Annotated in this window: 56 protein-coding genes and 2 tRNA genes; 30 read left to right on the forward strand and 28 right to left on the reverse strand. The window is 33.5% G+C overall.

Going from position 1 to position 57,671, the window contains the following annotated elements; all coding sequences use genetic code 11:
- The first annotated feature begins 722 nt into the window (after positions 1–722).
- The 4 genes from mer (at position 723) to IJL02_RS04455 (ending at position 4,717) form a co-directional block, all read left to right on the forward strand.
- Positions 723–1,679 carry a 5,10-methylenetetrahydromethanopterin reductase gene (mer, locus tag IJL02_RS04440; RefSeq protein WP_292809884.1) on the forward strand — a complete coding sequence of 319 codons (957 nt, stop codon included), beginning with the start codon at positions 723–725 and terminating at the stop codon, positions 1,677–1,679.
- A 136-nt stretch (positions 1,680–1,815) separates the two neighbouring features.
- Positions 1,816–2,898, forward strand: coding sequence for an archaeosine biosynthesis radical SAM protein RaSEA (locus IJL02_RS04445; RefSeq protein WP_292809984.1), 1,083 nt, complete (start codon positions 1,816–1,818; stop codon positions 2,896–2,898).
- A gap of 37 nt (positions 2,899–2,935) precedes the next feature.
- Positions 2,936–3,418, forward strand: coding sequence for a DUF308 domain-containing protein (locus IJL02_RS04450; protein WP_292810080.1), 483 nt, complete (start codon positions 2,936–2,938; stop codon positions 3,416–3,418).
- Positions 3,419–3,439: 21 nt separating this feature from the next.
- Positions 3,440–4,717: an adenylyltransferase/cytidyltransferase family protein gene (locus tag IJL02_RS04455; RefSeq protein WP_292810172.1), complete on the forward strand. Its 1,278-nt coding sequence runs from the start codon at positions 3,440–3,442 to the stop codon at positions 4,715–4,717.
- On the opposite strand, the gene IJL02_RS04460 is transcribed toward IJL02_RS04455, so the two are convergent.
- The 6 genes from IJL02_RS04460 to IJL02_RS04485 are packed head-to-tail and all read right to left on the reverse strand — an operon-like array spanning position 4,707 to position 9,474.
- Positions 4,707–5,441, reverse strand: a complete 735-nt coding sequence (locus IJL02_RS04460) for an NAD(P)-dependent oxidoreductase (RefSeq protein WP_292810236.1) — start codon at positions 5,439–5,441, stop codon at positions 4,707–4,709. The two genes, IJL02_RS04455 and IJL02_RS04460, sit on opposite strands and share 11 nt — an antisense overlap.
- An 11-nt stretch (positions 5,442–5,452) precedes the next feature.
- Positions 5,453–6,313 (reverse strand): DUF89 domain-containing protein, encoded by an 861-nt coding sequence (locus IJL02_RS04465; RefSeq protein WP_292810260.1) that lies wholly within the window; start codon positions 6,311–6,313, stop codon positions 5,453–5,455.
- On the reverse strand, positions 6,314–6,517 hold the full coding sequence (locus tag IJL02_RS04470) for a MoaD/ThiS family protein (protein ID WP_292810280.1): 204 nt from the start codon (positions 6,515–6,517) through the stop codon (positions 6,314–6,316).
- Between the two features lie 4 nt (positions 6,518–6,521).
- A complete protein-coding gene (locus IJL02_RS04475; protein ID WP_292810295.1) occupies positions 6,522–7,439 on the reverse strand; it encodes a TIGR00269 family protein in 918 nt (305 codons plus the stop codon).
- Between the two features lie 9 nt (positions 7,440–7,448).
- On the reverse strand, positions 7,449–8,603 hold the full coding sequence (locus tag IJL02_RS04480) for a VWA domain-containing protein (RefSeq protein ID WP_292810310.1): 1,155 nt from the start codon (positions 8,601–8,603) through the stop codon (positions 7,449–7,451).
- 1 nt (position 8,604) lies between these two features.
- Positions 8,605–9,474, reverse strand: a complete 870-nt coding sequence (locus IJL02_RS04485; RefSeq protein WP_394357493.1) for an AAA family ATPase — start codon at positions 9,472–9,474, stop codon at positions 8,605–8,607.
- 108 nt (positions 9,475–9,582) lie between these two features.
- On the opposite strand from IJL02_RS04485, the gene IJL02_RS04490 reads away from it, so the two are divergent.
- Positions 9,583–9,948 (forward strand): hypothetical protein, encoded by a 366-nt coding sequence (locus IJL02_RS04490; protein ID WP_292810324.1) that lies wholly within the window; start codon positions 9,583–9,585, stop codon positions 9,946–9,948.
- 2 nt (positions 9,949–9,950) lie between these two features.
- On the opposite strand, the gene IJL02_RS04495 is transcribed toward IJL02_RS04490, so the two are convergent.
- A complete protein-coding gene (locus tag IJL02_RS04495) occupies positions 9,951–11,552 on the reverse strand; it encodes a dihydropteroate synthase-like protein (protein ID WP_292810328.1) in 1,602 nt (533 codons plus the stop codon).
- Between the two features lie 271 nt (positions 11,553–11,823).
- Here IJL02_RS04495 and IJL02_RS04500 point away from each other — a divergent pair, with 271 nt between their 5' ends.
- From IJL02_RS04500 to IJL02_RS04535, 8 genes are all read left to right on the forward strand, one after another.
- A complete protein-coding gene (locus tag IJL02_RS04500; protein WP_292810339.1) occupies positions 11,824–12,345 on the forward strand; it encodes a pyruvate ferredoxin oxidoreductase subunit gamma in 522 nt (173 codons plus the stop codon).
- 11 nt (positions 12,346–12,356) lie between these two features.
- Entirely contained in the window at positions 12,357–12,599 is a 243-nt protein-coding gene (porD, locus tag IJL02_RS04505; RefSeq protein WP_292810361.1) for a pyruvate synthase subunit PorD, read from the forward strand.
- Between the two features lie 13 nt (positions 12,600–12,612).
- A complete protein-coding gene (porA, locus tag IJL02_RS04510) occupies positions 12,613–13,758 on the forward strand; it encodes a pyruvate synthase subunit PorA (RefSeq protein WP_292810384.1) in 1,146 nt (381 codons plus the stop codon).
- Between the two features lie 2 nt (positions 13,759–13,760).
- A complete protein-coding gene (gene porB, locus IJL02_RS04515) occupies positions 13,761–14,630 on the forward strand; it encodes a pyruvate synthase subunit PorB (protein WP_292810410.1) in 870 nt (289 codons plus the stop codon).
- A gap of 10 nt (positions 14,631–14,640) precedes the next feature.
- Positions 14,641–15,141: a 4Fe-4S dicluster domain-containing protein gene (locus IJL02_RS04520; RefSeq protein WP_292810421.1), complete on the forward strand. Its 501-nt coding sequence runs from the start codon at positions 14,641–14,643 to the stop codon at positions 15,139–15,141.
- Positions 15,142–15,148: 7 nt separating this feature from the next.
- Positions 15,149–15,391 carry a 4Fe-4S binding protein gene (locus IJL02_RS04525; RefSeq protein ID WP_292810433.1) on the forward strand — a complete coding sequence of 81 codons (243 nt, stop codon included), beginning with the start codon at positions 15,149–15,151 and terminating at the stop codon, positions 15,389–15,391.
- A gap of 55 nt (positions 15,392–15,446) precedes the next feature.
- Entirely contained in the window at positions 15,447–17,312 is a 1,866-nt protein-coding gene (locus IJL02_RS04530) for a histidine kinase dimerization/phosphoacceptor domain -containing protein (RefSeq protein ID WP_292810449.1), read from the forward strand.
- Between the two features lie 83 nt (positions 17,313–17,395).
- Positions 17,396–18,238 carry a fumarate hydratase gene (locus IJL02_RS04535; RefSeq protein WP_292810466.1) on the forward strand — a complete coding sequence of 281 codons (843 nt, stop codon included), beginning with the start codon at positions 17,396–17,398 and terminating at the stop codon, positions 18,236–18,238.
- Positions 18,239–18,261: 23 nt separating this feature from the next.
- Here the strand turns inward: IJL02_RS04535 and IJL02_RS04540 are convergent, their stop codons facing one another.
- The 4 genes from IJL02_RS04540 to IJL02_RS04555 form a co-directional block, all read right to left on the reverse strand.
- On the reverse strand, positions 18,262–19,146 hold the full coding sequence (locus IJL02_RS04540; protein ID WP_292810476.1) for a phosphate uptake regulator PhoU: 885 nt from the start codon (positions 19,144–19,146) through the stop codon (positions 18,262–18,264).
- An 8-nt stretch (positions 19,147–19,154) separates the two neighbouring features.
- Positions 19,155–20,054, reverse strand: a complete 900-nt coding sequence (locus IJL02_RS04545) for a hypothetical protein (RefSeq protein WP_292810484.1) — start codon at positions 20,052–20,054, stop codon at positions 19,155–19,157.
- Between the two features lie 94 nt (positions 20,055–20,148).
- Positions 20,149–20,221 (reverse strand) — tRNA-Thr (locus tag IJL02_RS04550).
- Positions 20,222–20,260: 39 nt separating this feature from the next.
- Positions 20,261–20,343: transfer RNA gene (locus IJL02_RS04555), tRNA-Leu, on the reverse strand.
- Positions 20,344–20,507: 164 nt separating this feature from the next.
- Between IJL02_RS04555 and IJL02_RS04560 the strand changes: the two genes are divergently transcribed.
- The 7 genes from IJL02_RS04560 (at position 20,508) to IJL02_RS04590 (ending at position 25,728) form a co-directional block, all read left to right on the forward strand.
- Positions 20,508–20,675 (forward strand): 4Fe-4S binding protein, encoded by a 168-nt coding sequence (locus tag IJL02_RS04560; protein WP_292810500.1) that lies wholly within the window; start codon positions 20,508–20,510, stop codon positions 20,673–20,675.
- Between the two features lies 1 nt (position 20,676).
- Positions 20,677–21,444, forward strand: coding sequence for an adhesin (locus IJL02_RS04565; protein WP_292810513.1), 768 nt, complete (start codon positions 20,677–20,679; stop codon positions 21,442–21,444).
- Positions 21,445–21,456: 12 nt separating this feature from the next.
- Positions 21,457–22,737, forward strand: a complete 1,281-nt coding sequence (locus IJL02_RS04570) for an oligosaccharide repeat unit polymerase family protein (RefSeq protein ID WP_292810526.1) — start codon at positions 21,457–21,459, stop codon at positions 22,735–22,737.
- A 258-nt stretch (positions 22,738–22,995) separates the two neighbouring features.
- Positions 22,996–23,631, forward strand: coding sequence for a cobalt transporter CbiM (gene cbiM / locus IJL02_RS04575; protein WP_292810541.1), 636 nt, complete (start codon positions 22,996–22,998; stop codon positions 23,629–23,631).
- Positions 23,624–23,938: a PDGLE domain-containing protein gene (locus IJL02_RS04580; RefSeq protein ID WP_292810929.1), complete on the forward strand. Its 315-nt coding sequence runs from the start codon at positions 23,624–23,626 to the stop codon at positions 23,936–23,938. The genes cbiM and IJL02_RS04580 overlap by 8 nt, the downstream gene beginning before the upstream one ends.
- A gap of 111 nt (positions 23,939–24,049) precedes the next feature.
- Entirely contained in the window at positions 24,050–24,880 is an 831-nt protein-coding gene (gene cbiQ, locus IJL02_RS04585) for a cobalt ECF transporter T component CbiQ (RefSeq protein ID WP_292810558.1), read from the forward strand.
- 8 nt (positions 24,881–24,888) lie between these two features.
- Positions 24,889–25,728, forward strand: a complete 840-nt coding sequence (locus IJL02_RS04590; protein WP_292810581.1) for an energy-coupling factor ABC transporter ATP-binding protein — start codon at positions 24,889–24,891, stop codon at positions 25,726–25,728.
- Here IJL02_RS04590 and IJL02_RS04595 read toward each other — a convergent pair.
- The 4 genes from IJL02_RS04595 to IJL02_RS04610 all read right to left on the reverse strand — a co-directional run bounded on the left by IJL02_RS04595 (position 25,725) and on the right by IJL02_RS04610 (position 29,435).
- Positions 25,725–25,925, reverse strand: coding sequence for a hypothetical protein (locus IJL02_RS04595; RefSeq protein WP_292810600.1), 201 nt, complete (start codon positions 25,923–25,925; stop codon positions 25,725–25,727). The two genes, IJL02_RS04590 and IJL02_RS04595, sit on opposite strands and share 4 nt — an antisense overlap.
- Before the next feature lie 51 nt (positions 25,926–25,976).
- Positions 25,977–26,207, reverse strand: coding sequence for a FeoA family protein (locus tag IJL02_RS04600; RefSeq protein ID WP_342765172.1), 231 nt, complete (start codon positions 26,205–26,207; stop codon positions 25,977–25,979).
- A 153-nt stretch (positions 26,208–26,360) separates the two neighbouring features.
- Positions 26,361–28,415, reverse strand: a complete 2,055-nt coding sequence (feoB, locus tag IJL02_RS04605) for a ferrous iron transport protein B (protein ID WP_292810614.1) — start codon at positions 28,413–28,415, stop codon at positions 26,361–26,363.
- A 516-nt stretch (positions 28,416–28,931) separates the two neighbouring features.
- Positions 28,932–29,435, reverse strand: coding sequence for a hypothetical protein (locus IJL02_RS04610; protein ID WP_292810625.1), 504 nt, complete (start codon positions 29,433–29,435; stop codon positions 28,932–28,934).
- A gap of 75 nt (positions 29,436–29,510) precedes the next feature.
- Here IJL02_RS04610 and IJL02_RS04615 point away from each other — a divergent pair, with 75 nt between their 5' ends.
- From IJL02_RS04615 to IJL02_RS04630, 4 genes are all read left to right on the forward strand, one after another.
- Positions 29,511–29,972 (forward strand): MarR family winged helix-turn-helix transcriptional regulator, encoded by a 462-nt coding sequence (locus IJL02_RS04615; protein ID WP_292810640.1) that lies wholly within the window; start codon positions 29,511–29,513, stop codon positions 29,970–29,972.
- Between the two features lie 133 nt (positions 29,973–30,105).
- Positions 30,106–31,359 carry a tripartite tricarboxylate transporter permease gene (locus tag IJL02_RS04620; protein WP_292810660.1) on the forward strand — a complete coding sequence of 418 codons (1,254 nt, stop codon included), beginning with the start codon at positions 30,106–30,108 and terminating at the stop codon, positions 31,357–31,359.
- An 8-nt stretch (positions 31,360–31,367) separates the two neighbouring features.
- The gene (locus IJL02_RS04625) at positions 31,368–32,057 is read left to right on the forward strand and encodes a hypothetical protein (protein ID WP_292810672.1); all 690 of its coding nucleotides are present in this window, start codon (positions 31,368–31,370) and stop codon (positions 32,055–32,057) included.
- Between the two features lie 21 nt (positions 32,058–32,078).
- Positions 32,079–32,348, forward strand: coding sequence for a hypothetical protein (locus IJL02_RS04630; protein ID WP_292810678.1), 270 nt, complete (start codon positions 32,079–32,081; stop codon positions 32,346–32,348).
- Here the strand turns inward: IJL02_RS04630 and IJL02_RS04635 are convergent.
- Complete coding sequence (locus IJL02_RS04635; RefSeq protein WP_292810691.1) at positions 32,345–33,232, reverse strand: 50S ribosomal protein L11 methyltransferase; 888 nt, start codon at positions 33,230–33,232, stop codon at positions 32,345–32,347. The genes IJL02_RS04630 and IJL02_RS04635 overlap by 4 nt on opposite strands.
- Positions 33,233–33,376: 144 nt before the next feature.
- Between IJL02_RS04635 and IJL02_RS04640 the strand changes: the two genes are divergently transcribed.
- Positions 33,377–34,801, forward strand: a complete 1,425-nt coding sequence (locus IJL02_RS04640) for a CpaF family protein (protein WP_292810708.1) — start codon at positions 33,377–33,379, stop codon at positions 34,799–34,801.
- Positions 34,802–35,707, forward strand: coding sequence for a type II secretion system F family protein (locus tag IJL02_RS04645; RefSeq protein ID WP_292810717.1), 906 nt, complete (start codon positions 34,802–34,804; stop codon positions 35,705–35,707).
- Positions 35,708–35,729: 22 nt separating this feature from the next.
- Here IJL02_RS04645 and IJL02_RS04650 read toward each other — a convergent pair whose 3' ends face one another.
- Positions 35,730–36,449 carry a DUF4012 domain-containing protein gene (locus IJL02_RS04650; protein ID WP_292810727.1) on the reverse strand — a complete coding sequence of 240 codons (720 nt, stop codon included), beginning with the start codon at positions 36,447–36,449 and terminating at the stop codon, positions 35,730–35,732.
- Positions 36,450–37,207: 758 nt separating this feature from the next.
- On the opposite strand from IJL02_RS04650, the gene IJL02_RS04655 reads away from it, so the two are divergent.
- Positions 37,208–37,894, forward strand: a complete 687-nt coding sequence (locus IJL02_RS04655; protein ID WP_292810736.1) for a TIGR00266 family protein — start codon at positions 37,208–37,210, stop codon at positions 37,892–37,894.
- Positions 37,895–38,019: 125 nt separating this feature from the next.
- On the opposite strand, the gene IJL02_RS04660 is transcribed toward IJL02_RS04655, so the two are convergent.
- Both IJL02_RS04660 and IJL02_RS04665 read right to left on the reverse strand, forming a co-directional pair.
- Positions 38,020–38,733, reverse strand: coding sequence for a DUF4013 domain-containing protein (locus IJL02_RS04660; RefSeq protein ID WP_292810740.1), 714 nt, complete (start codon positions 38,731–38,733; stop codon positions 38,020–38,022).
- Between the two features lie 211 nt (positions 38,734–38,944).
- Positions 38,945–40,333 carry a DHA2 family efflux MFS transporter permease subunit gene (locus tag IJL02_RS04665; protein ID WP_292810757.1) on the reverse strand — a complete coding sequence of 463 codons (1,389 nt, stop codon included), beginning with the start codon at positions 40,331–40,333 and terminating at the stop codon, positions 38,945–38,947.
- A gap of 149 nt (positions 40,334–40,482) precedes the next feature.
- On the opposite strand from IJL02_RS04665, the gene IJL02_RS04670 reads away from it, so the two are divergent.
- On the forward strand, positions 40,483–46,935 hold the full coding sequence (locus IJL02_RS04670) for a C1 family peptidase (RefSeq protein ID WP_292810769.1): 6,453 nt from the start codon (positions 40,483–40,485) through the stop codon (positions 46,933–46,935).
- Positions 46,936–47,119: 184 nt separating this feature from the next.
- On the opposite strand, the gene IJL02_RS04675 is transcribed toward IJL02_RS04670, so the two are convergent.
- The 4 genes from IJL02_RS04675 to pth2 are packed head-to-tail and all read right to left on the reverse strand — an operon-like array spanning position 47,120 to position 48,629.
- On the reverse strand, positions 47,120–47,389 hold the full coding sequence (locus IJL02_RS04675; RefSeq protein ID WP_292810782.1) for an elongation factor 1-beta: 270 nt from the start codon (positions 47,387–47,389) through the stop codon (positions 47,120–47,122).
- A 23-nt stretch (positions 47,390–47,412) separates the two neighbouring features.
- A complete protein-coding gene (locus tag IJL02_RS04680) occupies positions 47,413–47,574 on the reverse strand; it encodes a zinc finger domain-containing protein (RefSeq protein ID WP_292782670.1) in 162 nt (53 codons plus the stop codon).
- Between the two features lie 2 nt (positions 47,575–47,576).
- Complete coding sequence (locus IJL02_RS04685) at positions 47,577–48,233, reverse strand: delta 1-pyrroline-5-carboxylate synthetase (protein WP_342765173.1); 657 nt, start codon at positions 48,231–48,233, stop codon at positions 47,577–47,579.
- Positions 48,234–48,290: 57 nt separating this feature from the next.
- Complete coding sequence (gene pth2, locus IJL02_RS04690) at positions 48,291–48,629, reverse strand: aminoacyl-tRNA hydrolase (RefSeq protein WP_292810813.1); 339 nt, start codon at positions 48,627–48,629, stop codon at positions 48,291–48,293.
- Between the two features lie 123 nt (positions 48,630–48,752).
- Between pth2 and IJL02_RS04695 the strand changes: the two genes are divergently transcribed.
- A complete protein-coding gene (locus IJL02_RS04695; protein ID WP_292810835.1) occupies positions 48,753–50,531 on the forward strand; it encodes a ribosome biogenesis/translation initiation ATPase RLI in 1,779 nt (592 codons plus the stop codon).
- A gap of 153 nt (positions 50,532–50,684) precedes the next feature.
- Positions 50,685–51,506, forward strand: a complete 822-nt coding sequence (locus IJL02_RS04700) for a nicotianamine synthase family protein (protein ID WP_292810851.1) — start codon at positions 50,685–50,687, stop codon at positions 51,504–51,506.
- A 1,068-nt stretch (positions 51,507–52,574) separates the two neighbouring features.
- On the opposite strand, the gene IJL02_RS04705 is transcribed toward IJL02_RS04700, so the two are convergent.
- The 5 genes from IJL02_RS04705 to hmdC all read right to left on the reverse strand — a co-directional run bounded on the left by IJL02_RS04705 (position 52,575) and on the right by hmdC (position 57,468).
- On the reverse strand, positions 52,575–52,979 hold the full coding sequence (locus IJL02_RS04705) for a hydrogenase iron-sulfur subunit (protein ID WP_292810859.1): 405 nt from the start codon (positions 52,977–52,979) through the stop codon (positions 52,575–52,577).
- A 9-nt stretch (positions 52,980–52,988) separates the two neighbouring features.
- A complete protein-coding gene (locus IJL02_RS04710) occupies positions 52,989–54,128 on the reverse strand; it encodes a Coenzyme F420 hydrogenase/dehydrogenase, beta subunit C-terminal domain (protein WP_292810874.1) in 1,140 nt (379 codons plus the stop codon).
- A 4-nt stretch (positions 54,129–54,132) separates the two neighbouring features.
- A complete protein-coding gene (locus IJL02_RS04715) occupies positions 54,133–55,143 on the reverse strand; it encodes a hypothetical protein (protein WP_292810888.1) in 1,011 nt (336 codons plus the stop codon).
- 17 nt (positions 55,144–55,160) lie between these two features.
- A complete protein-coding gene (locus IJL02_RS04720; RefSeq protein WP_292810895.1) occupies positions 55,161–55,511 on the reverse strand; it encodes a pilus assembly protein in 351 nt (116 codons plus the stop codon).
- A 460-nt stretch (positions 55,512–55,971) separates the two neighbouring features.
- Positions 55,972–57,468 carry a 5,10-methenyltetrahydromethanopterin hydrogenase cofactor biosynthesis protein HmdC gene (gene hmdC, locus IJL02_RS04725; RefSeq protein ID WP_292810906.1) on the reverse strand — a complete coding sequence of 499 codons (1,497 nt, stop codon included), beginning with the start codon at positions 57,466–57,468 and terminating at the stop codon, positions 55,972–55,974.
- Positions 57,469–57,671: the final 203 nt, after the last annotated feature.

Raw genomic sequence — 57,671 nt, forward strand, 5'->3', positions numbered from 1 at the left:
TCTAAATTCGTTCGACTTGCATGGCTTAATCGAATCCCAATAGCAGTAACATCTGCCAGGATCAAACAGAATTGAACACATAACAGACATAATAAAAGTAAAGATTATTATGAAGTACGCTAAAAAAACATAGACGAGTATGTATACACATAAAATTTGATTTAAAAGTTTCTATAATCAAATTTCACCACATCTACAAAACTTACATCATACCTGAAAAACTCAAGTACTCACAAAAGCACATTTATGATATTAATAATCTAATTAATAATAAACATGATAAATTATAGCTACATGCGGAAAAGCAGTCATCATAGTCATGATTGTAAATACAATAAGACTTAAACCAACGCCATAAAACACATAGCACAACTAATAGATGGATAAATTATAGTAACAAAGTTAATTAAAAAACATTGCAAATATATATTAAATTTAAAAATAACAATTTTTAATTAATTTTAAAGAAAAATAATTTATATGAATTTTATTTACATTGAAATAATAATAATTATTAACTATTCTCAAACTAATTTATCATGAATAATCATTGTTATAGATTCGAACAAAAGAGTATTACAAAAAATAAATTATTTAATACTACTTATTTTTTAATAAACTACACAAACCAAAAACAGGATTAATATTTAAAACTTTCTATCTAATTCAAATAATAATTACTTTATATATAGCTAAACCAAAGATATTATTGGTGATAAAATATGAAGTTCGGTATAGAATTCGTACCTCAAATACCATTAAAAGAATTAGTAAGTTTAGTAAAATTAGCAGAAGACGTTGGTTTTGAATACGCATGGATCACAGACCACTACAACAACAAAAACGTATACGAAACCTTAGCATTAATTGCAGCTGAAACTGAAACCATTAAAATGGGTCCTGGTGTAACCAACCCATACGTAAGAAGCCCTGCAATCTCAGCTTCTGCAATCGCAACCATTGACGAAATCTCAGAAGGAAGAGCAACCTTCGGTATCGGTCCTGGTGACAAAGCAACTTTTGACGCTTTAGGAATTGAATGGACCAAACCTGTATCAACTATTAAAGCAGCAATCGCTGACATTAACACTTTATTAGCTGGTGAAAAAACTGAAGGCGGAGCAGCATTAGGTGGAGCAAAAGCTGTCCAAGAACACATCCCTATTTACATGGGTGCACAAGGACCTAAAATGTTAGAAACCGCTGGAGAAATCGCAGATGGTGTATTAATTAACGCTTCAAACCCTAAAGATTACGAAGCAGCTATGCCTATGATCAAAAAAGGTATTGGAGACCAAGCTAAAGAGTTCGATGTAGGTGCATACACTGCAACTTCCATTGGTGCAGACTCTGACGCAGCTAAAAACGCAGCTAAAATTGTAGTTGCATTTATCGCAGCAGGTTCCCCACCTCCAGTTATCGAAAGACACGGATTACCTGAAGGATTCAACGAACAAATGGGTGCTTTCTTAGCTAAAGGTGACTTCGGTGGAGCTATCGGTGCTGTAACTGACGAAGCTTTAGACGCATTCTCAGTATGTGGTACTCCTGATGAGTTCATTCCAAAAATTGAAGGCTTAGCTGAAATGGGTGTAACTCAATACGTAGCAGGTTCCCCTGTTGGTAAAGACGTAGAAGAATCCATTAAATTATTAGGAGACGTAATTGCAAGTTTCTAAACTTGCTTACTTTTTCTTTTTTTATTTTTTTAAACCAGTATACACAACTTATTAACAAACTATTTTTCAACAACAATTTTAATTATTAAAAAATCCTATTATATAATATTATAATTATTATATTGCAGGTATTATAATGGAAATTGAAAATTTATGTAAAGATATTAGACAAAGAGCTTTTGAGCGAAAAGATCCAAAAACTCCACAGCAAGTTGGAGCGAGTTGGTATAATGATGATTTAACTTACGACGGTGTTTCAAAAACATTATTTATCATATTACCTACTCCAGGATGTGCTTGGGCACTTGGAGACAGCGGCGGATGCACAATGTGCAGCTATGTTTCAGATTGTACCTTAGAACCAATCGATACAGAAACCATTTTAGAAATATTCAACCAGCATCTCGAAAGGCACCCCATAGCTGAAGAGGACAAAATTTCAGTAAAACTGTTTGCTTCAGGAAGTTTTTTAAATCCTTATGAACTTCCAAAGGATGCCCGTGATGAAATTCTAAAAACATTGGTTAATTTAGGCAATGTTACCGAGATAATTGTTGAATCAAGACCGGAATATGTTAAGGAAGATGTTTTGGATGAAATTTTTGAAATCATTGGTGACACATTATTTGAAGTCAGCATCGGTCTTGAAACATCCGACGATTATACCCGTCTTAAAAAAATCAACAAAGGTTTTACCCGCCAGGACTTTGAAGATGCTGTTAAACTAATGCAAAATCTAAAAGAAACTAAAGGATACAATTTAAAATCAAAAGCATATATCTTTGTAAAACCAATTCTAGTATCTGAAAAGCAAGCCATTGAAGAAGCAATAGAAACTGCAAGATATTGCGATTCCATTGGAGTAAACAGACTTTCATTTTGTCCTGCAACAATACATGGCGGAACTGTCATTGAAAGGTTTTGGAGAAAGGGAGCATATCAGCCACCTTGGATTTGGTCATGCATTGAAATTATAAATACAGTTAGGAAAGAAATTGATATGCCTGCACTTCTAGATACCTCTGGTTTCGGTTCAAGACGTGGACCATATAACTGTAAAAAATGCAATAAAGACTTGAAACATATGATAATAGCCAACAATTTAACTCAAAAGCCGATTGAATATGAATGCGAATGTAAAAATGAATGGTTGGCTGAAATAGAAAATTCAGACATGAACAGCTCAACAGTTGAGATTAAACATATCCCATTATATTAATATAATTAAAGGAATAATAGAATAGTAGGAGGAAAATATGAAAACTAAATTTGTTAGTTTACTGGCGATACTTCTCGGATTAATAATTATTATATTTCCAGTATTGGGACTCATTGGAGTTAGTTCTTTAATAGGTCTTTCAGTATTGTTAATGTCTATTTATTTACTGATTGTTGGAGTAACCATAATAGACTATAACGGTACCGGAGCAATAATGGATTTGATTTTGGGACTTCTGTTATTATTCTTGAGTATTGGATTAATATTCAATCCTGCATTACTTGGATTTTTAACAGAAATCACATTATATCTTGCAGGAATAATGCTGATTGTTGTTGCAGTGGCATCATTAATCAATAATCGCAGCTCAAGATATGGATTTTATATTGGAATAGCTGGAATTATCCTTGGTTTATTATACATAGTGATTGGAACCTACATTTCAAATCCGATAGTTCTTGGTACATTAATCGGAATATGGTTAGTAATCAGTGGTGTTTTAAAATTAATGGATAGATAAATCTATCCTACTCTTTTTTTGGTGTTAATATTGATTGGAATAAGTGCAGATTTTGACCCGGTGCATAAAGGTCATGAGGAATTAATCAGACAAGCTCACAAGTTAGCTGATGAGGAAAATAAAAAAGTTGTGGTTTATTTAAATAAAGGATTTAGTGCAAATCACGCTCCGTTTTTTGTAAATTTCGAAGCCCGCCGTGAAATGGCACTGGCATTAGGAGCAGATGAAGTGAAATCCTTTGAAGGACTTCATCACAGATTAGTTCTATCATATAGCGTTCCAATCAGACTCAAGCAGATGATAGATGATGGAGTTACTGACTACATTACCTCAGCAAGCATTCCTCTTTCCGAGATAAAGTCCAAAGCTGAAAAGTTTATAAGCGAAGGAAACTTTGTCGGAATGCCTAAAAGTTACACCAACCGAAATGAAATCAGATGGTATGCAATTAATGAGTTTCTTGGATCCAAACTTACATATCATGTTGTAAAAGAATTCAACAAAGAAAAGTACTCCGGAAGACTTATAAGACAATCCATCATTGACAATGGCATGTTAATTTCAAAAGATGTTGAAAAATTGCTTCCAAAAACTACAGTTGAGATTCTGCAACGTGAAATTGACGCCGGCAGAGTGCCCGGTGAGAGAAACTGGAATGAAATCTATAAAAGAATGAATACCTATTCCAGAGGAAACCTTGAAAAAATAGCTTACCTTAATGGAAATACCATCAATGAAATTATAAAAAGAAGGGTTTATAGAGACCCCGAATCTATATGGGCTGTTTTTAGAAGATCAGATTATGGACCTGTAATGACAAGACTTGCCATTAGCGCTATCGAAATGGAAGTAACCAAAAAGGAAGTAATGAATTTAATGAAAAGTTACGAGTCAACTGGAGTGATACCGGATAATCAGAAGGTTCAAAGAGTAATCGACAGGGCATGGTATGTTGCAAGTGAAGGTGAAAAGGGCATAAGTGCCCGTCAGGCAAATGAAACATTCAGAAGTCAAAAGATAACTGTTGATGCACCTTTAACACTTGAAGCAGGGCTTAACTTAACAAAATTCGAAACAAAAATTACAAAAGAAGGTATTAAAACGGATTTGTATGTCGATAAAAACGGCAAGATTTCTGTTCAGTTTAAAAGTGAAGGCAAAAAGATAAAAACAAACTTAAGGCTTCCGGCAGTGGAAGTGACCTATTTAAGATACATTATGGATTCCCACTTTATACCAGTAAGCGGAAGCATAAAAAAAGCCAAAAAAGGGTTTAAGGTCAAAGTAGTTATCGGTTAAGCTTTTTTAATGCTGCCTTAACCATTATTAGCTCTTCATCATCAAAATAATCAATAATCTGGTTTAACTCCTCACTTTTTCTTTTAGAGTTATCCAAGGTATTATTAATTCTTGAAATTGATTTTTCCCTGAATTCATCGCCTTCAGTTAGTGCCAATATTTCAAAAAATTCATCTTCAAGATTGTTTTTTCTGGCAATTTCCGATGATTCAATAAGCAGTGCAGACAATGTCTTGGTGTAACTGCTTCTAAGCAATTTTAAAATAGCTGCATCACCAATATTGTCGCTTATTTTTTTAGTGGTTATGAACTCATTTAAAAACTGCAAATCATCTGATTTTTTGCCCGCAACATATAATATGGGATTTTCAGAGTCAATTTTTCCAATAATTGCTCCGTCAACCAAATTTTTAACGCTCCCAGCGATTTCGAAAGTGGTATCTGGAGATATATTATTCAAATCAAGATAAATTCCATCACAATATTTTCCATAATTTTTGGCAACATCCAAAGCGGAACCCGGAGAAGTGGCTGAAATTAAAATATCTGAATTGACAGCAACCTCCTTAAATGAATCAAAAACTTCAATATCGGTTTTTTTAATGTGTTCTATTGTTTTAGATGATCTGTTTTCAAAAGATGTGACAAACTGAATATCATCGGATTTGATTAAATTAAAAAGATTTTTCGATACTTTTCCAAAACCTATTAAACCTATAATCATATTATCAATAATTATTTTTTAAATAACAGCATATCGTGGAGATTTACCCCAATGTCTCTTGAAATTGTATTGCATTTCGCACATAACAAAAAGTAGATTTCTTTTGAAGATAAATCTATTTCAGTTAGTCCTTCATAGTTGCCCATACCTTTGGAAATAATGAACTTATGGTCGTTGAAAATTTCTCTAAATTCCTCTGAAATCTTACTGTCGACATAACCGACTGTTCCAGCACCAATTTCTACAAGCTCGCCGAACTCATCAAGACCTGCATCCAAAGCTTCGGCCATGCATGCATCATTTAGAATCGGTTCTGATTTAACTGCAATTGTAATGTCAATACCATATTGCTTAATTTTTCCAAGAAGCAACTTATCGAAAACGATTTCACCAGTATTGTCCACAAGATATAATACTTTCTTATTTGTCTTAAGTGAATCTTCAAATTCAACAATATCTTTAACAGTCAAATCCTTTTTTAAGGAATCCTTTATGACGCTTTCAATATCATCATCCAATGTAAATGCACCAAAATCCAGAATATTTCCAATAATAGCTATCTTTACATAATTCTCCAGGCTGTCATCTTCATCCAATATCCGTTTAACATCAGGCAGATATTTCAAAGCCAATTCATTGCCCTCAATTTTTTCTCTAAAATATGGGTCACTGCAGCCGGTCCTTTCTTTGATAATGGCATGCATTGTAGAACCAGTACTATTTGAATTGGTGCCTTTTTTAAAACATTCACTGAGATATTCAAAAATTTCTCGAATTATCTCCATTTTAAGGTCTTCATCATCAGTTGATAAATCAAGAGCTTCTCTAGCCTGTCTTAAAAAGCAAGGCCCACATTCGTAACTTATTTTCACTTAACCACCGTAAATAATCTGAACCAACTGTATTTCATCATTCTCTTCGATTACAGTATCTTCAATTACAAGTTCCCCATTCTGTTTAGAGACAATTGTTTGAGCAGATAACTCCAAATCATTGAGCAAATCTTTAATAGTATAATTTTCACGAGGAATTTCCTTTTCTTCATTAATGTTTTTATATTTTAAAGTAAATGACATATAATTACACTCCTAACTCTTCTAAAAAGGAACATGCTTTGCAAAGCTCATTTGATGAAGGCTCGCCGCATCTTGCACATCTTCCATGAGCATAATCCTTTTTAAGTTCCTTTTTCAAAATATTTTTAACTTTATCATAACCTCTAAGTGTGGAATATTTAATGGTCGGATGGCTTTGCGAAAGCTGGTTAATAACTTCTGAAACTTCACCTCTGAATGACTGCATTGCATACGGACAGCTGTCAAAGTGAACTTCCAAATCCTTTGCAACAACGTAAAGTCCAATTTCACGCTCCGGAATTTCCCTTAAAGGTTTGATTTTAACTGTGAACTCTTCTGCTTTTGATTCCGTTTTGGCACCCAATTTAGTTAGATTACCAGTATTTCCTTCAAGATAATTCATCATAATTGCCTGGACTTCATCATCAAGGTTATGTCCTGTTGCAATCTTTGTGGCATTCATCTCACGAGCGGCCTTGTTAATGATGGTGCGTCTGAATACACCGCAGTATGTGCATGATCCCTTATGGTTATCAGTCTGCATTATCTCATCTAGAGTAATTCCATATTCATCTTTAAGGGATACCACCTTATGTTCAATGCCCAGCCGTTCGGCATGTCTGACTGCAATATCAACACCGTCCTGACGGTAATTGTCAATTCCTTCATCAACAGTTACAGCACAAATGTCTATGATGTTTCGCTCCCTGTAGGAGTTTAAAATTTCTAAAACTGTCACACTGTCCTTTCCGCCTGAAAGTGCTACCAAAACTTTATCTCCCCTGTCAAGTAACTTTTCTTTTTTAATTGTCCTTTTGACTTTTCTTTCAATAGATTCAATGAAACAGTCTTTGCATAACAATTGTCCTGACTGTTCCTTTTTGATAATGACTTTGGGATTTCCACATTTACTGCATTGCATATTTTCTACCTACATCTGTTCTACAAACCTTGCCAACTGGTTTAGGGTGTTGACCTCAAAAACCTGTGCTCCCGCATCCCTATACAGTGAAACACAACTGTCAACTACATCCCATTTATTTCTGTCTTCGGGATTTAGAATAATAACCTTTTTTGAATCTCTTACCATTTCTTCAACGAGCTCCACACTTGCAGGAATTCCTTTAACTTTTGGGCCTGCCCAATCCCTACAATCAGACAGGATAATTACATAAGACTTATTGTTAATATTTGCGACCTCCTGAAACTGCTTGAATGCAGAATACATGTCTGAGGTACCGTGGACCATCATGTTTTTAACACGCATATCCTTAACTTTTACAAATGAATCAATCAAGTATTCTTCCTTTAATGCTTTGGTAGTTTCAATTACCTTATTGTCAAATTCAAATGTTCTTGAGCGCTTAAAAGCAGTTTGCGCTGAAAACATCAGCATGAAAAACCAACTACTGATCCATTCACAGGACCCGCTGATGTCATTTAAAAACAAATGCTCATTCTTGTGAGGTCTTGGCTTTGCCTTTACAAGCTCAAACGGCACTCCACCATATTTCAAATTGGCTCTGATAGTCCTTCTGATATCGATTTTATTTGAATGGGTTTGAACCTTTCTTCTTGAACGTTTATTTGCAATTTTTTTACCTAATCTCTGACATATTTCAAGCATCCGAGGGTCAAATCTATTCAGTTTGGTTAAGTCCTTATTCATCAGCTCGCCGTCACGCTCAAGCTGTTTGACTTCATCCAAAAGAGGCTGGCCTGAAAGCATTTTTATTTTTTCATTTTCAGCCTTTTCCTTATTGATTTTTTGGAAAGTGTTGTTCTGTTTTTTAATAATGTATTTGTTGGATTTTGGACCCCTACCCCTATAGGCCTTATTGAGTTCTGATTGAATATCATTTTCCTTTTCAGGTTCTGTTTTGAAAATTTGTTCAAAAATCTTATTGAATTTGGGAATGTCATATCTGTCTTTAACATAAATAGCCATTAAGGCAGTTTTTAAAAGCTGCCTGTCATCTTCGCCAAAATCATTATATATTTTAACAGCGGACTGTGTGCTTCTTATACTTACCGGCAGCCCTTCACTTCTAAGCTGAGAGGATAAAGTTGCAATTTTTGAAATCATATTATCTTTTGTTTAAAACATCCTTAATAACACGTTTTTTATCGCTTTCAGTTTTAATAGCTACACCAATACTACTTTCTAAAGACTCATCCATGTTTTTAGTACCTAAATTGGTTACAGATTTAACCCAATCTACAGTTCCCCTAACTGAAGGTTTTTTCATTAAATTAAGGTTACGTATCTCATGAACCAATTTTACAACTACAGAAACAACTTCATCATCCGCTTCAGGTATTTTTGATTTGACGATTTCAATTTCCCTTTCAATGCTCGGATATGGAATATATAAAAATAGACATCTGTCTTTGGTTTCATCAAGAAGGGATCTCTGTGAATTTGAAGTTAAAATTACAATCAAATCGTTTTGAAGCTGAAATGTTCCCAAATCATTGATGGTGATTTCCTGTTCACCCAACGCCTGAAGTAAAAAACTTTCAACTTCCTCATCAGCCTTATCAATTTCATCAATTAACAATACAGAATCATTCTGGTTTAAAAATGCATTAAGAAGCGGCCTTCTGATAAAGTATTCCTCATCAAATATCTTTTCTTCAGTGTTTGATTCATTTCTGGCGGCTTCGAGATGCAATAGTTGTTTTTGATAATTCCATTCGCCGACAATTTGTTCAAATGTAATTCCTTCATAACATTGAATCCTGAAGAAATCTCTTTCAAATGATTTTGCAATTACTTTCGCAAGCTCTGTTTTACCAACACCCGGCGGACCTTCAATAAGCATAGGTTTTCCTAAAAGTAATGATAAATAAACTGTTGTGGATATTTCATTATTTGAAACATAATCAGAACTTAAAAGTAATTTATCAATGTCTTTTATTGAAATGTTTTCTGTTTGCAAACTTTTACCTTCCATAATTTTTATCGATAAATATAATTTATTATAATTAAATATAAGATTTATGTAACTATTTATATATTATTTAATAAGTAATATAATATTAATCAAGGAGGTTAAAAAAATATGGAAACTGATAATGCAATCATAATAATTCTATTGATTCTTATTGTATTGGCGTTAGGAGCATATTTAGTTATAACCGGAACTGGACTTACATTAATGCATAATGATTCTCCGGTTGTAAATAATACTACCTATACAAATAATACATCATTAAACGATTCTTCAACAAATACAACAACCAGCCATGATACTGGAGCTTATGCACCAACTTCATCCGAAAGTAGTGTCAGCAGTTCAAGCTCTAGTTCGTCCGTTTCCCAGGATAGTTCGCAGAGCAGTCAATCACAGGTAGATAGTGGAAGTCAATCACAAAGTCCTCAAGCCGGACAAGCTGAAGGAACTTATGACCCTTCGGACTTTAATTAAAACTAATTTTTAAATTCATCAGGATTTTTGAACAATTCAAAATCCTGAACATATTCTTTTCCAGTAATCATCGCTATTTCTGCTTTTTGCAATTCGGAACCCAGATATGCTGCATGTTCCATACGAGTTACCAGTTCTTTTGTTATAATTTCTTCATAAACTTCTTTAGCTGTTTGACCTACAATAACCAGATCTGCCTGATTTTTCTTAAAATGAGTTGCAATAATCTTACTGTCCTTTACAGTTGTTCCATAATCAACGCTAATTTTGAAACTGCCCGCCTTATCCCTTATGAATTTTAAAGGCTTTTGAAGTCGGGTTTCTTCAACGCCGTCCCGTTCATTTAAGATGATGTCATTTCTTTTGTGTTTATCTTTAAATGCAACAAGATTTATTCCCAAATCCTTTGGAATTGATTTTCTGTGTTTTGCTAAAAACATCATTTTCGATGCAGTTGAAAGCTCATAAACACTGCCTCTTGTTTTTCCACTTTCTTCAGGAGTAAATAATATACTAACACCCAGTTCCATGCCTATTCCTGCCAAAAGGACATTGACTCCTCCAGAATCAGCATCCATCAGCTCAGTTACATTTCCCACACCAAAAAACATTGGGGCAGGATTAACCTTATGAAAATCATGACAAGCGATGATGGACTCGACAATGCTTGAACTGTTTACCGGATCTAAAATTAAATCTGCAACATATTCCAAACCTTCAGTATCCTTAATTAGCTGATGCATAGCTTCAACCCTTTCAGCAGGAGTTTTTGGAGATATTCCCTGTGTGAAATTTGTTGGAAGCAATACTGCAGGAATTCCTTTTTCTTTTAATATATCCTGAACCTCCCCATTATTTCCCAAATCCAGACTTAAAACAAAATCAATTCCATTTTCAGCTGCGACTTTAATTTCATTGGCATTTAATGTATCTATACTTAATGGCCTATCGCCCACGATTGGTCTTAATGTTTCGATTAATTCAGGAATTTTATCCGAAAAGTCTTCTCCAGCAGCCATTCCAATATCAATCATATCTGCACCGGAGTCAACGAAATATTGACATTTATTAATCAAAGCTTCTTTTGATAAAAATGGAGCATTTGCAATTTCTGAAAGCACTCTCATCGGAAAATCCTCACCTACCGGCAGATTTCTTATTAGAATATTATTGGGTTTTTTAAGCAGCTCTTTAATGTTTTCCTCATCATTTTCAAAATCTTCAATGAATTTAAAAGCCTCTTTTCTTTTTTCTTCTTCAATCAGTTTATCTGCAGGCTTATCTTCTGATAAAGTAATATCATCTATTAGATTCAATACCATTGCAAGGTCTGCTCCGTCAGTCGAACCTTTAAATGTCGGAATCCCCAACTCTTTAGTGATTTCCCTTGTGCCTTTTTTAATCAATCCCGGAACTAAAATCAAATCTATATCATCCAATTTATCTGAAAAATGAGTTTTAACTTCTTTAATGATTTGCCTAGGAGTTAGAAATGCTGCAACCTGGGTTTCGGCAACATGTACAATAATATTTTCTTTTGAATCGGCAACCACTTCCTTAATTAATGGGTATGCCAAGTTACCTGTAATAATCAAAACGTTCATAATAACCAGTCAATAAAGTCAATATAATAATTATTATATGAATTAATTAATATTTAATCTTTTTAGAAAAATTTGATTAAAAAAACTTTTTTTAATGCTCAACAATCATTAATAAGTATTATAAATCCTCTGTTGAAAAAATAAACAAAAAACAATAGACTTAAACAAAATAATTTAAACAAATTTATCAAATAATTAAAATTTAACATAAGATTTATATATTTTGTAATTTATAATGATTATACATGATAAATATATGGAGGAAAAATTAATGATTGAAATTCGTTTTCATGGAAGAGGCGGACAAGGAGCTGTAACTGCTGCTGAGATTTTGGCAAAAGCAGCATTTAAAGACGGTAACTATTCCCAAGCTTTTCCATTCTTTGGAGTTGAACGTAGAGGAGCTCCAGTTATGGCTTTCACAAGAATTGATGATAAGCCAATTGATTTAAGATATCAAGTATATAATCCAGACTACGTACTTGTTTTAGATGATGGATTATTAAATGTAGTAGATGTATTTTCCGGAATTAAAGACAATACTGAAGTAACCATCAACACTCAAAGCTTTGAAGGCAGTGGAGAACATGAAGTTTACAGTATTGATGCAACTGGAATTGCATTAGACATGTTAGGACGTAACATTGTAAATACTATTATTTTAGGATATTTTGCTAAGAAAACCCAAGCAGTAACCATCGAATCACTTCTCGAAGTGATTAAAGAAACATTCCCAGGTAAAGTTGGAGAACTAAATGTAGAAGCTACTAAAAAAGCTTATGAAATGGGTTAAGGGTGATTATAATGGTAAGTATAGGATGTGTAATTAAAAACCCAGGCAATAGTAGAAATAACAAAACTGGAAGTTGGAGAACATTTAAACCAATTTTGGATAAAGAAAAATGTATCGATTGTGACAATTGTATCCTATTTTGTCCAGACGCCAGTGTAAACAAACAACATGATATTGATTACGATTACTGTAAAGGATGCGGAATTTGTGCATACGAATGTCCTTCCGATGCAATCGAAATGGTAAAAGAATAAAGAGAGTGATTAAATGGTAAAAGAAGTAATGACCTCAAATAAAGCAGTTGCAGAAGCTGTTAGATTAGCTAAACCACAAGTTATTCCTGTTTATCCAATTACTCCGCAAACTACAATTTCAGAATATTTGGCGCAATATGTTGCTGATGAAAAAATTGATGCTAAATATGTCAAAGTAGAATCCGAACACAGTGCAATAAGTGCTGCTGTTGGAGCTAGTGGTGCTGGAGTAAGAGTATTTACAGCAACATCTTCACAAGGATTAATGTTAATGCACGAAATTTTATTTGCAGCAGCAGGTATGAGAACTCCATTCGTATTAGCTGATGCAAACAGAGCAATTTCCGCACCATTGAACATTTGGAATGACCAACAAGACTCCATTGCACAAAGAGATGCAGGCTGGTTGCAAATTTATGTTGAAAATGCTCAGGAAGCATTAGACACAACATTAATGGCTTACAAAGTTTCAGAAAATCCTAATGTATTGCTTCCGTCAATGGTATGTTTAGACGGATTTATCTTAACACACACTGTTGAACCTGTCGAAATTCCAGACCAGGAAAGTGTAGACAAATTCCTACCTCCATATGTACCAGAACATGCATACCTTGATCCAAAAGAACCAATGTCCATCGGTAACTTTGCAGACCCAGATTATTATACTGAAGCAAGATACGCAATGGAAGTTGCAATGAATAACTCCATTGAAGTAATTCAAAAAACTTGCGATGAATTCGCAGAAATATTCGGAAGAAAATATGGTCTTGTTGACGCATACAAAACTGAAGATGCAGACATAATATTTGTTGCAATGGGATCACTTTGCAGTACTATTAGAGTAATGGTAGACCAATTAAGAGAAAAAGGAGAAAAAGTAGGTTTACTTAAAATTAGAGCTTACAGACCATTCCCAGTAGAAGCAATTAAAGAAGCTGTTGCAAATTGTGAAAAAATAGCTGTTATTGATAAAAACTTCACATTCGGAATTGGTGGAGCACTTTATGCTGATATGAAAGTTAAAATCGATAAAGAAATCTATGGATTTATCGCAGGTTTAGGTGGAAGAGACATTACCCCTGATGCAATTATAGAAGCATATGAAAAAACCAAAGTGCCAGAAAAAGATGTTACATGGATTGGACTTAAGGAGGAATAGATATGGTAGATATACCTGATAAAGATTTATTAGCACCGGGACACAGAGGTTGTGCTGGTTGTGGAGCATCCATTGCTGTAAAATTAGCTCTTAATGCTTTAGGCGAAAACACTGTAGCTATTTCTGCTACCGGTTGTCTTGAAGTTATGACTACACCATACCCAGAATCTTCATGGGAAGTCCCATTTATACACGTTGCATTTGAAAACTCCGGAGCAGTAGCATCCGGTGTAGAAAGTGCTTTAAGAATTCAAGGAAAAGATGATGTTAATGTTGTCGCTTTCGGTGGTGACGGAGGTACTGTAGATATCGGTTTACAATCATTATCCGGAGCTATGGAAAGAGGCCACAACATGCTTTACATCTGTTACGATAACGAAGCATACATGAACACAGGTATTCAAAGAAGTGGAGCAACACCATATGGTGCAAGTACCACTACTTCACCTCAAGGTTCTGCAAGTTTTGGAGAAGACAAACCTAAAAAGAATATGCCAATGATTATGGCCGCCCATGGAATTCCATATGTGGCTACAGCATCAATTGCATATCCTGAAGATTATGTCAACAAAGTGAAAAAAGCAGCATCAATTAAAGGACCAGCATACATTCACTTACAACAACCATGTACTACCGGTTGGGGATATCCTTCTGAAAGAACTATTGAAATGGGCAGGTTAGCTGTTGAAACTGGATCTTGGATTTTATATGAAATCGAAAAGGGTCAGTTTGAAATTACTTACAGACCTGAAGAAAGAAAACCTGTAAAAGAATACTTAGCACCACAAAAAAGATTCAGACACTTAGATGAAGAACACATTGAAAAAATCCAAAAATATGTTGATGCAGAGTGTAAAGAGCTAGGTTTATAGGAGGAGAACAATGGAAAGTATTCTTGTAAACAGCAATTTATGTGACGGATGTCTTAACTGTGAAAACATGTGCGCATCAGTCCATAGTGCTAGTAGGATAAAAATTATAGAACATGATTCTTCCTTTTATGCCATTGTATGTCAACACTGTGAAAGCGCACCATGTATAAAAATCTGTCCGACTGACGCAATTACCGACGAAGGCGTTGATAAAGAAAAATGTATCGGTTGCGGATTATGTGTAATGGTATGTCCATTTGGTGCAATGACTTTCCAGTCAAAAATTGCTGAAAAATGTGATCTTTGTGCTGACAGAGAAGAAGGTCCTACATGTATCAAAGCATGTACCAAAAGAGCTATTAGCGTTGCTGATCCTGAAAAAGTCCGAGCCAAAAATCAGGAAAAATATCTTGCTAAAATGGCCGGATTATACGAACCTAATAGCAGTAAAGGTGGATTTGTTCACGTCATTACAGGTCAAGCAAGGGCAAGACTTGTTTTAGACGAATAAAAAAATTATGTATAATATTAAAGGAAATTGTACGGACTGTACAACCTGCGGAAGTTGTCAACAAACACAAAATGTTGACACTCCTATTTTATTTTGTATGCACTGCCAACCATCAGATGCTCCATGCATAAAAGCTTGCAGGGAAAATGCTATTTTTGTATTGGGCGGTGCCATCACATTAGATTATCAAAAATGCACTAAATGCCGAGAATGTGTAGCAGTCTGCCCAATTAACATAATCAAAATTTAAATATGAATAAAACCATATAATTATATTAAATATGTGAATAAAATGGGATGTTTAGATGAGAATTGAAAAAGAATATAGGCATTTGGAAGGTATTGATGAAGTAAGAATTTTTAATGCAGAAAAAAAAGATTTCTACAAACCAACTCCAAAAGAGTTCAGTGTCGAAGACATTCCAGTTCAAAAACTTATAAACAATATTCCTGTCGAAATTCATACATTAATTCCGTATGATAGTGGAAAAGATTTTATTATTAACGGCATAGGTAATTTTACCCTTGAAAGATATGGTAAAACTCAAAAAGACGCTAAAGGCAGATTGTTGAGCAAAATTTCCCCATTATATTTTAATATATTGTATGATTATTTATTTGATGTCTATACGAGCCACAATACCAAAAATATAAGATTTGTTTATTATAACAACAACAAAGTAACAAAAGTAAATACTGCAAAAATAATTTATGATGCAGAAAGAATATTTATAACTGTTCATAATGTTGATGCAACAGTGAGTAAACGTATTGATACCAATTATAGAACTTTTGATGAAGATAAAACCAATTTAATGGAAAGTTTTTCTCAAACTGGAAGTTATTATACTCTACATGGAAAATATACTTGGTCACAAGGAATATATAATATCATCAACCGTGCAAAAGAAGAAGCCGATGAATACTACAATATAGTTTTTGATTTGGCGATACCTGAAGACAAACATATTGTCGATAAGATTTTTAATATTACAAACAAAGAAACAGCCCAGTGCGAAGAAATTATCCGCATCAAAACTAATGATGGAATTTTAAAAGTTATAGAAGTGAATATTTATTCTTATTTTGATGAAAGTGGATTTATTATCCGTCAAGGATTAATAAATGACATTACAATGTACTCTGATGATGAACTTACCAAACCGGTTGATTTTTTATTGAAAGGATTTAAAAACAGCAAAAAAATAGCTTTGTTAATTGAACCCTTAAACAGAAAACAATATGAATACTCCAAAGGATTTTATGATATAATTGAAACAGACCGTGAAACATATTATAATTCCCCAGGTATTATAACCAATATTATTGAAAAAGACTCTGCTAAAATGCTTAAAAATCTAATCGATAGAAAATCAACAAAAATCGATGAAACATTCACATATGCAGTCAATGGAAATCCAAATAATAAAAAAATTCTCAACTTGTACATTGAAAGCTTTGAATATAATGAAAGTAGGCACAGTCTTGGATTTTTAACAGACATGACCGACGATATGAAAAAACAAGATGAATTGGTTGAGTCAAATGAGCAAAAACTGATTTTGATTAAAGAAATACATCACAGAGTTAAAAACAATTTGCAAGTCCTTAACAGCTTTTTAAATCTTGAAAAGAAAGCATATAAAAATGATCCGGAGTTAATTATTGAACATATGCAAACACGTTTAAATTCACTTGCATTGCTTCATGAAAAAACATACCGAGCCAGGGATTTCAAAAATATTAATTTAAAGGAATATCTGATTGACCATGACAGGCAAACAAAAAATCTGGTTGATTTGCCTGTGGAAGTTGAGTTTGAAACCTATGTGGATGAAGATTTAAATTTAAGTGTGGAAGTTATGACCCCATTACTTTTAATTATAGATGAATTAACCATGAATTCCGTCAAACATGCATTCCCAGATAAGACAGCACCAAATAAAAAAATAACTAAAGAAATAAAGAAATTAGATAACAATACTGCTCAGTTAATAGTTAAGGACAATGGTGTTGGAATTAAAGATACCTCAAAAATTACTAAAAATCTGGGATGTGAAATAATTAAAAGCCTAAGCAGGCAGTTAGGCGGAAAGATCAGCTTAATTGAAACTAATAATGGAACATCTTATAAACTAATTTTCCCAATTGAAATGACACACACAATATAATCAGCCCAGACTTTAACAATTAATCAAAATTTAAATATTTTGAAATCAAAAATAAAATTAATTAAATTTTAAAGGGTTTTATTTTGATTACTAAAGATGTTATTAAAGATACTGTTTATGAACTTTACAAACAGGCCGCTATCATTTTAGGCGGTGATGTAAGAAAAGCACTTGAAGATGCATTGAAAATAGAAGAGCATGACCTTGCCCGGCTAAATCTTGAAGCTATTTTAAAAAATATTGAACTTGCAGAAGAAAAGGGCATTCCAATGTGTCAGGATACAGGTCTGCCAGTAGTTTTTGTTAAATTAGGTAATGTCGAAGTTGAAGATTTGCGTGGCGGAATCGAAGAGGGAATTAAAAAAGCAACAAAAGAAATTCCAATAAGGCCAAATATTGTAGATCCACTAACCCGTGAAAATACAAACATTAACGTTGGAGATTACATTCCACCAATCGACATTGAGCTAATTGATGAAGATTATCTTGAAATAACAATTTTACCTAAGGGATTCGGTTCTGAAAACAACAATGCTTTAAAAATGGCCTTGCCTGCTGAAGGAATTGAAGGAATAAAAGAGTTTGTTGTTGAATCCGTTCTTAAAGCCAAAGGTAAACCTTGTCCTCCAACAGTAATTGGTGTGGGCATTGGAGGAACATCAGACTTATGTTTAAAACTTGGTAAAAAAGCTTTACTTGGCAAAGTCGGTGAAAGAAACCCAGATCCGGAAATAGCTAAACTAGAAACAGAAATATTGGAAGAAATCAATGCCTCCGGAATTGGTCCTATGGGACTGGGCGGAAAAACCACAGCCTTAGATGTAAAAATTTTAAAAGCACATACACACACTGCAGGCCTTCCGATTGGTGTTTGTGTGCAATGTTGGGCTGACAGACACGCTACAACAAGAATTTATGATGATTAATAAACTAATCATCACATAATTTTTTATCTGAAAGTCCTTGGAGTTGTAGGCCTTGGAATATTATCATGAAATTCTATAGCTACATCCATCATTTCAACGGAAATATCTCCAATTCTTTCAAACGCTTTAATAACTCTAAATAAATATATGAAATAGTTTGACCTCTCCTTTTCATCAAAAGAATTTTCAGCCATTTGAGTCGCAATCAAATTTATTGATTTGGTTTGAAGAATGTGAATTGAATCCTCCAATTCCATTAAATCATCCTTAAGCTCAGTTCGATTTTCAATGAAAGCCTTCATTGATAAACGAATCATATTTTGGGCGGTTTTATACATCTTTCTGAGTTTTTTCAAGATATTTTCGTCAATTTCGTAGATATCATTAATGACAAATTTTGCAATATGGCCGCAATAATCACCAATACGCTCCAAATCATAAGCAATTTCATTATAAAGCATTGATTTTGAAAATTCGGAACTCTGATTAATGCTTAAAATGGTTTCAACAGAAGTTCGGATTTTTTCAACCATATTGTTTGTAGCGAAATCCATTTCCAATGCCTTATTGGCCAAGTTCTCATCATATTCCAAAACGGCATTAAAAGAATTTTCAAGTTGAGAGTGAACATGTTTTGCCATATTGGCCAACATATCATTTAGTAAAACATTTCCAGTACTGTTTCTAGAAATTGTATAGTCATCCAAAGATTCTGTAAACTTCTCATAGCTTTTTAAATCAATCATATAAGCTCTTTTTACAGTGCCGTCCTTGACTAAAGGTTGTAACAATTGAGTAACATATCTTCTGGATATCCCTAATTTCTCTGCAATTTCATCCTGAGTGGAGGGATTTTCATATAATATGTAATCTAGAATTTCTTTTAATGTTTTATCTTTTTTACCCATATTACCATCTATTTTTTAAAATCATCCAATAAATCATTAGATTCAAAGTGGATATTTCCTGAAGATTTATTGATTCTAGGTGAACCTTCCTCATTATCAATTTCACGTCCGAATTTAACATTGTGCTGTTTTTGAGGATTAACCGGATCGGATTTTTTGTGATAATCCGGTTGATTGACTTTTTTATTATTTTTAACTCTAATTTTACGATTATTTGAATTAAAGTTTTCACTTTTCTTTGAATTTTGAACTTTACGTACTTTATGAGAATTGAATTTATCTCCATTAGATATGCGTGTAGTCTTTTTGAATTCGCCATCAGATTTTCTTGCAGACATCAAAATTCTAATTATGACAAATACAATTATGAAAAATGCCAATATAGCTATCGGCAAGTCAAAGCGTGCAAAAATAACATCATAAATATTTGTAATTGCATTTCCAACATCTACAAAACCTCTTGCTAAAAAGATTAAAGCAACAAACACTAATAGTATCCCATGTTCTTTTTTAACAAAATCTGGTTTTAAAACTAAAGGATAAGCACTGATAATTAGTAAAGCTATACCTAAAAGTCGATACAAATTATTATTAGCTAAATCTTGGATTGAAAGATAAACATTAACAAATGTACCTGGCAAGAATCCTAACTCTGATAATAAAGCAAAAATCAGCAATAACTGAATGAATGCAATCACAACTAACGGAAATATATATGCAATATCCCATTCAAAATCAGAACTGAATGATGCTTGAGTTACAGGTTTTTCCAATGCTTCGGAAAGCATATTATAAAGAACAGATGAAATTACAGAACCGATAATGGTACCTGCCACTCCCAAAACAGAAGTTAAGACTGCAACAAATGCAGATATAAAACCAACAAGTATTAGCTTTTTATAATTCATATTTTCACCTTAAAAAAAATAATTTTATATTTTTCTAATTAATATTATACTTCCTAATATTTAAAAGTGATAGTTCTTTTGAAAAATAGTTAAGAGCTTTAGGGGGGATTCGAACCCCCGACTTCCACCTTACCAAGGTGGCGCTCTACCGGCTGAGCCACTAAAGCTAAATCAGGTATTTTGAAATGAGAAAAATTATAAAATAGTGCAAGGGAAGGGATTCGAACCCTCGAAGGCCTATACCAGAGGATCTTAAGTCCTCCCCCTTTGGCCGCTCGGGCACCCTTGCATACAATAGTAATATTGAGTACCATTATATATAAATGTTACCCTTTTTTAAATATATTCAACAAAATTGAGAAATATATAATATAATATTATTTGACAAACTATATAAACATTTAAGGTTATAAATAATTATATTCTACAAATGGATTTTAAATGGTGAATTAATTGAAAGTTGATATGGAAGAATGCGGAGTTTGTGAAGATTGCATTGATGTTTGCATGGAAGAAGCTATAGAAAGAAGAGCATATACAATAATAATTGATAATACCAAATGTGACTCCTGCGGCGAATGCGTGGATGTTTGCCCTGTCGGAGCAATTTACGAAGATTAATATGAAAATAAAATTTACAATTATCGATTATATAATTATAATTCTGGTCATCTGTGCTGTGGCATTTGCATTTATACATATCACCAGCGATGATTCATCAAACATTCAGAAAACTGCTTTTGATTCATCAACACTCAATAAACTTCCAGAAACATATCTAAATTACTATAAAGACGGTAAGGTAGTTAAAGCTACCGTAGAAGGATTCAATTCAAGCACAGGCGAAGAAGTGACAGTCAATGGAACTGTCAAATGGGTTGATGAGGGATCATCAGTCAGAGTTTTAATTGAAACTGCCAACGGAACTTACATAACCGGTTTGTATAAAAATACACCTTATGCAGATATTTATATAAAAACAATATCCATTGAATCAGACAACAGCGTTTATGAAAATTTAACTGAATTTAAAATCAAACCGCAAAATATAACTTCATTAAATGATTTAAACAGAAATTTAAGCAATAGTGATTATGAGATTTCCACAACAATCACTACTGATTCAATTGACACTAAAAAAATTCAGGAAATTGAAAATAAACTGTTATCAGACAATAAAAGAGTATCTATAAAATCTTCAAATTCTGAACTGACAAATCAGATAATCATTTCTAAAGCAAACAGCCAAAATCTAGACGCTGGAAACTCAATTTTAGGTTCAATAAATGGAATTACTGATGAAATTACTCTTAGAGTTTATAATTGTAGTGATTCTGAATTAAATAATATCAAGAATAGCTATGAGGTTACAAACATTAGAAACTTTTAAGTTGTGTGTCATATGAGCATGATTTATTCCACATTAACTTCACTAATCAACAGAATTAGTGATGAATTCCACAAATCCTTTTTATTTACAACAATTTTTACCATTTTAGGATTTATTGAAAATCAATGGGTAAACAGTTTCTTTAAAAGTTTATATCCCAGTGAGAACTTTTTAAGCTTTTTAAACAAAAATAATATCCTAAAGAATCATATTTTTAATCCGTTAATAGTGATTTTTCTCTTTTCAGCATTCCTTTTACTGTCATTGACCCGTCTTTCAATGAGTTTGACAATGACAATTCTTATCGGATTTGTTGGATTTTTTATAGGATGCGTAATTTTACCGAGATTTTTCCTAAACGGTGAAAATGATAAAATAATCAGGTTTGATGTTGATGACATTTACTCATTAGGGTTCTGTTTAATATTAATCAGTATTGTGTTTTTCTTCATAAGCATTGCAACAGTAGGTGGAATTCCACTTTTAAAGCCATCAATCAGATATCTACTAAAACCAATCTTTACAATGCCCGTGTTTTTAATAATACCTGGAACATGTCTGCTTGCAAGCGCATATCTCAAAGATTTTCAGGATGAAAAAATCACCCGTTCACAGGCAAGGTTCAGATTCATTTTTTTACTTGCAATCGACTGTGCATTTTTATTACTTCTAGGCTATAGGACACCACTACTTGCAGCATTTCTCATCATAATTATCATAGGTTTCTATGGAAATATTGTTTCTCTATGGGAAGTTGTAATCGGTGCACTAATTGGTGTAGGTGCAATCATCGGAATTGGATATTTTCGTTCACTTGGTGAGTTAACAATAACATCATCAACAAATCCGATTTACACACTACAGTCCCGGGCAGATTTTACACTCCACGTTCTTGACCTGCTTGACTTTATCGGAGGAAATTTCGGCCTGACACATGGTAAGCTACTTGCCAGCTCAATACCCGGAAGTGAATTGGGTCCAAGAATGATGGTTGGAAAACTAATCGCCTGGAGAACCGAAGTGACCATCACACCAAGCCTAATAGGACAGATGGTAGTTGATTTCGGTAAAATCGGCGTTTTTGTTGAAATGAGTATTTTGGGTTTCATATTAGGCATCGGATTTAAACTAATGAGGATTACCAAAGATTATTTTTATATCGGAATTTACTCCCTAATATTAACATACACTGTTTTAGGCATTGAAACCGGAATTTTAGACATTCAGGTTTTATTATACTTTGCAATAGCCATTTTTATTTATTTGACAATCCTTGTAAAATCAAGGAATTAGCTACTTTTTTTAACGTTGAGTATTACTGAAAGCCAAAAATAATACTAATTTGTATTACTTTAATAACATTTATATATTGAAATCTATTTTAAATATAAATATCAAGGAACATATAGGATTTATTAACCATTAAACTTAATAAAACTCCCAAATAACTTGATATTACTAAAAATAAACAAAAATAATACTTTAAAGTAATACTAAGTTTATAAATAAAAACTAAAAAAGTATTACTTTTAGAGAAATGGAGGAATTTAATTGCATATACCTGACGGATTTATACCTATTTGGCAGTGCCTAATATACTATGTAATTTTAATAGTTGCATTGTATTTCTCTGTAAAATGGGCAAGATCCAACTTAAACGAAAAACGCATTCCTCTTTTAGCTGTGCTTGCTGCCGGTATCTTTGCAATCATGTCCATGAATATGCCAATTCCATTCGGTACTAGTGGACACATGGTTGGAGGAGCATTAGTAGCAATAGTATTCCTAGCCCCTGAAGCTGCTGTTTTAGTATTTACAGTCGTATTATTAATTCAGGCATTAATATTTGGGGACGGAGGAATTACCGCTCTTGGAGCAAATGTATTGAACATGGCTATTGTAGGAGGATTTGTAGGATTATACACCTTTAAAGCACTGCAAGGAACAATCGGAAAATATCCTGCAGCAGGAATCGCAGCATGGTTAGCAACAGTCATAGCAGCATTGGCCTGTGCTATTGAAATGGCAATAGCAGGAACATTCCCAGTAAATGTTGGTATCCCTTCAATGGTATTATACCACTTCTTTATCGGAATAATCGAAGCAGTATTAACTGTAATTGTTCTTGTAGCATTAGACAAATTTAGACCAGACTTACTAGCATGGAATAGTGAAGGAGATGCATAATATGGATAAAAAAGATACATATTTAATCGCAGTAGCAGTTGTCATTTGTATTGTAATTTGCTGTCTTTCACCATATATTGCATCCGGTGATCCAGACGGTCTTGAAAAATCTGCAGAAGATTCTGGTCTTGCTGAAGATTTCTCAGTTGAAGAAATTAACGGAATTCCAGAGGCAATCTTCCCAGATTACGCATTTGCAAACGATCCTGATAACCAAGTATTGCAAATTGTGGCCCTGATAATTGGTGCCATAGTAACCTTGGGCGTGGGATATGGAATTGCGACAATCGTAAGAAGTAGAAATTAAACTTTTTTAATTTCTACAACCCTTTTTTTAAAAAGAAATTGAAATTAAATTAAAATTAAATGAGCAAAAAGTAATATAGTACTGTTTTTAATATTAAATTAGTGAATTCACATGGCTGACATAACACAGATAATGAGATTTGATGATTTGGCATCAAAAGAAAGCCCAATCCATAATCTGGAAGGGCGAATCAAATTAATTTCAACTTTATTAATCATAATTACATGTGTTGTATCAAAGGAACTTTTCATACCTATATTTTTAGAGATAATGTTACTTATTATCCTAAAAATAGCAAAATTATCATATATCGATTCATTTAAACGATTATTAATGTTGCTTCCATTTGGTGGAGCAATCATTGTATTTCAACCATTCATACAACCTGGAAATGTAATTTGGAGTTACTCCTGGTTACACATTACTGATTTTGGTCTCAATTGGGCGATATTGCTGTTAATCCGATTGATTGTCTCATTGACTGCAATCATCATATACTCGTCCACTACTCCCCTGCAGGAAATGGCAAGCTCATTTAGAAAACTGAAAATGCCTAGAGATTTAGCTATGATTCTATCGATTATGGTGAGATTCCTATTTCTGTTTGTTGATGAACTTGCAGCAATCAGGAAAAGCCAAAAGTCAAGGAATTTCAATATTCACTCCAAAAATGTGCCATATAAATGGGTTGTCAAACAAGTCGGTTATACTATTGGAATGATGTTTTTAAAAGCATATGAACAGGGAGAGAGAGTTCACAAAAGTATGGTGAGTCGTGGATTTTCAGATGCTTCAGAAATGTTTAACGAGAAAAAATCCCCTGAAAAAAGTGATTACATTTACTTAATCTCAATCATAATCATTATAATAATTTTAGAAATAATCCTATTCAAATATTCAGGACAATTAGGCTACTTCGGCCAGAACTTTTCAATTAACTAGGTGGGAAAATGACAGATATTCATTTAGAGACAAAAAATCTATCTTTCACATATCATGATGGAACAGAGGCTTTAAAAAATGTAAACATTCAGATTAAAAAAGGAGAAAAAATAGCTATTATGGGCCCCAATGGTGCGGGCAAATCAACACTGTTTTCTCATTTTAACGGATTAAGCGAACCAACATCAGGCCATGTTGAAATTGATGGTGAAAAGATTATTTTTGAGCGGGATGAACTTCTAAAAGTAAGACAGAAAGTAGGAATCGTATTCCAAGATCCAAACGACCAGTTATTTGCCCCTACCGTTAAAGAAGATGTTGCCTTCGGACCAATGAATTTAGGCTTAGATTACAGCGAAGTTGAAAGAAGAATTGCTGAATCATTGGAAATGGTGGGAATGAGTGGATTTGAAGATAAAACCCCACATCATTTAAGCGGAGGCCAGCAAAAAAGAGTAGCTATTGCAGGCATTGTAGCAATGAGACCTGAAATAATGATTTTAGATGAACCTACAGCAGGTCTTGACCCCGAAGGTGTTGACAAAGTTTTAGATATTCTAAATAAACTTAATGAAGAAGGAATGAGTATTGTTATTTCATCCCACGATATTGAAATGGTAAACGAATTTGCCGATAAAATCTTTGTATTATATGATGGAGAAATAATCGCTCAAGGAGATAAACACCAAATATTTTCCGATAAGGAATTGTTAAAAAAAGCTCATCTAAAAGCACCAGTTACTACTGAAATACTTTATAAATTAAAAGAAAATGGATTAAATGTGGATACTGAAAAATTAAGTATTGAAGAGGCGGTTGAGGAAATATTGAAAGCAACAAAAAATTAATTTGAAGCTTTTCTTCTGTTTCTTATTCTATCTTTAAGTTTTACAATAAACTCAAACTCATCATCAAGTTCCGGAGAGTTGGCAAAACCACAATTAGGACAGTGAATACTGTTACAACCATGCTTACCGCAACTGGAACATCCTCGATTTTCTAGGGCAGTTTCGTCAAATTCAAAACCACACATACGACATTTCATAATAACACCGCAAAAAAATTAGTTTAAAAAAAAATAATAAAAACATTGAAGTTATTCTACTTCAATATTTTTAGCTTCTTCTTTACGAAGACAAACATCATAACCTTTTACACTCATTTCAATAGGATCACCTAAAGTTGCAACTTTTTTAACTTTTATTTCTGCACCTTTAACAAATCCCATACCTAATAAGTGCCTTCTTAAATCCACATCCCCGGTTTCATGGTATTTTACCAAAGTTACTGTATCACCAGGTTTTACATCATTTAAGGTCTTCATAATATCACCCATATAATAAAATAAATTTTTAGGCATGCTAAAAATTATGTAATTAAAAATATGTTGTAAGTCATATATAAATATTTAGTCATGACTAAAAAAATAATAAAAAAATGAAGATTCATAATATATCTTCATTTTTGAATCGAAATTCATCTATCCAAATCCTGCTAAAAGACCGACATTGTATACTAAGAAGGATACAATGTATGCAGTAACTAATGTGATTGCAGACATTACTAACGGCCATTTAAACCCATTGGTTTCCTGTTTAATTGCACCTATGGCTGCGAAACATGGTATGTATAATAATGTGAATACCATGAATGAGAATGAAGATAAAGGAGTGAATAAATCATGGACCATAGCATTTCTTCCAGCTTCATCATCCTCTTCAATACCTGCTAATGTACCGAATGTAGATACAACAACCTCTTTTGCAACTAAACCAGTAAGAATCGCAATACCTGCTTGCCACATACCAAATCCAAGAGGAGCAAATATCGGTGAAATAGCACTACCAATGATACCTAAAATACTTTCAGCTGATCCGTATTCGACACCGAATGGTAAGCTGCTTAAAATCCAAATAACAATTGTTGCTCCAAGAATGATAGTTCCTGCTTTTCTAAGGAATCCTTTAGTTTTCTCCCAGGTATGTAATAAAACACCTTTTACAGATGGTATTTTATATGTTGGAAGTTCCATAACAAATGGAGCAGACATTCCTTTAAACATGGTTCTTTTAAGAATTGCAGCAACTATTAAAGCGACAATAATACCAATCACATACATTGCAGTTGTTACAATGGACTGTTGAGTGACAACAAACGGTCCGATTGCAAATACTGGAATTGCTGCGAAAAATACTGTAGTAAACATGGAATAAATTGGCATTCTTGCTGTACATGACATGAAAGGTATAAGCATCATTGCAAGAATACGGTCAGATTCATTTTCCATGGTTCTTGTTGCCATAATTGCCGGTACACCACATCCGAATCCTAAAATCATTGGAATGAATGCTTTACCGTGAAGACCAACAAGTTTATGCATTATTATGTCTAAAGTAAAAGCTGCTCTTGCCAAATATCCGCTGTCTTCTAAAATACTTAATAACAGGAACATAATAATAATTTGAGGCAAGAATACCAGTACACCACCTACACCACCTATAAGTCCATCACATACAAATGAAGCTAAAGTTGGATCAGCAATAGATGATGCCGCCCATTCTGTTAACATTTCAAACCCTATTTCAATTGCCTCACAAAATGGTCCTGAAATTGTGAATGTCAAATGGAACAATAGGAATATAACAATTAAAAATATAAATGGAGCTAAAAGCCTATTAGTTACAATTTTATCTATTTTATCAGTAGTAGTTTCCTTTTCAACAGCAGGCCTCTTAACGGCTTCAGCCATTAGCCCACCAATAAATGCATATCTTGCATTTGCAATAACTTCTTCCGCACCTTCCTTATAAACATCATGAAGGTGTTTTGCTACTTTATCAACTTCAATCATAATCTTTGATCCATTACTGGATTTTTGAACTTTATCGATTACAATTGAGTCTTTTTCTAATAATTTTACAGCAGTCCAAACTGATGGCACGTCCAATAAGTTATTATCCTTTTCAATTTCTGCTTGAATTTCAGCTAAATGACCTTTAATGTCATTTCCATAAGATAATTTTTCACTGGTATCAATTGGATTTTTAGATACTTTCTCTACAGTTGTCAATAGCTCTTCAAAACCATCTTTGTTTTTCGCATTAACTTCAACAACCGGAAATCCTAAAAGTTCACTCATCAACTTGATGTCAATGATATGGTCTTTTTTCTTTGCAAAATCATTCATGTTAAGAGCCATTACCAAATTGGCGCCAAGCTCCATCATCTGAACTGTTAAATATAAATTACGTTCTAAATTAGCAGCATCAACTACATTAATAATCACATCAGAATCATCATCTACAATGAAATCTCTTGAAACGATTTCTTCCATAGAATGAGCACTTAATGCATAGTTACCCGGTAAGTCCACAACATCATATTCATAATCACCATGTTTGAAACTACCTTCTGCCCTTTCGACAGTTTTTCCAGGCCAGTTTCCTACATGTTGGCGCATACCGGTTAATTGATTGAATAAAGTAGTTTTCCCTACGTTAGGGTTTCCTGCTAATCCTACAATTAATTTTGTCATCAACCATTCTCCCGTTTTTAATTAACTTTAATAGACCATTTTAAAAAAAATGATCTTATACTAAAAAAATTTTTAGTTTAAGTATAACAATAACAAAAATTAGGTTAACCTAAACATGAATTTATTTAAGATTTTTATATTATATAAAGATTTAGGCATACCAAATAATAACCTTTATATATTAAAATATACTAACTGTTATATAACACACGTTATTTATTTATAAATATGTATGTTTAAAATTTAGGCATGCCTAAAAAAATAGAAACCTTTATATACTATGACAACCAACTTTAATACAAGTGACATATATTTAGGCACGCCTAAATATTTCACTTCAACAAAACATATTATTAGTCAATAATAATACAATCTCCAAAAACAAAACATATATATTAAATTAGCTTTTCACAATTTTCTAATTTAATATCGGAAAATTATCTGCCAAAAATTTTCCAAAAATACAAGTCGGGTGTTTATAACTCTCCAATAATAAACACCTAAAATCTATTTTTTTTAATATCCTTCGCCGTCGTAATTAGATGCGTCGTCGTAAATTTCTTCATCCCAATAATTATATTCAATATAATCATCAATTTGCTGATTTAATCCCCAGTGATGATTCTCGTAATAATTATACGGATCAAAGCCTGAACTTGTGCTGGTAAGGGTTACATATTTAGTTGCAGAAGCTGATTTATATTTGCTGTCACCCTTGAATTTGACTTTAACAGTATAGCTTCCCACATCATACTTTACGCGAATTCCTTTGCCGCTATATGATTTATATTCCCATTTGTAATTGCCCTGTGAGTCAGTAATAGTATAGTTGATTTTTCCGTTGCTTTTAATTTCTTTACCTTTACTGTCAACAAGTTTAATTATAATTACACCTTTGTTGTTCATCCACTTATCTGTGGATATTTTAACATTCACACTTTCTTTTGCACAAACGGGACCTGAAAGCAATAATAAACAAATCCCCACAATAGCTAAAATGATGATGATTCTTTTTTTCATGATATTCCACCTCAGGTTATGTGTATAATATGTTACAACCAATATTTAAATATTAATTTTTATAAATTGATTATTATGATTGAATACGACGATATAATTAATGATTCACCATTTTTAGTCAACCATTTAATTACATTAAGTAAAACCCATGACTTTTTCATCAACAAACACATCAAAAACAATACAGAAATCCTGCCAAGTCAATACTACATGCTTCTGTTTTTATACTATGAAATGGGAACCAACCAATCAGATATCGCAAAGGCTTGCCTAATGGATCGAAGTGGAGTTTCAAGAGCATTTAAGGACTTCGAAGAAAAAGGATTAATCACACGTGAGATTGATGAAAACAATAAACGCGCATATAAAATCACATTGACAAAAAAAGGAATTGAAACATCCGAGTTTTTAATTGAAAAAGAAAAAGAATGGGACGATATGATTTGTGAGGAACTGGATATCTCCCGGAATGATTTACTCAAATTATTAACAAGAATTTCAATGAAATCACTTGAATTCAACAGAACCCAGTTTTAGACGACCAACCACACCAAATCAATTTTTCATAACCAAAACAATTTTTCGTACTTGCTTCAATTTTACTAAAACACCTAAATTTTATCTTATTGCTTCAACAAACTTTAAATTATAGTTTAAATAATTAATAGCTATGATAGAATTAGTTATTGCTTGTTTTATAGGTATATTAATCGGAACAACTACAGGAATGGTGCCAGGAATACATGTTAACACTGCTGGAGCAATATTGTTTGCATCATCAACTTTTCTTTTAGGATTTCTCACACCGGAATTTATATGCATAATAATGGTTTCGATGTCAATAGCTCATGCACTGATTGAATTTGTTCCGTCAATGCTTTTGGGAGTCCCTCAGGAAGGAACCGCAACTTCAATTCTTCCGGGCCACAGAATGGTTCTGCAGGGAAGATCCAAAGAGGTCATAAGAATCGTATCTGTCGGAGGCTTTGGAGCAATTCTTGTTACAATAGTGATGCTTCCGATATTTGCATTGGCATTGCCAATACTTCATGACATTTCAAAACCATATACCTGGATTATTCTTCTTGTTGCATCAATATATCTGACCTACAGTTTAACCGGAACCCGTAGAGACTTTCTGTGGTCCCTGCTTCTGTTTGTGCTTTCGGGAATACTGGGCTGGATTATTTTCCAGACCCCAATTTCCTCAGGAGTTAGTCTGATGTGCACATTTTCAGGGCTTTTCGGAATAAGTACAATACTTTTCAGCTTAAACGATTCCTCGACAATTCCCCATCAGAATCCATTTTATGAGCTTGATTTGGATTTTGGCAAGTTCAAAAGCATTTTTGCTGGCGGAATAACCGGAGCCATCCTGGGTTTTCTTCCAGGTTTCGGACCTGCACAGGGAACCGTAATAGCCCAGGCTGCAAGTGGTACAAACGATAACGATGATGACGATACTGTGAATTTTCTTTTGGCCACATCCGGACTGAATGTTTCTGACTGTCTTTTTTCCTTAATAGCAATTTACATCATAGGAAATCCCAGAAGCGGAATTGCTGTTTATATGTCCTACCTGATTTCCGAGATGACATTAAACCATTTGGCTATATTCATCTTTGCATCATTGATTGCTGTTTCTATTTCGTTAGTATTATCTTTAAAACTTGGAGATTCTTTTTCTAGATTGATGGGTGGTGTTGATTATAGAAAACTGTCAATTGGAGTGATTTTGCTTCAGATTGTGATATTATACATTTTTATTTTCTATTATCAGGCCCCACTCGGCTATATGACGCTGGCTTTGATAACATCAACAGCCCTCGGAATGCTTCCCCACTACATTGGTGTTGGAAAATCACATCTGATGGGCGTTTTGATAATTCCAGCCATTGTCATTTATATGCAGATGTTTATTTAGGTGATAAAATGACCAATACATTATTAGATGAATTTAAAAAATATGAAATGCTTAAAAATAAAGAAATAAAACTTGAAAAATCAAGAGTTTTAAGTCCAACTCTAGCACTACCATTAATTTGCAGTGAACTTGCGGAGATAGATAATTTCGATTCAGTATTAATAATCGAAAATAAAAATCCAAATGAAGATTTCGAAGAAAAATTGTTTAGCATTTTAAATGTCCCAAAATACAATAAGAATTTATTGTTTTTTGTTTTACATGAATTAAGAAACAATATTTATGACCATTCAGAATTTAGTAAAGGATTTGTTATGGGAAAATCGTACAGCAAATATAGTGAAGTTGGATTCATAGATAATGGAATAACCATACCAAACTGCCTAAAACATGCTGATTATTCATTTGAAAATGATTGTGATGCTATACTTAAAGCAATTAATGGATTATCAACAAAAAAAGAGGTTGGCTTTGTTGAAAGAGGAACCGGACTAAACAATACAATCAACATTGTTAGAAATGGATGTTCCGGTTGCATTCTTATTGCATCTGGCAACGGTTTAATTTCCATTGACTCAGAAAATATTCACATGAGAGATATTTCAAAAAATCCTCTTAAAGGTACACTAGTGAGTTTAAAAATGGATTTAACAAAAAAAGTAGATATCTATAATTATTTAAATCCGATAAAATTATAAATAATAACAGTACGTGGTAATATGGTAAAACAAGAAATTATTTTAAAAGATGAGTTTGGGAAAAATTTAGGGCTAAGACACCAACTGGAAGAATTTTTTAATAATATTGATGAAAATATAACAGAAATTGTTATGAATTTTGAAGGCGTCGAGTTCATGGGCCGCAGTTTTGCCCAAGAATACATTAATCAGAAACATAATGCATCTTTTAAAATTTCAGAAAAAAATGTTCCGGAAGACGTCCAAAAACTGTTCGATATAATTTTAGAACAAAATAAGAAAAATAGCTAGATAATTACCACATTATCTGCTATTTCATTAGCTTTTTGTGTAACTTGTGAAATATCAGCCTGCGGAAATGCATCAATCACACACAAGTCAACAGGACCTACATCCAAATCTTCAAAGGCTTCCTGATGTATTTCAAACCCGCCACCAATATCATTAATATCCAAATTATTCTTTAACGCCTCAATCATTTCAGGATTTATGTCATTAAAAATTACCTTTTCAAATCCTAATTTAAGCAGATAAATTCCTAATGCTCCTAAACCGCACATTGCATCGATTGCAACACCTTTTTTAATGTCATTGTTTTTAATGTAGTTATGAAGACGTACCAGCTTATCTTCGGTTGTTACTGCCACTTCAATATGGTGTTTAGCCTGATTTTTAACCAATACCAATTTTTCGCCAAGCAGAGTTCTCATTACGTTAATCTGTGTGTCATCACCTTCAAGAATTTCAAAGTGATTAATCTCGGAATCTTTGTCTAACTGGCCTGCAAGATTTTGGGGACTTCCCTTCAAAACGCATTTGACTTCAGGAACTTCACTGATTAATTTTAAAGCCACATCTTTTGTAAAATCCTGATGAAGCAGAATCAATGTATTTTTATTAATGAATTGAGGATTCAAATTGCTGAAATAAAAATCAGACAATGGAACCGGAGAATTGCGCCTAAGAGTTGCCTTTTCAGGTACAATTTCATATTCTATCATGATTTTTAGAATATGGCTCATGACAATGTCAAGAGGTCTTTTGCCACAGCCACACCTCATATAATCCCCATCATAATCGTCAAAATTTATTAAATCCCTAAGTGGAGAAAACTTCTTAATTTGAATATCCTGGCAGTTTTCACACCCATCAAGCGAATTAATTTTTTCATCCAAATCAATGATAATATCACCCTAAAAATCTTTTTTCAATACAATATTGATTTAAATCCATTATTATGCTTTCGAAAGTAATAAAAAATATATAAATTAGTATTACTAATCTAAAAACATCTAAAAAATCCCCCAAAGGTGAAAAATATGAGCAATAATGAGATTATACCACAATATGACGTTGTCAGACAGGATTACACTCAAAAGGAAAAAGTTCTCTTGGGAGAACTTCGTGAAAATCTGGTTGATTTAGCTATATCATCAGGTGAAAATTACCAGCCAAACGAAGATAAGCTTCTAAATGACATCAGGACCTTTTTATTTGCAAGGTTAACCGGCGAAGGTGAAAAAATATCAACTGAATATTTGGATAAATTATCCTATAAAATATTAAGAGATTTGATAGGTTATGGAGAAATCGATTCCCTAATCCAGGATGATGATTTGGAAGAGATAATGATTAACGGAATTGACAAACCTGTATTTGTGTATCACAGACAATACGGAATGATGAAGACAAATATCAAATTCAGTGATGAAAAGGAACTGATGGATTTGATTGATGCCATTGCAAGACAAATCAACAGAAGAATTGACCAGGAAACACCAATCCTGGATGGAAGGCTAATGGACGGATCACGTATAAACGCAACCATACCTCCCGCATCAGCCGACGGTCCGTCACTTACCATCCGGAAATTCAAAAAAGACCCATTAACCATAATAGATTTAATAAATTCTAAAACAATTTCCATTGAACTTGCTGCATTTTTATGGCTGTGTTTTGACGGCCTGGGCGTGAAATCAGCAAATGCAATTATTTCCGGAGGAACAAGTTCAGGAAAAACAACCACATTAAATGCTCTTTGTGCATTTATAAATCCAAAAGAAAGAATCATAACAATTGAAGACACATTAGAGCTACAGATTCCTCATGAACATGTAATCAGAATGGAGACAAAACCGGCAAACGTTGAAAACAAAGGCGAACTGACCATGAATGATCTTGTAAAAAACTCCTTAAGGCAGCGCCCAGACAGAATAATCGTAGGAGAAGTAAGAGCTGATGAAGCCATTACTCTTTTTACTGCATTAAATACTGGACATTCCGGTTTTGGAACTCTGCACTCAAATGATGCAAGAGAAACAATTACAAGGCTTACAAATGAACCTATGTCAGTTCCCGAAATAATGATTCAAGCTATTGACTTTATAATTATGCAGAACAGAATCTACACTTCAACAGGAGTATCCTACAGGAGAATCAGTGAAGTGGCTGAAGTTGTTGGAATTGAAGAAGGAGTTGTCCAGTTGAATAAGATTTTTGAATGGAATCCTGAAACCGACAGAATTGAAAATGTCAGCATTTCAAGCAAAGTCCTATCACAAATCGCAAATCTAAGCGGAACCACATTAAATGAAATCCACAGGGAAATTGAAAATAGGGAAACCGTGCTGACACACATGGTAAAACATGATATCCGTGCAGTAGATGATGTGAAAACAATTCTGGACTTATACTACAAAGACAGCCAGAAAGTTCTAAACAGAATAATGCTCGCAGGTGAGTGAATGTTAAACAGATTTTTTATATTAATAGGGACAATCGTACTTTCCACAATTTCCTTTTTTAAAAATATTTCATTTAAAGACAAATCACTGAAAAAAGAGTCGGATAACGATACTGTAACTTCTATATTTTCAAGACTGGATTTTGAAAAAAAGCAAACTACAAAAGACGAGGATAGAATTGATAAATTAAGAGAATTTCTAATCCCCATAATGCTTAAAAAGACTTCAATAAAGATTATGATAGCTTTATGTATTATATTGTTAATTGTATTGCCTTTAGAGATAAGTGGAATGTTTTTAACAATACTGTGCATGGTTTACATCTTTTTAATTTATTATCCTAAAATCAAACAGCAAAAAAGCTATTCAGATTTAAATCAGGAGCTTCCATATGCATTAAGACATATGGGAATCGAATTGAAATCCGGAAAAGGACTTCACGATACATTGATAACAATCAGGGATGCCAACTACGGCACATTATCAAAAGAGATTAAAAGAGTTTTAGAAGAGATTAAATTCGGAAAATCAACGGAAGATGCACTTTTGGAGATGTCTGAGAGGATAAATTCGGAAGGACTTCAAAGAGCCATACAGCAGATCATAGGTACTTTAAGGGTTGGTGGAAACTTAGCCAACAGCCTTGACATCATTGCAAAAGACATTTCCTTTGAAATGCAAATAAAATTGAAAGAATATGCCCAAAGATTAAACTCATTTATTCTAATATATACATTTATAGCTATTTTGGCTCCAGTAATTACTTTGATAATGTTGATGGCAGGTTCGACAGTAATGGGAGACGTAATATCCTCAGGATTATTATTAATAATTTATTCCCTATTTTTCCCGATGATTGTGATGTTTATGGGAGTGTTTATAAAACGGCTAGAGCCTAAAGTCTAAAAAAAGAAAAAATAAAAAGGAATTAACCGAAGAAGGTTTCAATTCCTTTTGATGCTAACAGACCTACGAAAGCACCTTGTTCATCCATTATAATATTTCCTTTGGAGTATTGGTCAATTGCCGCATTAATCATGGCAGTTTTTACTTCAGGATCTTTAGCAGCAGTTGCAGCAGCTTTTACAATTTCAAGCACAGCATCTCCCCTAGAGACTCCATTGCCCCAATCTTCTTCACGGATGAAGTCAATACCGCTTACTTGCATTTGACTTCCATTTATTTCCAATGGGCCTGCAGCTGAAAGAACAGCATCCAATGCTTCAGTATTTACGGCCACAACGGAATCAATTTTTTTATTGGTATTGTATTCAACAATTTCTTTTGCATATCTCATTCCAACAGAATTATCTGAATCCCAAAATGCATCGTGAAGAAGCAACCTGGAACCTGCACCCTGAGATTGTGCTTCAGCAGGTTCTGATGCTGTAGGGTGAGTCATTCCGCCAGGATAAATTGCAGTATAATTTTTTAAAGTACCGTTATCCAAGTGAACAATAAAAGCCATGTCACAAGCACCCATACCCGGCCTTTGTTCACTTTCATCAATAGCACATACAAGGATATTTTTATCTCCTTCGGTAAGTTCAGAATTGCTTCCAAGGAACAGCGCACCACCGATGATTGCAACAAGACCTATGAGAACGACAATCAAAATAATTATTATCAGTTTTCTAGTCCTATCCATAATTCCTACCTACTATAAACTTATTTAAACTAAATGATAATATCTAGTTTATAATACTTAAATATTGTTAAATTGAAAAAAAGAAAGATTTATTTAAAAAATTGAAAATTCAATGACAATTACACCCAAAAAAGAAACACCATAATTTTTTAAGAATACTTTTCTTCTCTTTGGTTTCATCTTTAACTTCACAACATTTTGCTTTCTTTACATTATTTGCCATAAAATCACCATTTTAAAATGAGTATAGGATAGGTGAAATTAAATATGGATTTCATATTTAATTTCGTGAGAGTAGTTATATGCTTCACCAAATTAGAAAGAGAGTTAAACTAATTCAGTGAATTGGAGTAAGTAATTTGGTTTAACCAAAATACAACAGTAATCAAAATTAGATTTTTAGGTAGACCTAATTTTTATCACTATACATAATGTTATATGAAGCAGTATATAAATGTTTCTGAATTTTTAGGTTAACCTAAAATTATGGTTTTGAGATTAACACATGAAAACCATGAAAATATCTTCCATTTCTGACTTGAAAAAACAGGGAAATTCCCCACAAAAATGTTAAATAAATAATTAATATAAATATTAATTAAAAAATAATCAATTTAATGACACAAACAACACTATCAATATTTTCCACAATCTTATCTGCCAGTTTTACAGATATAATAAAAAAATATTGTTAGTGCAAACATCATGTTTTTCTTTATAGAGAAACTGTTTATTTGTAAGAATACAGGTGATTAAAAATGGAATATGAAATAAGCGGAGGTTCTTTTCCTACTGTAATTTGTACATTGCAAAAAGGAGAAACCATGAAAGATGAAAGCGGTGCTATGGCATTTATGACATCAGATATTAAAATGGACACCAATACTGGAGGAGGTCTTCTAAAAGGTCTTGGAAGAGCATTATCTGGAGATACAATATTTTTAAATTTCTTTACTGCACAATCAGACAACCAAAAAATTGCATTTTCTGCATGCTATCCTGGAAAAATTATTCCTATAAGATTGACCGGATCAAACACTATCATCGGTGAGAAAAACGCATTTTTAGCAGCAGAGGAAAGTGTTGATATTGACATCTACTTCAAAAAGAGTTTTGGAGTAGGAATATTCGGTGGAGAAGGTTTCATTCTCCAAAAATTCACCGGAACCGGAATGGTATTTTTAGAAATTGACGGCGAAGTAATTGAACACGACCTGCAGCCAGGCGAATATTTGCTTGTAAATCAAGGACATATTGCCGCAATGGAAGATACCGTTGGATTTGATATTGAAAGGGTTAAAGGTGCAAAAAACATGTTATTTGGTGGAGAGGGACTGTTTTTCACCAGATTGACCGGACCTGGAAAAGTTTGGATACAAACCATGCCAGTTAGTAAATTGGCTGATGCAATAATTCCATACTTACCAGAACGCACAAAAGATTAATTTAAAAGAGTTTATTTTAAATATAAACTTTTTTTATTATTTTATTTTAAAATCAGAAAAAATATTATAATTAAAAAATTTCAATGAGATTTTTAGTTTAAAAAAAAAGAAAAAAAGTAGGTTAATTATGCATCAGAGTATAATAACCCAATAGCTCTTTGAGCAAAGAATACAGCATATACAGAGAAGATACCTAATAAAATTCCACCAATTACATTATTTAAGTTATTAATTAATCCAATAATTAATGCAATAACAAAGATAATTACAAATATTGCAATAATAGTTATGATGAGTTTTCCGATACCAACTCTAGAAATATCTCCAATAGCTTCACCAATTGCTAATGCGTCACCTAAATTCTCAGTTTTAGCTAATCTACAAGTTCCCATAAATGCTGCTAAAGAGAATACAATTGCTACAATGAATACTATTGCTAATGTAAGAATACCTCTTCCTAATAATAACATTAAAATTACTCCAACAATTACTGGAATAATGTAATATACAATACGTACGATAAGCAATTTGATAGCATTTACAACTTGTCTTACAACATCGATTCCAGGTGCACCAGGATCTCTGTTAATACCATATTTTACAATATCTAACTCATAACCCATAATTAATAAAAGAGCAATTATTGAAATAATAGTCCCTATAATTCCAGTAAAACCGGTCAAGAGTGCATTATGAGATTGAGTACCAGTAGCTATGCCCACTAAAGTACCGCCTAAAGCAATACCTGCAATAACACCTAAAATAACATATACAATCAACGCTTTAATATTGTTAAATGGATATACTAAAGCATCTGAAATAATTTCTCCTATTTCCATATTATTCACCTTTAATCTAAATTAAAAAAACACTCTATTTTAGAGCATATAGATGTTTCTTTTCATAACCATATATAAATATTATTAAAAGTCAGTTTATGTAAGAAACTAAAAAATATCAACTTTATAACAAATATTTGAGAGCGTTTATTACCATCTGCAATGTAAATATTTCAAACATTACACCAAAAAATGAGCATATTTCCAGAAGTTATGAAACTGTATTTTCAATTTTTTCCTTATCCTCGATATAGACAATAACCAGAATAAGCATAATGATATGTAAAACAAGCAGAATCAAGGAAGTCTGGTTAAATGCAATGACCGATGCAAAATTATGATCAATATTGCCCCCTGCCAAAACAGCCACCATTACAACAACCATTGATGAACCTATGGCTGCAAAAATCTGTCTTAATGTATTGTTGACTGCAGTACCATCTTCCACCTTATCGGAAACCATTGTCAGAGCCCATGTTGTTGCAGGCATCAAAGCAAGCCCTGAGCCGATATAACGGATTGACTGAGTTATCATCATGAATTCAAATGATGAATCCTGTGTATAAAACATCATTGTTGCAAATCCGATTATTGAAAGAACACAACCCATTATTAGAACCTTTTTGATTCCAATTCTGTTTGTAAGAAGCGGACCTATGAAATTAAATGCAATTATCAAAAGACCGCCCGGAAATAGCACAGAAGCGGAAATGATTGCAGAGTTGTACGCTATACCCTGAATAAATATTGGAACAAGCGCAGTGCAGCCGTTTAATGCGAAAAACAGAATGCAGACAAATATTGTACCCACTGAAAAATACTTGTTTTTAAGAATTGAAAGGTTAATGAGAGGCTTGTCCAATTTTGGCTGGCGCCTTACAAAGAGGATTAATGCAATGATACCGACAATAATCGGCGCAATTACAAAATAATGAGTAAAACCGTAATCTGCAACGTTTGTAAAACCAAGCATGACCCCACCACATCCGACAACTGAGAGTATTACAGACAAATAGTCCAGAGGATATTCTTCAGTTGGTGTGCTGTCCTTTACACGGATTAACCCTAAAACTATAATAATTATAGATGCTATTGTGAAAAATGAAAACAACGCTCTCCAGCCATATAACGTTATGACAAATCCGCCTATAAATGACCCGACAACAGGAGCTATTGCAACAACCAGCCCGTACAATCCCATATAGGTCTGCCATTTCTCTTCCGGAATGATTCTTAAAAGCAAAATCTGAACATAAGGCATTAAAACACCATTTCCAATTGCCTGAAAGACCCTACCTATAATTAACATCATTAATGAATTTGAAAAGTAGCATACGACTGACCCCAAAAGAAACATGATTAATGAAAAGAAAAATATTGTCCTTGAATTAAATCTACGAGATATGAAAGCACTTAATGGAATCATAACCCCTACAACAAGCAGAAACGCAGAATATGACCACTGCGCCTGTGTTGATGAGACTGAAAAGTCACTCATCAGATAGACCACTCCTGTTGTGATTATTCCTTGGGATACTGTTATTAAGCTAGTGGTTAATGTAAACAAAACCAACAGCTGCATTTTATTGTCTAATTTCATGTTCACCATTTTACAAAAAGTAAGTTAATAATTATTATTTAATGTAACATAATTTATAATTTATAGGTTATATCCTTTTTTAAATTCAATTAAATCAAATATAAATGCTTAAATATTCATTTTTTACATAATTTTATTTAGTGATAATTATGAAGGTTCTAAAAATTATGATTGTCATGCTCATATTAATCATGTCGGTGGGCGCTGTTTGTGCATCGCAGGACACCACCGAGAATATAATAGGTGATGACAGTCCGGAAATCTTAAAAACCGTGCAGGAGGATATAGCAACCGAGGATAGTTCGGATATTTTGAAAACTACTCAAAACGATATATTCACTGCAGGTGAAGGTTCATTCACCAATCTGACTGACGAAATAACTGGAAAAGATTCGATTGATTTAACTCGAAACTATAAATTCAACAACGAAACTGACAATAATACAGGAATAATCATTAAAACGGAGAATTTCGTTATTAACGGTAACGGTTATACAATTGATGCGACCAACCAGTCAAGAATATTCAATATTACCGCAAATAACATAACATTGAACAATCTGATTTTAACTGGAGGAAATGCAAAAAACGGTGGAGCAATATACTCCACAGGAACATTAACATTAAACAATGTGACTTTCACCACCAACTATGCAACTGAAAGAGGCGGTGCCATAGCACTAAGTGAAAATGTAACCCTTACCTGCAACAATACTAAATTTATAGACAATTATGGTGAAGCAGGTTCATCAATATATGTTAAAAATAGTAACTTAACTCTTTGCAATTCATATATAACCTCAAATATATTTTCTAAACATGGTCAAATCTTATTTACTAAATCAAAGATTTATGTGGAAAATACCACTTTCATCAATATTGCGGCTTCATATACTCCCGCATTACATGTTGAAGAAGGAAAAGAGGTATACATAATTAATTCCAAATTTACTAATTTAATGGCAAATATTAGTGCAGGCGCATTAGCTGTTAGAAGTGTAGGTTATGTATATATTAAAGATTGTGAATTTATAAACACTACTTCCTCCAAAAATGCGGGAGCTATTCTTGCAGACATTGCTGGAAGCCAGGGACTAGATGGTAATGTAACAGTAATAGATACAATATTTAGAGACACTTATTCTGAATTCGGTGGAGCATATCTTCAATTGGGCGGAAATTTATCGATGGCCAATACTGAATTCACAAACAGCCATGCGGAATATAATGGAGGTGCAATTTACCTTTCTTATACCGTTAGTGAAATAAATAACTGTACTTTTACCTCAAATGGTGTTGAAATAGATGAATATGGTTATCCGACTTATGGTGGTGCAATATTCAGCGATATCTCTACATTAAATGTAGATAAATCTAAATTCATCAACAACACCGCAAGTACAGGAAATGCAATCTATGCATATGACACATCATACAACATTAAAAATTCACTATTTGAAAACAACACAAACCCAATATACACATTCTTCGATAAAGAAGGCATCTTAGAAAATAATGTTTACATTAATGATGATAACATCTCAACTAACAATGAATTCTATGCATCAGTAATGACTGGGCAAGGCATGCAATTAACATTGATTAACAATACCATCAACATCATTACCCCTCCAACCAAATTTGATTTACGAGATTACAGATGGGTTACACCAGTTAGAAACCAAGGATGGATGGGCGCATGCTGGACATTCGGAATGACAAGTGCTTTAGAGTCTGCATTATTGAAAGCTACAGGCATCAGCGCTGATTTTTCAGAAAACAACATGCAAAATACCATGTTAAGATACTCCATTTATGGTTTTTCCGAATTATATGAAGGTGCAGCGAACGTCATTGGCGCATCTTACCTATTGAGCTGGTTTGGAGCATTTCCACAGGATGCAGATACCTATGATGAACTTGGAAAAATTTCACCAGTTATCACAACACTGAATGATCTTCATGTTCAGGATGTGATGTTCATACCTAACAATGAAATACCAAACGGCACACAACTCAAATTGGCAATCATGAAATATGGTGCTTTAGACGTGTGCTATTTCGGACAATCCACATATGATGAAAAAAATCCTTATTATAACCCTGACACCTATGGCCAATATGTCAATGTAACTAAAACTCCAAACCATGAAGTTTCAGTTGTTGGCTGGGATGACAATTTCCCAAAAGAAAAATTCCTAATCACCCCACCGGGCGATGGTGCATGGATTATCAAAAACAGCTGGGATACCAATTGGGGAGACAAAGGATATTTATATGTTTCATATTATGACAAATCATTTTTACCATCCAATGAAATAATTGATTATGCTACAGCAATACTAATTGAAAATACCGAACCGTACAATAAAAACTACCAATATGACTTAGTGTGGGGAGGCGAATTCTTAGAGAATCCTTTCGGAGACACTGTAAGTTATTACAATGAGTTTGAAGCTTTGGATGATGATTTGATTGCTGCTGTGGGAACATACTTCAACCAAAGCGGCATCAATTACAAAGTTGAAATTTATGTAAATGACGATTTGAAATTGACTCAAGAGGGAGTGTCACCTTATGTAGGTTACCACACTATCAAATTAAACGAATACATACCCGTTAAAAAAGGAGATGTTTTCAAAGCGATAGTGACCTCAAATGCTATGCCATACATTAATTTCGCAGATGCAAGAACACATTACACTGAAAATATTTCATTTGCCAATTTTGAAGGAATTTGGGAAGATTGTTATTATGGTAATTTTACTGCTTGTGTAAAAGTTTATACAGTGGCAGATCCAAGCAGACAAACATTTACCGCATTGGAAAAACTCATCAATTCCTCTGAAAACTATTTGGAGTTATCTTGCGATTACACATTCAACAACGAAACAGATAACAAAACCGGAATCATAATCAACAGAGATAACATTGTCATCAACGGTAACGGCCATATACTTAACGCAACCAAACAGTCAAGAATATTCAACATTGCCGCAAACAACGTGACATTAAGCAATCTGATTTTAACTGGAGGAAATGCAGAAAACAATGGGGCAATATACACTAATGGAACACTAACCTTAAACAACGTTACTTTCATTGACAACTATGCAAGCCAAAACAGTGGGGCTATAGGACTTTATGTCAATGCAACCATCAATATCAACAATTCCAGATTCATAAACAATTATGCTGGAAGTTTAGGTTCATCAATAGGCGTTATAAATGGAATCCTGAACATTTACAATACAGAGTTTACCTCAGATATATCCACTAAATGTGGCCAAATCTTTCTTATGGCTGCAGAAGGTTATGTGGAAAACACTACATTTGCAAACATTGTTTCCGATTACACACCTGCAATATTTCTTAATACAGTAAAAGCAATAACTGTAATTAATTCCAAATTCATTAATTTAACTGCCAACATCTCATCAGGTGCAATATGTGTTAAAGAAGGAGGAGTAACATACATCAGAAATTGTGAATTCATAAACACCACTTCTTCTAAAAATGCAGGAGCAATCCTAGCAGATATTGCTGGGTCAACTGGCCGCCATTCAGGTAATGTGACCATACTGGATACCGTATTTAAGGACAGTTCTTCTGGATTTGGAGGAGCTTATATTCAATTCGGTGGAAAACTCTTCTTAAACAATACTGAGTTTATAAACAATCACGCTACATTCAACGGCGGATCAGTTTATATTTCATATGTTGACTTTGCTGAAATCAACAACTGTAATTTCACCTCAAACAGTGTGGATATATTTGAAGGATATCCTACCTACGGCGGTGCAATGGTTCTTGATATGAGTACTGCAAATATAGACAAATGCAGATTCATCAACAACACTGCAAGTGCAGGTAGTGCAATTTATGCATATGATACATCATATGACATTAAAAATTCCCTATTCGAAAACAACACAAACCCAATCTACACATTCTTCGATAAGAAATCAAATCGGGAAAACAATGTTTACATTAATGATGATAATGTCTCAACAAACAATACTTATTATGCAACATTTGTCACTGTAGAAGGCATACAGTTAACATTACTCAATAACACCATCAATATCACTGTTATTCCAGATAAATTTGATTTGCGTGATTATGGCTGGGTTTCACCTGTCAGAGACCAAGGATGGATGGGGTCCTGCTGGGCATTCGGAATGACCGGCGCCCTGGAATCAGCATTACTGAAAGCCACAGGATTAAAAGCTGACCTTTCGGAAAACAACATGCAGAATAGCCTGCTAAGATATTCAATTTACGGTTTTCCTCTTTACTTTGAGGGTGGAAACAATATTCTTTCCACAGGTTATCTGTTGAGCTGGCTTGGAGCATTCATACAGGATGCAGATACCTATGATGAGTTTGGAAAACTTTCACCATTAATCACAACTGACCAGGATATCCACATCCAGGACGTGATGTTTACACTTAACAATGAAATACCAAACGGCACTCAACTCAAATTGGCAATCATGAAATATGGTGCTTTAGATGTGAACTATTTCGGACAATCCACATATGATGAAAAAAATCCTTATTATAACCCTAAAACATGTGCCCAATATGTCAATGCAACTCTTACTCCAAACCATGTAGTTTCAGTTGTTGGCTGGGACGACAATTTCCCAAAAGAAAAATTCCTAATCACCCCACCGGGCGATGGTGCATGGATTATCAAAAACAGCTGGGGCACTAGCTTTGGAGAAAACGGATACATGTATGTTTCATATTATGATAAAACATTTGTGAGATCCACTGATGTGAGCACTTATGCTACATCAATAATAATTGAAAATACAGTGCAATACAATAAGAACTATCAATATGATATAATGTGGGAAGGATATTTCGAAAAATACAACGAAACAGTAAGTTATATGAATGTATTTGAAGCTTTGGATGATGATTTGATTGCAGCAGTTGGAACATACTTCAACCAAAGCGGCATCAATTACAAAGTTGAAATCTTTGTAAATGATGAGTTAAAACTGACTCAAGAAGGAATATCTCCATACTTAGGTTACCGCACAATCAAATTAAACGAATACATACCCGTTAAAAAAGGAGATATATTCAAAGCAGTGATAACCTCCAATAGTGTGCCAATCATTGAATTAGAATATAGCAGAGTACATTATAGTGAAAATCTCTCATTTGTTTGCATTGACGGTGAAACCTGGAAAGATGCCTACAAATTAGGTTATATTGCCTGTTTGAAAGCATACACTGTTGCAGACAACAGTGAGAATTTGGAAAAATACTATTCCGATGACACACCTGTTGCGGTTAAAGTCAGTCCAGGTGAAAAAGTCACATTTGAAATTAATGGCATAACTGCAACTGTTACAGCAGATGAAAACGGAACTGCAGAGCTTGGAATTAACTTAGAACCTGGAAAATACAATTTAGCTGTAAAAACCAAAGACTATAATGTTGTATATCCTATTGAAATAAAAAGCACTATCAACTCTGAAGATATAGCTGTTAACTATAACGGCGACTGTGACTACAAAATCCAATTAACCGACGCCACCGGAAAAGGTTTAAACAACACTGCAGTCAACGTAACTGTTAACGGCCAAACCAGCGAATATACCACAGACAGTGAGGGATGTGTAACTGTTAACTTCACCAAATTAACCGAGGACCAGCAAATCAGCGTTGCAAATCCAGTTACTGGTGAAACCAGTTTAAATACAATTAAAGTCAATGAACGGGATGACAGTAAATTTGCAAACATTACAGTTGATAAAAGTAACCTCAGTGCTATTTTAATGGATGTTAACGGCAGTGCAATTGCATTTGCTCCAATAAGCTATAAAGTCAACGGTGCTGAAACAAACACTACAACTGACAGCGAAGGTAAGTTATTAATTTCCCTAGAGTCCAATGCACTTATAGAAATAAATTATGCTGGTGATAATATAACCGCACCTGCTGATTTGACCATAAATGTGAAAAACATCGTTCCAATAAGAACCAACACTACAATTGAAGGTAACGACTACACAACCTACGCTATCGATTACTACGCTGGCGAACGTGGAGGATACTTCAAAGTAAGGTTAGTTGATATCAACGGCAATATCCTTTCCAACAAATCCGTAAAAATCGGATTCAACGGTAAAGTATACAACACAACCACAAATGAAACCGGATGGGCACAATTGCAAATCAACCTGGCTAAAGCAGGAACATATACATTTGCAGTAGGATTTTTAGGTGATGACAACTACTTCGGAGCATTTGCAGTATACAAAATCACTGTAAACAAGAAAACAACAAGCATAAGCGCTCCTGAAAAAACCTACAGAGCATCTGCAGCAACCAAATCATATACAGTAACACTTAAAACCGACAAAGGATCATCCATTGACGGTAAAACCTACCTCCAAGAAGGTAAAACAATAAAACTGACTGTAAATGGTAATACATACACTGCAAAAACAAATGCAAAAGGAGAAGCTACCTTCAAGTTAAGCCTAACTCGAAGAGGCACATACAACGCTGCAGTAAACTTTGCAGGAGACAACACCTACCAAGCTTCAAAAGCAACCACAAAAATTAGAATCAACTAGAAGAGACTAACCTCTCTTCTAACTTTTTATTTTATAACAAAAACATCATATAATAATGCACAATACTTCTTTTAACAAATTTTAAACTGTGCAAATAAAAACTTCATAAAAATAGAATAAAAAAGGAGTCATTATAAAAATAATAACTCAAAATAGTCAATTTGACCAATTAGAGAAAATCAATTTACATTAATCTTCCAACACCAGTAATTTCAATACTGGCTACGCCTTCAATAGCTTGAACCATTTCTTCAACAGCTTCAGATCCGCCTTCACCATCTTCGGTAATGAAGTTTAAGATAATTGCAACTAAACCAAAAGCAATTGGTTCTTCAGCAATATCGTGGATTTCAGCACCTTCAGGCATTGAATCTTTAATGGTTGCTTTAATAGCTTCTAAATCTACATCAGGACTGTCTGGCATAATTTTCATAGTTGTTAATACTTCACCCATTCTAATTCCTCCATTATATAAACTTATGGTCCTTCAAAACCACATTCACATTTATAAGCGTGACCAAAGGTACGGCATTTTTCACATCTTGCTATTTTTGCTCCACATTCTGGGCATTCGAATTCTACGAATGGGCCAGTTAATGGAATTTCTTGTTTACATGAAATACATTCTACAGTTTTCATTTTTAATCACCTATTATTTGTGTGTAATCGAAATTGTAATCATTTACATTATCATCTATAAGAGATAAAACCCTTTCGGGATATTTTCCATTCACAACATAACAATTAGTCCCAAACCTCAATAAAAGACGTGGCAGCATTACATCAATCGACGACTCCTGAAAAGTTAGTAAAGTTTTTGCATCGATTTTACTTATGAATGTTGAACCAACCTCTTTCGGTTCTTGGGTATATATACCATTTACATTTGTTACTATTAAAAGGTTTGCATTTAGAAGATGTGAAACGTATGCTGCAATAGAATCTGAAGTCACATCCCAGCTGCATTCAAAGGGATCTTCTGTTTTTAAAAATTCTGAAACTGCAAAAATTGGAGTGAACCCCTCATCTGAAATGTTATTAACCTCTTCAAGAGTATGCGCAAGTCTTGCTGATTCCACCTTGTCATCGACCAGCTTAGCTATTATGTCCATGCAATCAATAGCTGTCCAGTGGTTAACCTCTTCTGAGAAATTCTGCTCATCATTGTATTTACGGATAAGATTTGCAAATTCACCCCCGCCCAAAACAATGCAGGAATCTGTGTTTTTTAGCTTTTTTGCCAAATCTATTGCATAATCCGGGAACAAACTTCCCCCAATTTTTACAACCTGTTTTATGATAAATATCACGACCCTGTTTAATTAAAAGTAGACCTCATCAAATGATAGTTTAGACTATAAAAGTTTCAAATCCCCTGTCACTTCATCAAGTATTTCATCCTCATCAGGACCAAGCGCCAAAACTGTAATGCTTGATGTAGGTATCTGAGTACGTCCGGCATCAACTACCAAATAATTGGCAATTCCATTTTCATCAGCCAACTTTTTAAGTTCAATCAGCTCCTCTTTTGTTTGAACCTTTAAAACCACTTTGGCATAAGCCTCGTTTTCCCACTTTCGGATTTTATCTGCAGGTGATTTTTTATATGCCCCAATGGCTCCATGACAGCACTGGGCTGCAATTTTACCCTTGCGCATTTTTAAATCTGTTCTGACAATCATTACCTGTTTCATATTATCATTTATTAAATATTTAATTAAAGGATTAAAAACTTTTTTGAAAACTAAATTTTTACAATAATTTAATTAAATAGAATTAACAAAATTATCTATGATTATATTTTTAAGGAGATTATAATGACTCGTATTTCAATTTTAGATAAAGACAGATGTCAACCGAAAAAATGTGATTATGTCTGCATCAATTACTGTCCGGGCGTTAGAATGGATGAAGACACAATTGTAATTGATGAGGACACCAAAAAACCGTTGATATCAGAAGAATTATGTGAAGGGTGCGGAATCTGTACTAACCGCTGCCCATTTGATGCTATTACAATAATTAACTTACCTGAAGCGGCCGGTGAGCCAATTCACAGATTCGGACAGAACCAGTTTGAACTGTTCGGCCTCCCATCTTTAGAAGAAGGGACTGTTTTAGGGCTTTTAGGTCAAAACGGTATCGGTAAATCCACAATCATGAATATTCTGGCTGGAAACCTGATACCTAACTTCGGAGACTATGAAAATCCGGCAGATAACTGGGATAATGTTATTGAATATTATAAGGGATCCGCACTTCAGAAGTATTTCAAAGACCTCTCAGAAGGCAATGTGAAAACCATATTAAAACCGCAGATGGTCGACAAGCTTCCGAAAGTCGTGAAAGGTAAAGTAAGAGATCTGCTTACAAACGTCAATGAACGTGACAAGCTCGACTACGTCACCAAGGAACTTCAGCTTGAAAATGTTCTCGACAGGAAAATGGAAAATTTGAGTGGTGGGGAACTTCAAAGGGTTGCAATAGCCGCAACAGTACTTAGGGAAGGTGATTTCTACTACTTCGATGAACCTACCTCATGGCTTGACGTATCCCAAAGACTGAATGCAGTTAAGGTTATCAGGTCACTTGCCGAGGAAGGCAAAAGCGTTCTTGTAATTGAACACGACCTTGCAACTTTGGATGCATTGTCAGACAATATCCACATATTATACGGTACTCCTGGAGGATACGGTGTCGTATCCGGAAGAAAAGGAGTTAGATTAGGTATCAATGCATATATAAAAGGATTTTTAGCTGAAGAGAATGTGAGAATCAGAAGAAATCCGATTGAGTTTACAATCAGACCACCAACTCCTGAAGACGAAGGAGATGCGCTTGCAAGCTATACTGACCTAAGCAAAGACTATGACGGATTCAAATTGACTGCCGATGCAGGTGAAATATTTTATGATGAAATTGTAACAGCATTCGGTTCAAACGGTATCGGTAAAACCACATTTGCCAAAATACTTGCAGGCGTGGAAGAGCCTACAACCGGAGAAGTTGATGAGGAAGTTACAATCGCATACAAACCGCAATACATCGTTTCAAACTTTGAAGGAACAGTAAGTGACTTTTTATATATGAATGCTCCAAGTTTCGGAAGCAAAATCTTTGAAAGCGAAATAATGAATCCACTGAGTTTAAATGAACTTTTAGACAAACCTGTCAAAGGACTGAGTGGAGGAGAACTTCAAAGATTAGCCATTGCAGTAACCCTTGCAAAAGATGCTGAAATCTATCTTTTCGATGAACCTACTGCATTTTTGGATGTGGAACAAAGACTTGTGGCTGCAAGAGTTATCAGAAAACTCGTTGAAAGCAGAAATGCAGCTTCACTTATTGTTGACCACGATATCGTATTTATCGATTATATCTCTGATAGAGCAATGGTATTTGACGGAACCCCTGGTTTAAACGGTCATGCATCAAAACCGACTGATTTGAGAAATGCAATGAACGAATTTTTAGGAAACCTGAACATTACATTTAGAAGAGATAAGGAAACAAAAAGACCAAGAGTTAACAAACTCGACAGTTATAAAGACCGTGAACAAAAAGAAAAAGGAGAATATTACTACCTGTCCGATTAGATATTCCCTTATTTTCCATCACCACCCATTTATTAAAAGTATTACTTTTTATACTGATTTTAATGATTTAGTAATACTTTATTTTTAATTTAAAAACTTTAATATAATTTAACCCATAAACATTTATTCAACCACAATTTAAAAGTGATAAAGATGAGTTGTTATAAATATTGGGGAACAATTGAAGAAATTGCAAATAAACTCTCAAGTTATGGGGACTTGGACAAATACGGAGACTCAGCACTTGATAATGTTAATATCGATGAAATCATTGAAATTTTAGACGAAGTTGAAATCATAGCTCACGATAAAGAAATCGATTTTGACTCAGCAAAACACATTCTTGATGATGAAAAGATGAACAAGGCACTGAAGCTGATTCGTAAATTCTACGTTTATATCGGTGCAAGACTGGAAACCGAAAACGCATTAAAAATTCTGGAATCAGACAATCCAACAGAAACACTAGATTCATTCCATTTTTATGAAAGATACATCGGATTAATCAATAACGAAAGCCAATTGGCAAAATTCAATGAAAACAAAACCTTCGTGTTTTTAGGAAGCGGACCACTTCCACTGACTTTAATCATGTTCAACAAAGTCTATGGCTGCAAATGTATCGGAATAGAACAGCAGGAAGAAGTGGCGGACCTCTCAAGAAAGGTATTGAAAAGATTAGGTCTTGACAATGATATAGAAATCATTACAGGTGATGAAAATTCAATAGCTGATCTTGAATATGATATCCTAATGGTTGCTGCACTTGCCGAACCAAAAGAAAGAGTATTTGCAAACATCTGGGAATTCATCGATGAAAAAACACCTCTGATTTACAGAACATATACCGGAATGAGAGCCATATTATATGCTCCTGTTTTGGAAAAGGACACACGAGGATTCCACAAAGAAGTTATGGTACTTCCAACCGGAAAAACAAATAACACATCAGTTTTAATCAGAAAAATAGTATAGGAGAGTTATTAAAGTTTAGGAGAACAACTTTAATAACCGCCCCAAGAGATTAGACAATCTCATTATCCCTTAAGATAGGCAATCATATTTGCACATTGAGGAGGGAAATATGGTTATGATTTTAATACAAAATGACTTTGAAAGATAACCATATGACTTTAATTATCTTTCTAACATTAGTAATTCTCATACTAATCTTAGAAAGACAATTGAAAGATAGAGTGTAAATAGTTAATAAATAACTATTTACAAGAGTTTATGACTAATTGCCATTGAGTTAGACATTTTTAATTATCAAATTTCATGATAATCTATAATATACTAACAAGTAATAACCATATAAATGTTATTAAAGTATTACTCTTTAATTTGAACTTAAAATTCAAAAATATGAATTTAAAATAGTTTAAATCCCACTATACGTTCAGAGAGTCGTTTAAAAAATAAAATGAATATTTATAATACTTTATTTAAAAAAAGTATTATTTTATAAAATTAATTAAAATTAATTAATTTCAAAAATAATTTAAAAAACAATTTATTCAAATATATAAACCTCAAATAATAGACATTACTGAATAAAATGCTTTTAAATTTAATATTCCGCCAAAAGACAATCTAAAATATATTATAAAAAAAGTAATACTTTTTATAAAAATAATACTACCATCGTGATCTTTTAGTGAAAGACCAACCCTGAAAAATATTTATAAAAAATAGCTATTAAAGAATTTGAGGATTTGAAATTGCTTTAATAGCTATTGTAGACAGTGAAAGAAACCATACATAAAATTATATATTAATCTCTTTTTTGATTAATTATCTTACATTGATGGAGAAAAATAAACAATACTGATTGGTTATGCCAACAACCACTATTGTTTGGCTAATGATGAATTTATCAATATAAAGATAATTAATTGAAAAATAATCAAAATATTCTCTATTTTAACTATCTTTCTAACATTAGTAACCAACATACTAATCTTAGAAAGACAATTAACAAAGAAAGTAAATAGCTATCGTGAAATAGCTATTTACTACCATATGTTTGACTATTGTTTAACTCTATTCTAATTCTAATGGACCCAATTTTGAGAGAGTATTATAAAATTCATCCATTGTTTTTTGGAACTTTTCTCCTTCAGATGCAGAAATCCATTCAAAACGGAACCTTTCTTTTTCAATACCGAATTCCTCTATAATATCTTGAACAATTTTTGCTCTTCTAGACCATTTATAGTTTCCAGCATCATAATGGCAATCACCAATATGACAACCTCCCACAAATACTCCATCGGCACCGTCTTCAAATGCTTTAAAGATCATGGAAGGATTAATTCTTCCAGAACACATTACACGAATGATTCTAACATTAGGAGGATATTGCATACGTGCGGTTCCAGCAGTGTCCGCCCCTCCATAACAACACCAGTTACATAACAATCCTACAATTTTTATATCATCAGACATCAAACCACCTCATAATTCAACTTTATCTGGACTATATAATGGAGGTTTTATATCATCTGAAACTCCAGCTACATAACCAGTCCTATCGTAGTATTTTTTCTGCAATTTATCAAAAATTAGTGAAACCGGAATGTCCATCGGACAGACATCATCACATTGACCGCAATTACAACAACTGAAACTCATGTGTGAAAGCCTTACTCCTTGGAATGCAATTGGTTCTGGCGGAATATTGAGTTCATCTTTGAAGTATGGTTTGTTTAATTCACAATTTTCATAACACCAACAGATTGGACAAATATCCCTACAGGCATAACAGCCTATGCATCTTTTCCATGCATCCATACCTTCTGCATCTCCAAAAGTAGCCCCTTGAGCTTTTTTAGCCATTTTAATCATGATGCCCTCAACTTTAGACCTTGCTTCTATTGCTTGGTCTGATGCATTTTTGGTTTCAAGAATACCTGCACTTTTTGCGCCGTCAATTAATTGTTGGCCTTTTTCATCATTTATTTCAATGAATGTCCATCCGTCTTCAGACCCCCAGTTACCGCATGCAATATTCGCTTTTCTAGGGATTTTAACATCACATCTTTGACAATTATTACGTCTTCCATATCCTTGTTGTTCCAGTTCATGGATCTTGACGCCTTTTTCAGTACCGTCAGCCAGTTCGACAATGAATTGTCCTTTGTCAATCTCCTCACTTACAACATCATCAGGATTGATGTCATAAAACAATTCAATCATCTTACGTCCAGTAACGGGAGAAACAGTTCCTCCGCAATTTAAACCCACTGTATAAACATTATCTGGATTAAGTTTATGTCTTTTAAATAATTCATCTATAGACCTGATATCGCAAGGTTTAACCGCTACTGCAACCTTTTTATCAGAAAAATACTTTTGCAAGAGATCGCTTATCAATGTAGGAGCACAGTGATAAGAACCTGCAGTTGAAATTAAATCTTCGGAATTGGTGATAAATGTTGGAACACCATCATAAATATCATCACCCGGACGCAATGCTAAAACACCATCAACAAGACCTTCATCTAGCAAATATTTAAATATGCTTGTAACAGCACCTCCACATTCTCCAGCTTCAAGAATTTCACCATCTTTTGATTTTGCTAAAATATGACTCATGAAATCACTCCACTTCCCCGTTTATTTTTTCAATAATTTCTACAATACCCATATTTTCAGATTCATAAACTGAACTAAATTCCTGAGTTAATCCTTCAGCATTAGTAAATGACCCATCACACTCCAACCAGGATTTAATTGGAATGACAAAATCGGCAATTTCTGTTGTATCATTTTGGAATGGGGAAAATACAATCATTTGAGGTATTGACTTAAACTCAAAATCAAATTCATTTACGATATCATCATTGAAAACCAATAAGACTTCTGAATTGTCCAATAGTTCCAATGCATCTTCTTTTGATGTTGCCTCAACCAAGTTCAAAGCCCCTTTTGTATTGGATTTACTGTAAACAGGCAATAATTTTGAATCTGCACTTTCAAGTAAATCCAAATCCTCAACTGAATCGATTTCATTGAATAATATCACAGAAGATTCATCCGGAGCAATGCTTTCCAAGAACTCTTTGACTGAAACTGAAGTGAATTCATCTGTGATATTTGCTGTTGGTGAATTTTCCAAATCATCATTGACAAATATTTTTGCGCCATTTTCCTTTGCACGAACAATGCGCCTTCCGACTAATGGATTTTCATATAAAATGTTTCCAATGACAAAAAGATTTGATGCTTTTTCAATGTCATCATATGAAGCTACCGGATCAAAATTTTTCAGATTGTCTGCATAAGCAATAACATTAAAGCCCTTCGAATCACATAAAGATTTAATTGCTTGCAAATCCTCATTAGTATTATTTCCTGAAAAAATTACAGTAACTTTTTCATTATTACAGGATTTTATTTTACCAATTACATCATCTAACACTTTTGAATCAAATGAAAGTTTCCCTTCAATATTTTCAACTGAAGATCTTCCATTTGAACAGTTTTTACCCTCATTAATAGGATGTCTTTTATATGGAAATGTTCCAACAATTTCTTCATTATCTAAAATCACATTAATACCACAACCAACACTACATGATGGGCATAACGTGTGTTTAATTTCAAACATAATTCATCACCAAATACTTAAAAAGTAGCACCGAAATTAACTGCAGAATTAATTTCCCCATTTAATAATTCGTAATTTGATTGCTTAGTTAATGAAATCAGGTTCATTAACATGTTGCATGCGTGATGGAAAATTATTTGAGAACATTCTTGTTGAATAAATTCTTCAAAATCACCCAACTTAATTAATCCCCCTATTTTAAAACTCAAATTTAAATACTCATCAGATTTTAAAACAATGTCATATCCCATAACCTTTTGATCGGTATGAGTATATTCAACAGACCAATCAATATTTAAATTTAAATTTGAATTTTTAGGATTGTAACTCTCTCTAAACATAGCTAGTTTATCTACCGTAATTTCCATGCTACTTACTCCAATTATTTATTAAATAATCTCCAAATTATTAAAATTAACAAAATTAATTTAATAATCTATACCATACTCACAAGTAATAACCATATAAATGTTATTAAAGTATTACTCTTTAAATTGAAGCCTTTACTTGCAAATAAAGACTCCCTGTTGTTGAATGGGCCAATGAACTATAATCAGTTTAAGAAAGTTAAAAAAAAGAATTGATAATACTTTTTTTAAAAAAAGTATTATTTATTAAAATGGATTAAATTAATATAAAATTAAAAAAACAGGATATTTTTAGGTTTATATTCTTCAAAAGGACATATATGCACAAAAATTAAAAAATAACAAAAATAAATTAGAATATCTAAAAAAAAGTAACTGAAAATATAAAAATAAAATGAGTAATACTTTTTTTAAAAATAATACTACTCAGCGAACAATATTTCTTCTAAAAAATTATTACCTAGACAATGGTTAATGCATTTGGCACCTTTTTCAAAATGTTTTCCTTTACAGGAATCATTGTTGATGAAGCAATAGAGAAATCAGCACTTTTAGCTGCAACATCATCATCCTTTTCAGCAATGATTGTAGCATTTAATGCATCCTGCAAGTTATTTACAGTATTCTTCAATACCCATTCATCTACATCTGAAATTATAATTTCATCAACATATTTATCCAATTCATTTGCAATAACCCATGAAATAAATCTGCCGCCATGCAATGCTATAGTAGTGCCATCAGCTAATGCGACAATATCATCTAAAGTGTGTTTCAATTGAATATTCTGATACATTCTTGAATTAACTAAAGTTGCCCAATGTGCATCGCCGACATGATAAGACCCAATTTTTCTTGGATATACATAATCAGGCCCCGCAATCTTAACTGCCGTTGCTAGTGATAACAGGTCTTGCTTTTGAACCGGAAGTCCCCTATTTGGAAATTCTTCATTGATGATTTGAATAATTCTTGGAAGTCCAAATTTGCCTCTTCTAGCGGTTCCAGGCTCATACCCGCACATGTACCCATGATGATTTTTTGGAAAACCTGTGATTACCATGTTCAAGCCAGAGCGCAATCCTGCCCTTACCTCATGTTCATATGCACCATTAGTTGCAACTACTTTTCCAGGAGACAGTATTCTTGCAGCGGCGATTGTTTTTGCAAACGCTTCTGTTGTATTTTCACATCTGTTAAATGGTCCACCTTCAACTACGATAACATCTGCACCAATCTCTATAGATTTTTCAAAACCTGTGATTACCTCATCATAACCGTCGCCAACAAACATGATAGACTCCAAGCCCCTTCCATATTTTTTAGCCAGTTGAGCAATATCTTCAGCTTCTCTTAATGGTGCCGCATGACCATCGCCAGTTTGTTCACAGGTGACATTAACTGCAACGGATGAAGACAATTTGACCCATTCTTCCTTATCATCTTTTTCTGCAAGTTCCTTATCAATCAATCTTTCATGAATCCTTCCTCTAGGACATTCTGTAAATGCAGGACCTTTATTATAACATTCTCCGCCACAACCGCTGATGTTTTTTGGAAGCCTCATCGCACCGTTTTCGCCAAAATGATCCAAATCAAGAGGAACGTCAACAATCTCATGAACCCTTTGCATTACTTCCACTCCTCTCATTCCAAATTTCTCAGCTATGTCTGAAAATGCATAAGCGCAGATGTGAATCGGTGCCCCAATCATGTCTGCTAGCCTACAATTGCCCAATAAGTCCATCAGCTCCAAATCGGAAGCGCATGTCCCTGCAACCACTTCAGTCAAATCGCATCCTAAAGGAAATCTTTTAAACTGCATTCCCAGTTTCATTGTTTCTTCAAGCGTAAGTTCAGAAATTGCATCAACAACTGAGGTTACATCTTTATCCATTTTTGATATTTCGATTGCAGCATCATCATCATGAACTGCACTTTTTATTAAATCGTACATGAAATTTACCCCAAAAATTATATTCTACTATATATTTTTCAGTGAAATCTTTAATAAATAAGTTTCGATTTAGGTAAACCTAAACTCTTTTAATATATGATATATTATCAAATAAAAAGTATTACTAAACTTTAAAATAATAAACAAAAAGTAATAACAGTATTACTAAAAAAGGGAAATTAATAGTAAAAATAATACTAAAT

Origin of the sequence: Methanobrevibacter sp., from assembly GCF_017427765.1 — an archaeon.
Lineage (GTDB): Archaea > Methanobacteriota > Methanobacteria > Methanobacteriales > Methanobacteriaceae > Methanocatella.

What these genes read in the sequence shown, in the direction of transcription:
- mer (WP_292809884.1), top strand. Translation starts at nt 723, where the DNA reads ATGAAGTTCGGTATAGAATTCGTACCTCAAATACCATTAAAAGAATTA.
- IJL02_RS04445 (WP_292809984.1), top strand. Translation starts at nt 1,816, where the DNA reads ATGGAAATTGAAAATTTATGTAAAGATATTAGACAAAGAGCTTTTGAG.
- IJL02_RS04450 (WP_292810080.1), top strand. Translation starts at nt 2,936, where the DNA reads ATGAAAACTAAATTTGTTAGTTTACTGGCGATACTTCTCGGATTAATA.
- IJL02_RS04460 (WP_292810236.1), bottom strand. Translation starts at nt 5,441, where the DNA reads ATGATTATAGGTTTAATAGGTTTTGGAAAAGTATCGAAAAATCTTTTT.
- IJL02_RS04470 (WP_292810280.1), bottom strand. Translation starts at nt 6,517, where the DNA reads ATGTCATTTACTTTAAAATATAAAAACATTAATGAAGAAAAGGAAATT.
- IJL02_RS04475 (WP_292810295.1), bottom strand. Translation starts at nt 7,439, where the DNA reads ATGCAATGCAGTAAATGTGGAAATCCCAAAGTCATTATCAAAAAGGAA.
- IJL02_RS04480 (WP_292810310.1), bottom strand. Translation starts at nt 8,603, where the DNA reads ATGATTTCAAAAATTGCAACTTTATCCTCTCAGCTTAGAAGTGAAGGG.
- IJL02_RS04485 (WP_394357493.1), bottom strand. Translation starts at nt 9,474, where the DNA reads ATGGAAGGTAAAAGTTTGCAAACAGAAAACATTTCAATAAAAGACATT.
- IJL02_RS04490 (WP_292810324.1), top strand. Translation starts at nt 9,583, where the DNA reads ATGGAAACTGATAATGCAATCATAATAATTCTATTGATTCTTATTGTA.
- IJL02_RS04495 (WP_292810328.1), bottom strand. Translation starts at nt 11,552, where the DNA reads ATGAACGTTTTGATTATTACAGGTAACTTGGCATACCCATTAATTAAG.
- IJL02_RS04500 (WP_292810339.1), top strand. Translation starts at nt 11,824, where the DNA reads ATGATTGAAATTCGTTTTCATGGAAGAGGCGGACAAGGAGCTGTAACT.
- porD (WP_292810361.1), top strand. Translation starts at nt 12,357, where the DNA reads ATGGTAAGTATAGGATGTGTAATTAAAAACCCAGGCAATAGTAGAAAT.
- porA (WP_292810384.1), top strand. Translation starts at nt 12,613, where the DNA reads ATGGTAAAAGAAGTAATGACCTCAAATAAAGCAGTTGCAGAAGCTGTT.
- porB (WP_292810410.1), top strand. Translation starts at nt 13,761, where the DNA reads ATGGTAGATATACCTGATAAAGATTTATTAGCACCGGGACACAGAGGT.
- IJL02_RS04520 (WP_292810421.1), top strand. Translation starts at nt 14,641, where the DNA reads ATGGAAAGTATTCTTGTAAACAGCAATTTATGTGACGGATGTCTTAAC.
- IJL02_RS04525 (WP_292810433.1), top strand. Translation starts at nt 15,149, where the DNA reads ATGTATAATATTAAAGGAAATTGTACGGACTGTACAACCTGCGGAAGT.
- IJL02_RS04530 (WP_292810449.1), top strand. Translation starts at nt 15,447, where the DNA reads ATGAGAATTGAAAAAGAATATAGGCATTTGGAAGGTATTGATGAAGTA.
- IJL02_RS04540 (WP_292810476.1), bottom strand. Translation starts at nt 19,146, where the DNA reads ATGGGTAAAAAAGATAAAACATTAAAAGAAATTCTAGATTACATATTA.
- IJL02_RS04545 (WP_292810484.1), bottom strand. Translation starts at nt 20,054, where the DNA reads ATGAATTATAAAAAGCTAATACTTGTTGGTTTTATATCTGCATTTGTT.
- IJL02_RS04565 (WP_292810513.1), top strand. Translation starts at nt 20,677, where the DNA reads ATGAAAATAAAATTTACAATTATCGATTATATAATTATAATTCTGGTC.
- IJL02_RS04570 (WP_292810526.1), top strand. Translation starts at nt 21,457, where the DNA reads ATGAGCATGATTTATTCCACATTAACTTCACTAATCAACAGAATTAGT.
- IJL02_RS04580 (WP_292810929.1), top strand. Translation starts at nt 23,624, where the DNA reads ATGCATAATATGGATAAAAAAGATACATATTTAATCGCAGTAGCAGTT.
- cbiQ (WP_292810558.1), top strand. Translation starts at nt 24,050, where the DNA reads ATGGCTGACATAACACAGATAATGAGATTTGATGATTTGGCATCAAAA.
- IJL02_RS04590 (WP_292810581.1), top strand. Translation starts at nt 24,889, where the DNA reads ATGACAGATATTCATTTAGAGACAAAAAATCTATCTTTCACATATCAT.
- IJL02_RS04595 (WP_292810600.1), bottom strand. Translation starts at nt 25,925, where the DNA reads ATGAAATGTCGTATGTGTGGTTTTGAATTTGACGAAACTGCCCTAGAA.
- feoB (WP_292810614.1), bottom strand. Translation starts at nt 28,415, where the DNA reads ATGACAAAATTAATTGTAGGATTAGCAGGAAACCCTAACGTAGGGAAA.
- IJL02_RS04610 (WP_292810625.1), bottom strand. Translation starts at nt 29,435, where the DNA reads ATGAAAAAAAGAATCATCATCATTTTAGCTATTGTGGGGATTTGTTTA.
- IJL02_RS04615 (WP_292810640.1), top strand. Translation starts at nt 29,511, where the DNA reads ATGATTGAATACGACGATATAATTAATGATTCACCATTTTTAGTCAAC.
- IJL02_RS04620 (WP_292810660.1), top strand. Translation starts at nt 30,106, where the DNA reads ATGATAGAATTAGTTATTGCTTGTTTTATAGGTATATTAATCGGAACA.
- IJL02_RS04625 (WP_292810672.1), top strand. Translation starts at nt 31,368, where the DNA reads ATGACCAATACATTATTAGATGAATTTAAAAAATATGAAATGCTTAAA.
- IJL02_RS04630 (WP_292810678.1), top strand. Translation starts at nt 32,079, where the DNA reads ATGGTAAAACAAGAAATTATTTTAAAAGATGAGTTTGGGAAAAATTTA.
- IJL02_RS04640 (WP_292810708.1), top strand. Translation starts at nt 33,377, where the DNA reads ATGAGCAATAATGAGATTATACCACAATATGACGTTGTCAGACAGGAT.
- IJL02_RS04645 (WP_292810717.1), top strand. Translation starts at nt 34,802, where the DNA reads ATGTTAAACAGATTTTTTATATTAATAGGGACAATCGTACTTTCCACA.
- IJL02_RS04650 (WP_292810727.1), bottom strand. Translation starts at nt 36,449, where the DNA reads ATGGATAGGACTAGAAAACTGATAATAATTATTTTGATTGTCGTTCTC.
- IJL02_RS04655 (WP_292810736.1), top strand. Translation starts at nt 37,208, where the DNA reads ATGGAATATGAAATAAGCGGAGGTTCTTTTCCTACTGTAATTTGTACA.
- IJL02_RS04660 (WP_292810740.1), bottom strand. Translation starts at nt 38,733, where the DNA reads ATGGAAATAGGAGAAATTATTTCAGATGCTTTAGTATATCCATTTAAC.
- IJL02_RS04665 (WP_292810757.1), bottom strand. Translation starts at nt 40,333, where the DNA reads ATGAAATTAGACAATAAAATGCAGCTGTTGGTTTTGTTTACATTAACC.
- IJL02_RS04670 (WP_292810769.1), top strand. Translation starts at nt 40,483, where the DNA reads ATGAAGGTTCTAAAAATTATGATTGTCATGCTCATATTAATCATGTCG.
- IJL02_RS04675 (WP_292810782.1), bottom strand. Translation starts at nt 47,389, where the DNA reads ATGGGTGAAGTATTAACAACTATGAAAATTATGCCAGACAGTCCTGAT.
- IJL02_RS04680 (WP_292782670.1), bottom strand. Translation starts at nt 47,574, where the DNA reads ATGAAAACTGTAGAATGTATTTCATGTAAACAAGAAATTCCATTAACT.
- pth2 (WP_292810813.1), bottom strand. Translation starts at nt 48,629, where the DNA reads ATGAAACAGGTAATGATTGTCAGAACAGATTTAAAAATGCGCAAGGGT.
- IJL02_RS04695 (WP_292810835.1), top strand. Translation starts at nt 48,753, where the DNA reads ATGACTCGTATTTCAATTTTAGATAAAGACAGATGTCAACCGAAAAAA.
- IJL02_RS04700 (WP_292810851.1), top strand. Translation starts at nt 50,685, where the DNA reads ATGAGTTGTTATAAATATTGGGGAACAATTGAAGAAATTGCAAATAAA.
- IJL02_RS04705 (WP_292810859.1), bottom strand. Translation starts at nt 52,979, where the DNA reads ATGTCTGATGATATAAAAATTGTAGGATTGTTATGTAACTGGTGTTGT.
- IJL02_RS04710 (WP_292810874.1), bottom strand. Translation starts at nt 54,128, where the DNA reads ATGAGTCATATTTTAGCAAAATCAAAAGATGGTGAAATTCTTGAAGCT.
- IJL02_RS04715 (WP_292810888.1), bottom strand. Translation starts at nt 55,143, where the DNA reads ATGTTTGAAATTAAACACACGTTATGCCCATCATGTAGTGTTGGTTGT.
- IJL02_RS04720 (WP_292810895.1), bottom strand. Translation starts at nt 55,511, where the DNA reads ATGGAAATTACGGTAGATAAACTAGCTATGTTTAGAGAGAGTTACAAT.
- hmdC (WP_292810906.1), bottom strand. Translation starts at nt 57,468, where the DNA reads ATGTACGATTTAATAAAAAGTGCAGTTCATGATGATGATGCTGCAATC.